Origin of the sequence: Acinetobacter soli, from assembly GCF_018139125.1 — a bacterium.
GTDB classification, from domain to species: Bacteria; Pseudomonadota; Gammaproteobacteria; order Pseudomonadales; family Moraxellaceae; genus Acinetobacter; species Acinetobacter soli.
On record NZ_CP073241.1, the window covers coordinates 3171933 to 3229603 of the forward strand.

At 44.3% G+C, this 57671-nt stretch carries 47 protein-coding genes, 2 tRNA genes and 3 rRNA genes (2 of these 52 cut by a window edge); 37 read left to right on the forward strand and 15 right to left on the reverse strand.

The window, feature by feature from the left end; all coding sequences use genetic code 11:
* The 3 genes in view from pheS to KCV09_RS14670 are tightly spaced (at most 35 nt apart) and all read left to right on the forward strand, a layout consistent with a single transcriptional unit that may run on beyond the window.
* Window positions 1-440: the final stretch of a phenylalanine--tRNA ligase subunit alpha gene (gene pheS, locus KCV09_RS14660; protein WP_004940464.1), read on the forward strand. The gene continues 541 nt to the left of window position 1, outside the view; 440 of the gene's 981 nt are visible here — the last part of the coding sequence; the start codon falls outside the window, past its left edge; it ends in the stop codon at window positions 438-440.
* 35 nt (window positions 441-475) lie between these two features.
* Window positions 476-2857, forward strand: coding sequence for a phenylalanine--tRNA ligase subunit beta (pheT, locus tag KCV09_RS14665; protein WP_151814882.1), 2382 nt, complete (start codon window positions 476-478; stop codon window positions 2855-2857).
* Complete coding sequence (locus tag KCV09_RS14670; RefSeq protein ID WP_004940460.1) at window positions 2854-3147, forward strand: integration host factor subunit alpha; 294 nt, start codon at window positions 2854-2856, stop codon at window positions 3145-3147. The genes pheT and KCV09_RS14670 overlap by 4 nt, the downstream gene beginning before the upstream one ends.
* A 178-nt stretch (window positions 3148-3325) precedes the next feature.
* Here the strand turns inward: KCV09_RS14670 and KCV09_RS14675 are convergent, their stop codons facing one another.
* The 3 genes from KCV09_RS14675 to trxA all read right to left on the reverse strand — a co-directional run bounded on the left by KCV09_RS14675 (window position 3326) and on the right by trxA (window position 5945).
* Window positions 3326-3592, reverse strand: a complete 267-nt coding sequence (locus KCV09_RS14675) for a hypothetical protein (RefSeq protein ID WP_004940457.1) — start codon at window positions 3590-3592, stop codon at window positions 3326-3328.
* A gap of 419 nt (window positions 3593-4011) precedes the next feature.
* Entirely contained in the window at window positions 4012-5280 is a 1269-nt protein-coding gene (gene rho, locus KCV09_RS14680; RefSeq protein WP_004940453.1) for a transcription termination factor Rho, read from the reverse strand.
* 338 nt (window positions 5281-5618) lie between these two features.
* Window positions 5619-5945: a thioredoxin gene (gene trxA, locus KCV09_RS14685; protein ID WP_004940451.1), complete on the reverse strand. Its 327-nt coding sequence runs from the start codon at window positions 5943-5945 to the stop codon at window positions 5619-5621.
* 277 nt (window positions 5946-6222) lie between these two features.
* Here trxA and ppx point away from each other — a divergent pair, with 277 nt between their 5' ends.
* Genes ppx through KCV09_RS14710 form a run of 5 tightly spaced genes read left to right on the forward strand, consistent with a single transcriptional unit; the run spans window position 6223 to window position 11332 of the window.
* Window positions 6223-7743, forward strand: coding sequence for an exopolyphosphatase (ppx, locus tag KCV09_RS14690; protein ID WP_025096103.1), 1521 nt, complete (start codon window positions 6223-6225; stop codon window positions 7741-7743).
* Window positions 7744-7778: 35 nt separating this feature from the next.
* Window positions 7779-8603 carry an acetyl-CoA carboxylase carboxyltransferase subunit alpha gene (locus tag KCV09_RS14695; protein ID WP_004940445.1) on the forward strand — a complete coding sequence of 275 codons (825 nt, stop codon included), beginning with the start codon at window positions 7779-7781 and terminating at the stop codon, window positions 8601-8603.
* A complete protein-coding gene (gene tilS, locus KCV09_RS14700; protein WP_151814883.1) occupies window positions 8540-9916 on the forward strand; it encodes a tRNA lysidine(34) synthetase TilS in 1377 nt (458 codons plus the stop codon). The genes KCV09_RS14695 and tilS overlap by 64 nt, the downstream gene beginning before the upstream one ends.
* Window positions 9913-10749 (forward strand): pyrroline-5-carboxylate reductase, encoded by an 837-nt coding sequence (gene proC / locus KCV09_RS14705; RefSeq protein ID WP_151869046.1) that lies wholly within the window; start codon window positions 9913-9915, stop codon window positions 10747-10749. The genes tilS and proC overlap by 4 nt, the downstream gene beginning before the upstream one ends.
* A gap of 16 nt (window positions 10750-10765) precedes the next feature.
* Entirely contained in the window at window positions 10766-11332 is a 567-nt protein-coding gene (locus KCV09_RS14710; protein WP_004940437.1) for a YggT family protein, read from the forward strand.
* Window positions 11333-11382: 50 nt separating this feature from the next.
* On the opposite strand, the gene polA is transcribed toward KCV09_RS14710, so the two are convergent.
* On the reverse strand, window positions 11383-14145 hold the full coding sequence (gene polA / locus KCV09_RS14715; RefSeq protein WP_212515310.1) for a DNA polymerase I: 2763 nt from the start codon (window positions 14143-14145) through the stop codon (window positions 11383-11385).
* A gap of 155 nt (window positions 14146-14300) precedes the next feature.
* Between polA and KCV09_RS14720 the strand changes: the two genes are divergently transcribed.
* Complete coding sequence (locus KCV09_RS14720; protein WP_212515311.1) at window positions 14301-17165, forward strand: DUF2339 domain-containing protein; 2865 nt, start codon at window positions 14301-14303, stop codon at window positions 17163-17165.
* A gap of 190 nt (window positions 17166-17355) precedes the next feature.
* Here the strand turns inward: KCV09_RS14720 and KCV09_RS14725 are convergent, their stop codons facing one another.
* A complete protein-coding gene (locus tag KCV09_RS14725; protein ID WP_004940428.1) occupies window positions 17356-18276 on the reverse strand; it encodes a mechanosensitive ion channel family protein in 921 nt (306 codons plus the stop codon).
* Between the two features lie 8 nt (window positions 18277-18284).
* Window positions 18285-19106, reverse strand: coding sequence for a hypothetical protein (locus KCV09_RS14730; RefSeq protein ID WP_004940426.1), 822 nt, complete (start codon window positions 19104-19106; stop codon window positions 18285-18287).
* Window positions 19107-19206: 100 nt separating this feature from the next.
* Here KCV09_RS14730 and gspE point away from each other — a divergent pair, with 100 nt between their 5' ends.
* Entirely contained in the window at window positions 19207-20697 is a 1491-nt protein-coding gene (gene gspE / locus KCV09_RS14735; RefSeq protein WP_004945428.1) for a type II secretion system ATPase GspE, read from the forward strand.
* Between the two features lie 46 nt (window positions 20698-20743).
* Here the strand turns inward: gspE and KCV09_RS14740 are convergent, their stop codons facing one another.
* The 6 genes from KCV09_RS14740 to KCV09_RS14765 all read right to left on the reverse strand — a co-directional run bounded on the left by KCV09_RS14740 (window position 20744) and on the right by KCV09_RS14765 (window position 25165).
* A complete protein-coding gene (locus KCV09_RS14740) occupies window positions 20744-21175 on the reverse strand; it encodes an organic hydroperoxide resistance protein (RefSeq protein ID WP_004940419.1) in 432 nt (143 codons plus the stop codon).
* An 85-nt stretch (window positions 21176-21260) separates the two neighbouring features.
* Window positions 21261-21698, reverse strand: coding sequence for a MarR family winged helix-turn-helix transcriptional regulator (locus tag KCV09_RS14745; protein ID WP_004940417.1), 438 nt, complete (start codon window positions 21696-21698; stop codon window positions 21261-21263).
* An 89-nt stretch (window positions 21699-21787) separates the two neighbouring features.
* Window positions 21788-22612, reverse strand: a complete 825-nt coding sequence (locus tag KCV09_RS14750) for a carbon-nitrogen hydrolase family protein (protein ID WP_151814887.1) — start codon at window positions 22610-22612, stop codon at window positions 21788-21790.
* A 22-nt stretch (window positions 22613-22634) separates the two neighbouring features.
* Window positions 22635-23156 (reverse strand): anti-anti-sigma factor GigB, encoded by a 522-nt coding sequence (gene gigB / locus KCV09_RS14755; protein WP_004940412.1) that lies wholly within the window; start codon window positions 23154-23156, stop codon window positions 22635-22637.
* A gap of 113 nt (window positions 23157-23269) precedes the next feature.
* Complete coding sequence (gigA, locus tag KCV09_RS14760; RefSeq protein WP_055415602.1) at window positions 23270-24238, reverse strand: RsbU family protein phosphatase GigA; 969 nt, start codon at window positions 24236-24238, stop codon at window positions 23270-23272.
* A 123-nt stretch (window positions 24239-24361) separates the two neighbouring features.
* Entirely contained in the window at window positions 24362-25165 is an 804-nt protein-coding gene (locus KCV09_RS14765) for an MlaA family lipoprotein (protein ID WP_162897613.1), read from the reverse strand.
* A gap of 673 nt (window positions 25166-25838) precedes the next feature.
* Between KCV09_RS14765 and KCV09_RS14770 the strand changes: the two genes are divergently transcribed.
* The 12 genes from KCV09_RS14770 (at window position 25839) to hisC (ending at window position 38473) form a co-directional block, all read left to right on the forward strand.
* A 16S ribosomal RNA gene (locus KCV09_RS14770) occupies window positions 25839-27376 on the forward strand.
* Window positions 27377-27436: 60 nt separating this feature from the next.
* Window positions 27437-27513: transfer RNA gene (locus KCV09_RS14775), tRNA-Ile, on the forward strand.
* Window positions 27514-27549: 36 nt separating this feature from the next.
* A tRNA-Ala gene (locus KCV09_RS14780) sits at window positions 27550-27625 on the forward strand.
* A gap of 362 nt (window positions 27626-27987) precedes the next feature.
* Window positions 27988-30871: ribosomal RNA gene (locus KCV09_RS14785) — 23S ribosomal RNA — on the forward strand.
* 185 nt (window positions 30872-31056) lie between these two features.
* Window positions 31057-31171, forward strand: a 5S ribosomal RNA gene (gene rrf / locus KCV09_RS14790).
* Together the 16S, 23S and 5S rRNA genes with 2 tRNA genes alongside form the textbook arrangement of a ribosomal RNA operon.
* Window positions 31172-31474: 303 nt before the next feature.
* Window positions 31475-32923 carry an RNA polymerase factor sigma-54 gene (locus KCV09_RS14795; protein WP_212515312.1) on the forward strand — a complete coding sequence of 483 codons (1449 nt, stop codon included), beginning with the start codon at window positions 31475-31477 and terminating at the stop codon, window positions 32921-32923.
* Window positions 32924-33084: 161 nt separating this feature from the next.
* Window positions 33085-33423 carry a ribosome hibernation-promoting factor, HPF/YfiA family gene (gene hpf / locus KCV09_RS14800; RefSeq protein ID WP_004934846.1) on the forward strand — a complete coding sequence of 113 codons (339 nt, stop codon included), beginning with the start codon at window positions 33085-33087 and terminating at the stop codon, window positions 33421-33423.
* 134 nt (window positions 33424-33557) lie between these two features.
* Window positions 33558-33809 carry a BolA family iron metabolism protein IbaG gene (gene ibaG, locus KCV09_RS14805; protein ID WP_004934849.1) on the forward strand — a complete coding sequence of 84 codons (252 nt, stop codon included), beginning with the start codon at window positions 33558-33560 and terminating at the stop codon, window positions 33807-33809.
* A gap of 6 nt (window positions 33810-33815) precedes the next feature.
* The gene (gene murA / locus KCV09_RS14810; protein WP_151753194.1) at window positions 33816-35072 is read left to right on the forward strand and encodes a UDP-N-acetylglucosamine 1-carboxyvinyltransferase; all 1257 of its coding nucleotides are present in this window, start codon (window positions 33816-33818) and stop codon (window positions 35070-35072) included.
* On the forward strand, window positions 35072-35764 hold the full coding sequence (gene hisG / locus KCV09_RS14815) for an ATP phosphoribosyltransferase (RefSeq protein ID WP_004934855.1): 693 nt from the start codon (window positions 35072-35074) through the stop codon (window positions 35762-35764). The genes murA and hisG overlap by 1 nt, the downstream gene beginning before the upstream one ends.
* Before the next feature lie 257 nt (window positions 35765-36021).
* Window positions 36022-37311: a histidinol dehydrogenase gene (gene hisD / locus KCV09_RS14820; protein ID WP_212515313.1), complete on the forward strand. Its 1290-nt coding sequence runs from the start codon at window positions 36022-36024 to the stop codon at window positions 37309-37311.
* A 70-nt stretch (window positions 37312-37381) separates the two neighbouring features.
* Complete coding sequence (gene hisC / locus KCV09_RS14825; protein WP_212515314.1) at window positions 37382-38473, forward strand: histidinol-phosphate transaminase; 1092 nt, start codon at window positions 37382-37384, stop codon at window positions 38471-38473.
* Here the strand turns inward: hisC and pabB are convergent.
* Window positions 38461-39819 carry an aminodeoxychorismate synthase component I gene (gene pabB / locus KCV09_RS14830; RefSeq protein WP_171497703.1) on the reverse strand — a complete coding sequence of 453 codons (1359 nt, stop codon included), beginning with the start codon at window positions 39817-39819 and terminating at the stop codon, window positions 38461-38463. The genes hisC and pabB overlap by 13 nt on opposite strands.
* A gap of 244 nt (window positions 39820-40063) precedes the next feature.
* Between pabB and filA the strand changes: the two genes are divergently transcribed.
* The 6 genes from filA (at window position 40064) to filF (ending at window position 48013) form a co-directional block, all read left to right on the forward strand.
* On the forward strand, window positions 40064-40906 hold the full coding sequence (filA, locus tag KCV09_RS14835; RefSeq protein ID WP_004934866.1) for a putative pilus system protein FilA: 843 nt from the start codon (window positions 40064-40066) through the stop codon (window positions 40904-40906).
* A 216-nt stretch (window positions 40907-41122) separates the two neighbouring features.
* Window positions 41123-41956 (forward strand): putative pilus system C39 family peptidase FilB, encoded by an 834-nt coding sequence (gene filB / locus KCV09_RS14840; RefSeq protein WP_004934869.1) that lies wholly within the window; start codon window positions 41123-41125, stop codon window positions 41954-41956.
* Window positions 41957-42010: 54 nt separating this feature from the next.
* Window positions 42011-43165 (forward strand): putative pilus system protein FilC, encoded by a 1155-nt coding sequence (filC, locus tag KCV09_RS14845; protein WP_151815463.1) that lies wholly within the window; start codon window positions 42011-42013, stop codon window positions 43163-43165.
* A gap of 14 nt (window positions 43166-43179) precedes the next feature.
* Window positions 43180-44844: a putative pilus system OmpP1/FadL family transporter FilD gene (gene filD, locus KCV09_RS14850; RefSeq protein WP_151815452.1), complete on the forward strand. Its 1665-nt coding sequence runs from the start codon at window positions 43180-43182 to the stop codon at window positions 44842-44844.
* A gap of 71 nt (window positions 44845-44915) precedes the next feature.
* Window positions 44916-46106 carry a putative pilus assembly protein FilE gene (gene filE, locus KCV09_RS14855; protein WP_252718185.1) on the forward strand — a complete coding sequence of 397 codons (1191 nt, stop codon included), beginning with the start codon at window positions 44916-44918 and terminating at the stop codon, window positions 46104-46106.
* 20 nt (window positions 46107-46126) lie between these two features.
* On the forward strand, window positions 46127-48013 hold the full coding sequence (filF, locus tag KCV09_RS14860) for a putative pilus system protein FilF (protein WP_151815454.1): 1887 nt from the start codon (window positions 46127-46129) through the stop codon (window positions 48011-48013).
* Window positions 48014-48056: 43 nt separating this feature from the next.
* On the opposite strand, the gene KCV09_RS14865 is transcribed toward filF, so the two are convergent.
* Window positions 48057-48605: an NUDIX hydrolase gene (locus KCV09_RS14865; RefSeq protein ID WP_025096147.1), complete on the reverse strand. Its 549-nt coding sequence runs from the start codon at window positions 48603-48605 to the stop codon at window positions 48057-48059.
* A gap of 121 nt (window positions 48606-48726) precedes the next feature.
* On the opposite strand from KCV09_RS14865, the gene KCV09_RS14870 reads away from it, so the two are divergent.
* From KCV09_RS14870 to fghA, 6 genes are all read left to right on the forward strand, one after another.
* A complete protein-coding gene (locus KCV09_RS14870; protein WP_004934887.1) occupies window positions 48727-49353 on the forward strand; it encodes an NUDIX hydrolase in 627 nt (208 codons plus the stop codon).
* 5 nt (window positions 49354-49358) lie between these two features.
* Window positions 49359-49907 carry a gamma carbonic anhydrase family protein gene (locus KCV09_RS14875; RefSeq protein ID WP_004945477.1) on the forward strand — a complete coding sequence of 183 codons (549 nt, stop codon included), beginning with the start codon at window positions 49359-49361 and terminating at the stop codon, window positions 49905-49907.
* Between the two features lie 103 nt (window positions 49908-50010).
* Window positions 50011-50679 (forward strand): tRNA (adenosine(37)-N6)-threonylcarbamoyltransferase complex dimerization subunit type 1 TsaB, encoded by a 669-nt coding sequence (gene tsaB / locus KCV09_RS14880; protein ID WP_151815455.1) that lies wholly within the window; start codon window positions 50011-50013, stop codon window positions 50677-50679.
* A 46-nt stretch (window positions 50680-50725) separates the two neighbouring features.
* Window positions 50726-51538 carry a class I SAM-dependent methyltransferase gene (locus KCV09_RS14885; protein ID WP_004934896.1) on the forward strand — a complete coding sequence of 271 codons (813 nt, stop codon included), beginning with the start codon at window positions 50726-50728 and terminating at the stop codon, window positions 51536-51538.
* A gap of 129 nt (window positions 51539-51667) precedes the next feature.
* Window positions 51668-53101, forward strand: coding sequence for a C13 family peptidase (locus KCV09_RS14890; RefSeq protein WP_151815456.1), 1434 nt, complete (start codon window positions 51668-51670; stop codon window positions 53099-53101).
* Entirely contained in the window at window positions 53070-53906 is an 837-nt protein-coding gene (gene fghA / locus KCV09_RS14895; protein WP_151815457.1) for an S-formylglutathione hydrolase, read from the forward strand. Before KCV09_RS14890 ends, fghA begins: the two co-directional genes overlap by 32 nt.
* Window positions 53907-53959: 53 nt before the next feature.
* Here fghA and KCV09_RS14900 read toward each other — a convergent pair whose 3' ends face one another.
* On the reverse strand, window positions 53960-54235 hold the full coding sequence (locus KCV09_RS14900) for a DUF2218 domain-containing protein (protein ID WP_151815458.1): 276 nt from the start codon (window positions 54233-54235) through the stop codon (window positions 53960-53962).
* A gap of 183 nt (window positions 54236-54418) precedes the next feature.
* On the opposite strand from KCV09_RS14900, the gene rpe reads away from it, so the two are divergent.
* The 3 genes from rpe to KCV09_RS14915 form a co-directional block, all read left to right on the forward strand.
* Complete coding sequence (rpe, locus tag KCV09_RS14905) at window positions 54419-55105, forward strand: ribulose-phosphate 3-epimerase (protein ID WP_025096140.1); 687 nt, start codon at window positions 54419-54421, stop codon at window positions 55103-55105.
* A 372-nt stretch (window positions 55106-55477) separates the two neighbouring features.
* Window positions 55478-55927, forward strand: a complete 450-nt coding sequence (locus KCV09_RS14910) for a hypothetical protein (RefSeq protein ID WP_228301566.1) — start codon at window positions 55478-55480, stop codon at window positions 55925-55927.
* A 58-nt stretch (window positions 55928-55985) separates the two neighbouring features.
* Window positions 55986-57671, forward strand: partial view of a multicopper oxidase domain-containing protein gene (locus KCV09_RS14915; protein ID WP_212515315.1) — the 5' portion only. Its footprint extends 66 nt past the window's final position; only the first 1686 of its 1752 coding nucleotides appear in the window; the start codon lies at window positions 55986-55988; its stop codon lies off the right edge, out of view.

Sequence of the window (57671 nt, forward strand, 5' to 3'; positions counted from 1 at the left end):
AACCCCCGATTCGTATTGTGTGTCCAGGGCGTGTGTATCGTTGTGACTCAGATCAGACGCACTCACCGATGTTCCATCAAATTGAAGGACTTTATGTGGCAGAGCACACCAGCTTTGCTGAGCTTAAAGGGCTGTTGATCAATCTGTTAAATGAATTTTTTGAAAAAGACTTAAAGGTTCGTTTTCGTCCATCTTACTTCCCGTTTACAGAGCCAAGTGCTGAAGTAGACATTATGGATGAACGAGGCCGCTGGTTAGAAGTATTGGGCTGCGGTATGGTGCACCCAAATGTACTGCGTGCTGCAGGCATTGATCCTGAAAAATACAAAGGTTTTGCCTTTGGTTTAGGTGTTGAGCGTTTTGCCATGTTGCGTTACGGCATTAATGACTTACGGATGTTCTATCAAAATGACGTGCGTTTCTTGCGCCAGTTTGCCTAACAGTTTTTCAGGATTAGATTTAAGGTTTTATAAAGATGAAAATTAGTGAAAGTTGGTTACGCACTTGGGTTAATCCAGCCATTGATAGCGAAACGTTGACCGATCAACTGACCATGCTTGGGCTAGAGGTCGATGAGTTGGCACCGATTGCCAAGCCATTTACTGGAGTTGTCGTGGGGGAAGTGTTGAGCGTTGAGCAGCATCCAGATGCAGATCGCTTGCGTGTAACTACGGTCAATATTGGCAATGGTGAGCCATTACAAATTGTATGTGGTGCACCCAATGTACGTGTAGGCATGAAAGCACCAGTTGCGACCATTGGTGCGGTATTGCCGGGTGATTTTAAAATTAAAAAGGGCAAGCTACGCGGTATTGAATCGCAAGGCATGCTGTGCGGTGCATCTGAGATCGATCTTGAAGATAAAATCGATGGGTTACTCGAATTGCCACAAGATGCACCTGTGGGCACCAACATCCGCGACTATTTGAAGCTGGATGATCATGTAATTGATATCAGTATCACGCCAAATCGCGGTGATTGTTTTAGTATTCGTGGTATTGCACGTGAAATCGGTGTCATTAACCAGTTAACGGTTACGCCACCTGCTATTGCAGCGGTTGAATCTAGCATTTTAGAACAAAAGCAGGTTCATCTCGCGACAGATGGTGCGCCACGTTATTTGGGCCGTGCCATTAAAAATGTCAACGTGCAAGCACAAACGCCTGACTGGATGGCACATGCACTTAGCTGCTCAGGTATTCGCACGCACAGTATTCTGGTCGATATCACCAACTATGTGTTGATGGAACTTGGCCAGCCGATGCATGCTTTCGATTTGGCAAAAATCGACGGCGATATTCATGTTCGTCAAGCAGCAGATCAGGAAAAGCTGGTCTTGTTGAATGAGCAAGAAGTTGAGCTGAACCCAGATATTATGGTCATTGCAGACAATAGCAAAGCTTTGGCAATTGCTGGAATTATGGGTGGCCTAGACTCAAGTGTCACTGATGAAACCCGTGATATTTTCCTTGAAAGTGCCTTTTTCGCGCCGCTAGCGATTGCGGGTCGTGCACGTCGTTTCGGTCTGCATACCGATTCATCACAGCGCTATGAGCGTGGGGTCGACTTTGAATTGCCAATGCTGGCGATGCATCGCGCCAGTGAATTGATTCAGCAATATGCCGGTGGTGAGTTTGGACCAATCAGCGTGGCTGAAAAAGCAGAGCTATTGCCAAAGCGTGATCCGATTACGCTGCATCAATCGCAAGTCGATGCATTACTTGGATATCGTGTCGAAACCGATTTTATTACCGATGCACTACAGCGTTTAGGTTGTGAAGTGACTGTGGTTGCCACAGGCGAATGGCAAGTTGTGCCCCCATCACATCGTTTTGATCTCGCGATTTATCAAGACTTAATTGAAGAAGTTGCGCGTATTCATGGCTACGACAATATCCAGATTGCCTTGCCAAAAATTGATGTTCAGCTTGCACAGTATCAAGATCATCTTGAATTGGCAGCACTGCGTCAAACCGTTGCAACTTTGGGATATCAAGAAGCCATCAGCTTTAGCTTTGCAGACCTCAAGCTTGAAAAGCAGCTCAATCCGAAGGTAAATCCGTTGGCCTTGGCTAATCCGATTTCAAGTGATTTGGCTGTGATGCGCAGTACCTTGCTTTCAAGCTTAATCCCATGTGTGCAACATAACTTGAACCGTCAGCAAAGTCGCGTACGTTTCTTTGAATTGGGGTTGCGATTTGATTATCAGCATGCAGCATCAATTCACGATTTACAGCAGATCCCGACTTTAGCTCTAATTGCGGTTGGCTCACGTACACCGGAGCTCTGGCATGGCAAAGTACAGCCAATGGATTTCTTTGACCTAAAAAATGAAGTCGAGCAAATTTTAGCTGCGGGTCGTCTCAATGTGAGCTATGTTCGTTCAGAGCGTGTTTGGTTGCATCCAGGTCAATCTGCCGAGATTTTAGTCGATGGACAGTCGATTGGTTATTTGGGGCGTTTGCATCCATCATTGGAAAATGAACTAGATTTGGGCACAACATGGGTTGCTGAAATTGATCAGAAGGCGATTTTGCAATCTTATGTATCTAATTTTACAGAATTATCACGTTTTCCATCGGTTCGACGTGATATTGCCTTATTAATCAGTGATAAGATAAATGTGAGCGATATTCAGCAGTTAATTAAACAAACAGGTGGTGATCTACTCGATTCGACTTGGTTGTTTGATGTGTACACGGGTCAAGGTGTTGAACAGGGTAAGCGTTCGCTAGCGTTTGCACTTCTATGGCAGCACCCATCTCGTACGCTTGAAGATGCTGAAATTAAGTCAGGTATGGATAATATAATTCAAGTGTTGGAAAACACTTATCAAGCGACATTGAGGGCCTCATGACAGCATTAACAAAAGCAGACATGGCAGATCATTTAAGCGAACTCACAAGCCTAAATCGCCGCGAAGCGAAACAAATGGTCGAGTTATTTTTTGATGAAATTAGCCAAGCGTTGATTACAGGCGAACACGTAAAACTTTCTGGGTTTGGTAATTTTGAATTGCGTGACAAACGTGAGCGCCCGGGTCGTAATCCTAAGACGGGAGAGGAAATTCCGATTTCTGCCCGTCGCGTTGTGACTTTTAGAGCGGGTCAGAAATTTAGACAGCGCGTAGGAAATGAGCAGGAATAACCTGCTCATTTTTTTATTCTTCTTTTAAATGCTGATGCTATATTGGCCATGTGTTGAGCTGTGTACGTCGAGTAATTGATTTGATTGTGTCGATTTGGTGATCAAATTTTCTTGATCACCAGACATAAAAAAAGAGAGCCATAAGGCTCTCTTTTTTTCAAATAATCTAAAATCTAGATTATTTAGCAGCAGCTGAAGAAGCAGCTTGAGCAGCGTCAGTAGCAGCAGCAGCAGCGTTAGTTGCAGCGTCAGCAGCAGCAGCAGCAGAAGCAGGAGCTGAAGTAGCAGCAGCGTCTACAGCAGCTTGAGCTTCAGAAGCAGCAGCAGTTGCTTGAGAAGCAGCTGTGTTAGCGTCAGCAGCAGCTTGTTCAGTTTTCTTTGCACAACCAACGAAAGCTAAAGTAGTAGCGATAGCAGCAGCAATTGCGATTTTCTTGAATAACATGGCATCACTCTCATAAAAAAATTGAGATTAAAAAAAACCTACGTTAGCCTGTTTGTGCTTTAATTATTCCTAAAACGTGGTTAGGTAACAACGCATAGAGCAGTCTAACTGGTCTGCGGATATGCTATCACTGCCCTTTGCGAATTACTACTGCCTGATGTGAAAAAGTGGCTAAAAAAACGATAAAATTGTCTGATTTTTAACAGAAAATAACAATCAAGACTGAATTTTATATTGGATGAACACGGGTTAACTAGTTAAATTTTATACAGTTTTTATAATTGAAGATGATATTAATCAAGTGCTTACACGAAATTTAACATAGAAAACCGTCAATTGTATATTTATGTAAATTAAGTCAACCAAACAAAAAAGGCCGTCGTTATAGACAGCCTAGATTGAGTGTTCGCAGCAAAAACTTAGTTTGCGGCTTTACGCTTCATTTGGTCAAAGAAATCATCATTGGTTTTGGTTTCTTTCATACGATCCAGTAAGAACTCCATTGCAGCAAGCTCATCCATAGGATGAAGCAATTTACGCAAGATCCAGACTTTACGCAGGTTATCTTCGTCCATCAGGCGTTCTTCACGACGCGTACCAGATTTCTTGATATTCATCGCAGGGAAGACACGCTTTTCAGCAATACGGCGATCTAGGGTAATCTCTTGGTTGCCTGTACCTTTGAATTCTTCGTAGATCACATCATCCATTTTACTGCCAGTTTCAATTAAGGCAGTTGAGATGATGGTCAGTGAACCACCTTCTTCTATATTACGTGCAGCACCAAAGAAACGCTTTGGACGCTCAAGTGCATGCGCATCGACACCACCAGTCAAGACTTTACCCGATGATGGAATCACTGTGTTATACGCACGTGCAAGGCGGGTAATCGAGTCAAGCAAAATCACCACATCTTTTTTGTGTTCAACCAAGCGTTTGGCTTTTTCAATCACCATTTCGGCCACTTGAACATGACGTGCAGGTGATTCATCAAAGGTTGAAGCAACCACTTCACCGCGTACGGTACGTTCCATTTCGGTGACTTCTTCTGGACGTTCGTCGATCAGAAGAACAATCAGGAACACTTCTGGGTTATTGCGAACAATCGATTGTGCAATACTTTGCAACAACATGGTTTTACCGGCTTTTGGCGGCGCAACGATAATTGAACGCTGACCTTTACCAATCGGTGCGATTAAGTCGACTACACGCGTCGTTAAATCTTCGGTGGTGCCGTTACCCAGCTCCATCACCAGTTGTTCGGTTGGGAAAAGCGGTGTGAGGTTTTCAAATAAAATTTTATTACGCGAGTTTTCAGGCGTATCGTAGTTAATCTGGTTAACTTTAAGCAATGCAAAGTAACGTTCACCTTCTTTAGGTGGGCGAATCGTTCCTGTGATGGTGTCACCGGTGCGTAAGTTAAAGCGACGGATCTGGGACGGGCTCACATAAATGTCGTCTGGACCTGCCAGATAAGAACCAGCAGCTGAACGTAAAAAACCAAAACCATCAGTGAGAATTTCGAGAACACCGTCGCCAAAAATCTCTTCGCCATTCATTGCATGACGTTTCAAGATGGCAAAGATAATATCTTGCTTGCGGTTACGAGCCATACCTTCAAGGCCCATAAACTCTGCAATCTTAATGAGTTCGCCAATCGGTTTTTTCTTGAGTTCGGTTAAATTCATAAGTGGTCAGATAGATAAAAGGAGTGTGTGGAGCACAGAAATGGAAAGAGATAAAGGTCAGCCGCAAGCATTCAAATGACGATAAGAATCGCACTTGCATAATCACAAACGCAGAAGTTTGTTTGGTTATTTCAGTATAGAAATAGATGAAGCAATTTCTGTTGCCGAGCGGCGATCTTATGTTTTGTGTCTTGCGAAAAGGAGGCAAATGAAGTGATTTTCCTTCAGCACTTCCTGCTCAAGAACTATAAGTCAGATCAGGGTAATTGTCAATTTCCATGCAAAAAAAATACGCTATCGAACAATAGCGTATTTGATGATGATGCGTATAAATCGGCTTATACGTTGTCATCGATAAATGCAGCAAGTTTTGAACGCGGTGCAGCGCCAACTTGTTGAGCAACCACTTCACCATCTTTGAAAAGTAAAAGTGCAGGGATGTTGCGAATGTTGTATTTCACTGCAGTATCTTCACATGCAGTTACATCCACTTTTACAATTTTGACTTTACCTTCGTATTCACGAGACAGGTCTTCAAGAACAGGTGCAATTGCTTTACAAGGTGCACACCAGCCTGCCCAGAAATCTACAAGAACGGGAGTTTCAGCATCTAAAACGTCTGCTTGGAAGTTAGCATCAGTTGTATTTACAATAGTGGCAGACATAGGTCGCTCCAAATTTATTTTTTGCGGATATAGAAGTTAGACAAATACAGAAATTAAGTATGACATAACCTTCTAGATCAATATAAGGGTTGATTCGTATTATTCAAGGTTATGTGAATTTTGTCTAATGGATGCTTGCGATACTTGTAATCGTAATCCACTATCGTAAAATGGCGATCTAAGGGGAAATCAAGCTTAAAAGATCAGCGAAATGGCTTTTCAATTGGGTGCGTGTGAATTAATCTTAGCGACAATTTTATAAAGGTTTATATCAATAATGGCTGATTTTTTGATAGATGAAGAATTACTTGCTGCCATCGATATGGGATCGAACAGTTTTCACTTGGCCATTGCACGTGTAGATCATGGCGAAGTAAAAAAAGTGGCTTCTATGTCAGAAAAGGTTCAGCTGGCAGCGGGCCTAGATGAAAATAAAAATTTAACCGAAGCTGCACAACAGCGGGGACTTGCATGTCTGGCTCGTTTTGTCGGACGTTTAGGGTCGGTGCAGCCCAACCGTTTACGAATCGTGGCGACCAATGCGCTTCGACAAGCCAAAAATGGTCATGAATTTATTCAGCGTGCGGCTGAAATTTTACCTAAACCCATTGAAATTATTGCAGGGCGTGAAGAAGCTCGCCTGATTTACTTGGGCGTATCGCATACCATGGCCAATGGTGGGCGTCGTTTGGTCGTCGACATTGGCGGCGGGTCGACCGAATTTATTATTGGCGAAGAATTTGAGCCGATTCAAACTGAATCCTTACAAATGGGCTGTGTGGCATTTACTAAAGCTTATTTCGCTGAAGGGGAAATCAGCGCCAAGATTTTTGATAAGGCTGTCGTGGCTGCACGCAAAGAGCTTTCGGCAATTGCCAATATCTATAAAGCTGAAGGGTGGGATACCGTTGTGGGATCCAGCGGTACCATCAAGGCGGCCAAACAGATCATGGTCAATATGGGGCTAAGCGACGAGCAAGAAAATGTAACGCGTGAGGGCCTTGAAAAATTAAAAGACAAATTATTGAAGTTTCGTCATATCAGTGAAATTGATTTTGAGGGACTAAAAGAAGATCGACGAGCAGTTTTGCCAGCTGGATTGGCCATTTTGTTCGCAGTATTTGATGTTTTGAATATTGATAAACTCGCTTATTCAGACGGCGCACTGCGTGAAGGGGTGATGTACGATCTGCTTGGGCGCTTCAAACATGAAGACATTCGTGACCGCAGTGTACAGGCCTTAATGGGGCGCTACAATGCCGACACCAAACAGGCCGAGCGAGTGGTGAATACTGCACAGCAACTCTTTGATCATGTTGCTGGTCGTCTGGATTTACTCAGTGAAGACAGTGACTTATTGCGTCGCGCTGCCTATTTACACGAAATTGGTTTGGCCATCAGTCATGGTGGATACCATCGCCATGGTGCATATTTATTGCAACATTCTGATATTCCCGGCTTTTCACAAATTGACCAAAACCATCTGTCGCATCTGGTTGCACACCATCGCCGTAAATTGCGCAGTGATGTTAAAACCGATGTTTTAAAGGTGGGTGGGGTCAAACTGATGTATTTATGTTTACTTCTTCGCCTTGCTGTTTTACTCAACCATAGTCGCAGTGATCAGATGCTTCCTGCCATTGAATTAAACATTGTAAATGATCAACAATGGCAACTTAGCGTTTCTGGTGATGCCAAACAATGGCCATTGCTGGTTGCCGATTTGCATGATGAGCAAGAGCAATTTAAGCACTGGGACATTGAGTTGAATATTCAGTCGGAAAAATTTATCGATTAACTCGATTTGGTTAATTTAGGGATAATGCTCGACTTATGAAAAATAAAGCTGCTCAGTCTAAAGCGTGGACAACGGTTCAAATTGCGCGACATCCAGATCGTCCGCAGTTTTTAGATTATGTCGGTGAAATCTTCACTGAATTTGATGCGCTGCACGGTGACCGTCTATTTGGTGATGACGGTGCGATGGTGGGTGGTTTGGCTCGCTTTGAAGGTCGTCCTGTGATGGTCGTGGGTCAACATCGTGGCCGTAGTACACGTGAAAAACTCAAGCACAACTTCGGGATGTGTAATCCTGAAGGCTACCGCAAATCACAACGTTTGCTCGATATGGCAGAACGTTTTAACCTGCCGGTATTTACGTTTATTGACACCATGGGTGCTTATCCGGGTGTAGGTGCAGAAGAGCGCGGTCAAGCTGAAGCAATTGCAACCAGTTTGGCACAGCTTTCAAGCCTAAAAGTACCTGTGATTGCTACCGTATTGGGTGAAGGTGGTTCAGGTGGTGCACTTGGAATTGGTGTGGCAGACCGCGTTATCATGTTATCGCACAGTATTTATTCAGTGATTTCACCTGAAGGCTGCGCATCGATTTTGTGGAAAACGGCTGAAAAAGCAGAACAAGCCAGTGATGCTTTGGCATTGACCGCAGATAAACTACAAAAAATCGGTATTGTAGAGTATGTGGTCGATGAAGGTGAAGGCGCGCATGTCAATCCAGATCAGGTTATGCAAAATCTGCAAGTCGTGTTAAAACAAGCGCTCGATGAATTGCTAGCTATGGATGCAGATGAACGATGCGAAGCGCGTTACCAACGTTTAATGAAATTTGGCAGCGAAAATTTAGGCATCGCCTCTTAATACAGGCCCAGCAATTCTCTGCTGATTCGGTCTTTCTCATTGGATGCAGTGGTGGTATGGATTCCATGCTACTGCTGCATGTAATGTCTGAACTCTTTCCTCATAACATTCGTGCCATTTATATCGACCATCAGCTGCAATCGAGCAGCCGTGCATGGGGCGATTTTATCCAGAATTTTGCACAGCAACGCCAGATTCCAGTCACCATCCAACCCGTCGATGTTGAGGCAGGCAACCTTGAAAATCAGGCACGCCAAGCACGTTATGCTGCCTTTTTACGCCATGCACAGCCCAACGATATTCTGGTGTTGGCACATCATCAAAACGATCAGGCCGAAACCGTATTACTCCGCCTCCTTTCAGGCACTGGTGTTCAGGGCTTAGCGGCCATGAAGGAACACGATCACATTCAGACACTTCGTCGCTGGCGTCCTTTTTTATCACTGTCTCGGCAGCAGATTCAGGCGTGGGTAGATCAACTTGCATTGCCTTATGTACAAGATGAGACCAATTTTGACACACGCTATGATCGTGCTTGGTGTCGGGAGCAGCTTTGGCCGCTACTGGAACAACGCTTTCCCAAGATGCAAGACGCGGTTGCGCGTACCAGTGTATTGATGCAAGACGCGCAAACCATTTTAGATGAGGTATTGCAACAAGATTTAGCTGCCACGGGTTCGGACAACCATCTGATGCTGCAACCATTTTTACAGCTTTCAGCTGCCCGCCAAAGGCAGCTGTTATCGTTTTGGATGAAAGGCAAAGAAACGTACAGGCCTTCTCTGGATATGGTGAATCGTCTGCAAGAGGAAGTCATTCACGCTAAAGCCGATGCTCAAGCTGCCTTACATTGGAACGGTTTTTATTATGTTCGCTATCAGCAGATTTTGCATCGTATTGCACATGCCGCTTATACCGCTCAAACATTGCCTCAGCAGCAAACACTTGCTGACTTGAAACTCGATCACATGCTTGAGTTGTCATCGGGTCGTTATATCTTAAAAGCAGCAGATATTGGACTATCTAAAGCTCTTCTGGCACGTGAGCTCACTGTGCTTGCACGTCAGGGCGGCGAAAAGATTCATCTTTATGGTCGGGTTGGACATTGGCCACTTAAAAAAGCGATTCAAGACGCACAAATTTTCCCTTGGTTACGTCACACAATTCAAATATTGCTGGTAGATAATGTTATGCTAGGGGTTTTTACGCCCAATGGGTTTTGGCTGGCACAATCTGACTATTGTGAAGTCGGGGGATGGCAACCTTATTTAATTTCTGACGTCAATCATTTGCGAGTTGAGCATAATTCATGAGTGCGACATTAAATTCAAATATCACATTTATTGGTGGTGGTAATATGGCGCAAGCCCTGATTGGGGGGCTGGTTGCGCGTGGATTACCCTCAACTCGGATTACCGTTTCTGATCCGGTCGAAGCAATTCGCCAAGTACTTCAAGAAAAAGAAATTCATGCCATCGATGATAATCTTCAAGCGATTAAAAATGCAGATGTTGTGGTATTGGCTGTTAAACCGCAGGTATTGGCTCAGGTACTTAAGCCGCTTCAAGGCTTGTTTGAAGATAAACTGATTGTGTCTGTGATTGCTGGTGCAGAGATTGCAACGATTGCAGCTTTAACCGGAGCCGAGCGTATTGTGCGTGTAATGCCCAATACACCTGCTTTGGTACAAACGGGTGCACATGGCTTGTATGCACACGAGATAGTCAGTGCAAAAGATCGTGAACTGGCTAGCCAAATTCTAGCAGCTACAGGTCTGACCATCTGGGTACAGTCTGAGGCACAGATCGATGCAGTCACAGCGGTTTCTGGCTCTGGTCCGGCGTACTTTTTTTACCTGATGGAAAGCATGATCCGTGCGGGTAAAAACATGGGACTAGATGAAAAAGTTGCCACCGCATTGACGCTGCAAACCGCATTGGGTGCAGCGCAAATGGCCATTACCAGTTCGAGCACTCCGTCTGAGTTAAGAAAAAATGTGACTTCTCCAAACGGAACGACTCAGGCCGCACTTGAAGTATTTGATCGTGCTCAAATCTCTCAAAATATTCAGGCTGCGCTTGCCGCAGCGCAAAAAAGAAGTCAAGAGTTAGCCCGCGAGCTCAGCGACAGCACCAAAACGACTTAAGTAGGATAGGAACACTATGGCGAGTTCTGCGCTCATTTTTGGTATTTTAATTAATGTTGCCATTTTATTGGTATTTTTTCGATTTCTCATCCAGTTGACCGGGGTTACTCCCTATAATCCTGTGGTTTTATCTACCGTTAAAGCCACCAAAATTGTAGATATTTTTAGCCGTATTTTCCCAACGGTTGCCAAAGGCCGCGTGAACCTTGCAGCGATTGCGCTGTTGGTTGTGCTGTATTTACTTAAGATTTTTGGTGTGATGTATCTTTCGGGTGCAATGCCAAATAGTCCGATTCATTTACTGATTCTGACTTTTGTCACCATGATTCAGGATTTAATCCGTTTTTGTCGTTACCTGATTTTTGCTACGATTATTTTGAGCTGGGTGGTGATGTTTACCCAGTCTCGCTCGCCTTATATCGAAGTGATTCAAGAGCTTGCCGAACCTTTACTAGCACCTTTTCGCCGGTTATTGCCAAACATGGGTATGATTGATTTATCGCCTATTTTGGCCTTTTTGGCGTTGTATATTGCTGAAATTCTGATGAATGAAGTGGCTAAAGTTCTTCTGACCGGACTATAAGTTGCTTTAAAAAAAGGCCGATTTGATCGGCCTTTTTTTATGGAACATGCTTAATGGGCTTCTTCCCAGTTTAAACCTTTACCGACTTCCACCAGTAAAGGAACCGAAATATCGACCACCGATTGCATGGTGGCTGCAAGCTGTGGTGCAAGCTGGTCTGCAACTGCCGCATCGACTTCAAAAACCAGTTCATCGTGTACTTGAAGCAGTAACTTGGCTTGATCTTTTGGCAGCATTTTATCGACTTTAATCATCGCCAATTTAATAATATCGGCAGCACTGCCTTGCAGCGGCGCATTAATTGCGGCGCGCTCGGCACCTTTACGTACCATCATGTTGCGTGCATCGATATCTGGCGTATATAAGCGTCGTCCTAAAATGGTTTCGACAAAACCTTGCTCCAGTGCAATCTGGCGCGTACGCTGCATGTATTCATAAATACCCGGGTAGCGCTGGAAATATTGCTTGATGTAATTTTGCGATTCTTCACGAGTGAATCCCAATTGACGAATCAAACCAAATTCAGACATACCATAGAGCAGGCCAAAATTGACGGCCTTGGCTTGTCGGCGCTGATCATTGGTGACGTCTTCCAGTGCGATGTTGAGTACTTCTGCTGCGGTACGTCGATGTACGTCCTGACCATTTTTAAACGCGTCAAGTAAGGCGTCATCCTGAGAAAAGTGCGCCATTAAACGCAATTCAATCTGTGAGTAATCGGCAGCCAACAATACTCGGCCTTCAGGTGCAATGAAGGCTTTACGAATTTGACGACCAATTTCACCGCGAATTGGAATATTTTGTAGGTTCGGATCAGACGATGACAAACGGCCTGTCGCAGTCAAGGCCTGATGATAACTGGTATGAACCCGATGCGTTTCGTTATGAGACTGCTCGACCAAACGGTCGGTATACGTGTTTTTGAGTTTAGAAAGCGTGCGGTGTTCTAAAATCACCTCAGCAATCGGATGTTCAACTTTTTCCAAAATGCTTTCACTGGTACTGTGTTGTCCGGTGGCCGTTTTTTTGCCGCCTTTAAGCCCCATCTTATCGAACAGGATTTCACCCACCTGTTTGGGTGAGCTGACATTAAAGCTTTCACCAGCCAGTTCGATGGCCTGATCTTCAAGCCCTTGAATGGTGTTTGTGAATTCCCCACTTAACCGACCCAGAAAGTCATGGTCAAGTTTAATGCCTGCTTCTTCCATTCCTGCTAAAATACGTGCTACAGGGACTTCAATCTGGTACAAAAGCTGTTCAAGTTCTGGACTCTGTTTGAGTTTTTGCGCCAGTACCTCATAGAGTCGGTAGGTGACATGCGCATCTTCTGCGGCATAATGCGCAGCCACTTCAAGATCAATCTGATTAAAAGTTTTTTGTTTGGCGCCTTTACCTGCAATTTGCTCAAAGGTGGTGGTGAGGTGACTTAAATAGACCCGTGCCACATCATCCATGCCATGTCGTGTTGCGACCGAGTTCAGCACATAAGAGGCCAGCATGGTATCGAAGTACCAGCCTTTAAGTTCAATGCCATGATTCGCAAAGATATGTGCATCATACTTAAGATGATGGCCAATTTTACCAACCTGTTCATCTTCTAAAATGGGTTTAAGCTGAGCCAGTACCTGCTCACGGTTCAATTGTTCAGGTGCGTGTTCATAGTCATGAGCCAATGGCACGTAGTAGGCGTCTTGTGCATCAAACGCCACAGAGAAGCCCACCATTTGTGCTACACGATAATCTAAACTGGTGGTTTCAGTGTCGATTGCAAAGTGCTTTTCGCTCTGGAAGCGTTGCAATAAGGCATCCCAAGCAGCTTGTGTTAGCACTGTATGATAATTTGCCGTGCCAAGTTGATCATCTTCACTGGTCAGGCTGGCCTGATCTTCAGTTTCAATCGCAGGTGCAGTATGTATCTTTTCAATTTCTTGACTGGCTGCTTTGTAGCTGCTGCTTACCGGATTATTGGGATGATCTAGCGACTGTAACTGGTTTCTAAATTCAAGCTCGGTGTATAAATTGCGCAAACTTTCCACATGCGGTTCGCGTAATTGTAAGTCGTCCCAAGTCAGTGCAATATCGAGATCACACACAATACTGGCCAACTGATGGTCAATCGCAATACCATCTGCATGTTCCTTGATGTTTTGCCCGACTTTTCCCTTAATCTTGTCGACATTTTCCAAGATACCGCCAATCGAGCCATATTCTGTAAGTAATTTGGCTGCGGTTTTTGCGCCTACGCCCGGTACCCCCATAATGCCATCTGAGGCATCGCCCATCAGGGTGAGGTAGTCAATAATCTGATTTGGCCAAACACCAAACTTCTCAAATACACCCTGAATATCCATAGGTTTGTCTTTGAAGCTGTCTTCAAGCGTGACTTTTTCAGTCACAAGCTGTGCCATGTCTTTGTCGCCCGTCGAAATCAGAACCTGATGTCCTTCCTTTTCAGCGCGTTTGGCCAGTGTTCCAATCACATCGTCGGCTTCTGCACCCGGGAGCATATACAGCGGAATTCCCAAGGCCTTAATCAAGGCATGCAAATAAGGGATTTGCTGTGCGAGTTCCTCCGGCATGCTTGGACGATCACCTTTATAAATTGGCGAAAGTTCGTGACGAAATGTCGGTTCAGGAGTATCAAAAATCACAGCCATGTGCGTCGGCTGGGTACGACGCATTAACTTTTGAATGGCGGAAATGGCACCACGAATGGCATTGGTCTGAAGGCCTGTTGACGTGGTCAAGGGGGGGAGTGCATGAAACGCACGAAACAAAAAGTATGAGCCATCAACCAAGACAAATGGTGGCATTGAACATTTCCTCACAAATAATTGGCTCTTATTCTACGTGAAAAAGCATCAAAATGCTGAGATTCACTTTTACGGTTGTTTTGTATGTCTAAATATACGCTCAAGACATCATGGTTTAAAATGAGAGTTCAATCCATGTGTTTGTTTTTTTGATCATGTATAAAAACGATAAACAAAAGATCAGCATTATCGTGCTCATGCTGGGCGTGAGCACAGTGATGAGCTATGTACTTCACGCGACAGATCTAGCGGTTGTGCTGGGTACATTGATGCTGTTTGTGCTGATGTATTATCTCAATCGTTTAGACAAACGCCTTCAGCAGCTTGAGCAGCGCCATGCGGTTGCCTTTTCAGTCACATCTATGCGTGGTTGGCACTCTGGTGTTTGGCTGGGTGTATTGATCGCACTGATCGGTGGGTTTATTGGCGTTGTATGGATGCCAATCCTTGGTGCCGTGATCGGACTGTGGAGCTTGTTGCAGATGTTTAATGCTCTGACGGAGCGTTTAAATCACATTGAATCTCTCACATCGATACAGCACACAGATCGTCAGGTTTCTGATACAGCGTTCGATCGCCTAAAGACCGATCCATCAATTTCATCTTCTTCATCTGCACTCTCGACCTCGGCGCATCCCATTCAGGATGCGCAGTCACAACATACGCTACAGCCGCAGAATGTATTTTTATCTGAAGTCGCGCCATCGACTAATGCAGTATTAGCTCAGACCAAAACTTCAAATGCAGCAACATGGTGGCAGCCTGTTCAACACTGGTTATTGCACGGTAATCCAATTTTGCGTGTCGCGATTGTGGTGCTGATGATCGGGGTCGTGCTGTTGCTTCGTTTTGCCAGTGAGCACTGGCAATTAAGTTTGAGTGCGAAATTGCTGGCCATTGCACTAACGGGTGGTGCGGCGACAGTGCTTGGATTTTACTTGCGTCATAAAAATGCACTGTTTGCAGTGGCTTTACAAGGTGCAGGCCTTGCCATCATTTTCTTAACCTTGGTATTTGCGCATCACTTTGAGGTTATTGAAGAGCTGATGACCGCTAGCCTGTGTTTCGCAGTCTTACTGCTAATCACCATCGCCCTAAGTCTCTTTCAAAATGCACTGTATTTATCGATACTGGCACTGTCGATGGCCTATCTTGCGCCTCTTTTGATTCCACAGTACCACCCAGAGAGTGTGTTTTTACTCAGTTATTATTTGGTCATCAACCTTGCGGTTGCGGCGATTAATTTTGTCAAACCATGGAAGCTGCTTCATCAATTGGCTTTTGTGGCCACGGGTCTGATCGCGGGAAGTTACATCAGTGTATATGCCAAGCCCGAGCAGTATGCGGTTTTAGATCAAATTCTCTGGCTGCATATCGGATTATTTATCTGGCTTAGCATACGTTATAGTCAATTAATTAAAAAAGAATATCTAAGTCTTAAAGCACATAATCAGTTTGTGTTGCCGCCGTTAATAGATGTAGGGCTGATTTTTAGTGTGCCTATTCTGGGTTTTTCAATGCATGCGGTCTTGATGCAGCAGTCAAGTACGGCACTGACATTGGGAGCACTGGCACTCGGTGTGACCTATAGCGGACTCGCGTGGTGGATCAAGCAAAAACAATCAGAATTGTCGGTACTGGCCAAAAGCTTTTTTATTTTGGCAGTGGCCTTTATTTCTTTAATTTTTCCACTCTGGAAAGGTGCGCACTGGAGTGCCGTAGGTTGGGTGGTTCAGGGGGCTGCACTGATTGTGTGGGGCGTGACTGAGCGTTATTCTGTTAGTCGTTATTTAGGTTGTGTTTTGGTATTTTTAAGTTCTTTGGCACTATTTGATCAGTTTTGGTCTGTTCAGGGATTTCCGACGTTAAGCACCACCATTTATGCAATTGCCCAGTTTGTTGCTGCCTACTTTTTGTTTCAATTTGCCGAGCAGCAAAAACAACCGCCTATTTTGGCCAGTCTCTTTTTGGCTTTGGGGCTTTACGCTGGCGCATTGGCTGGTGTACACGCCTTGGCATGGCAATCGAGTGGTTTAAGTCCATATTTAGCGATCAGCGCGCTGTTGTTGTTTGGATTTGCTCGTTTTGTCGCGGCCAGAAAACAAAACACCAGCCATACGGCAGAACTCATTTTAGCTACGGTCTTACTGTTACTCAGCTACGTAGAACTGGTTAACTATGGTTTGTTTGCAAGTTTTAAATGGCTGAACTTGATTCAGCAGTTGAATTTTGTGGTGGCACAAGGGTTCGTGTTGTTGTTTTTACGTACCACGCGTTACGCTGACGCTTCCTTAATCATGCAGCACGTTGCTGCTTCGGTGGTCTGGTTAGCACTTGCAGCACTCGGTCCAGTGCTGTGGCCAGCAGAAGCTATTTTATCTTTGGCACTCGCTCCGGTGGTGTATGCAATGGTCTGTATGTCTCGGGGTACTTCAGGTGTAATGCAGTATCCTGCGGTATGGTGCATCACTTGGATTTGGCTCATTGTGGTGAGTTTGCAGCAAGCGCCATTTACCGCGTATCAATTGCCTGTGTTGAATCCGGTAGATGGATTGTCATTGATGGTACTGACGGCTTTACTCTGGGCAATTTACCGAAAAGAATTTTTGCCTCAACAGCATGGCTTAGAGTGGGCGAGTAAAGTCATAAGCATTTTAATGGCTCTTTTGGTACTCAGTAGTATCGTGGTGCGTGCATTACATGTCTATCTGGGAACACCGCTTTGGGGGATATCGATCTGGTCGAATGGTGCAGTACAACTGAGCCTGACTTTGCTGTGGGTCATTTTGGCCTTTGTGTTGATGACTTTTTCCAGCCAAAGACACATTCGTCAGATCTGGTTTGTCGGTGCAGCCTTACTGGGAATTGTGGTGATCAAACTGGTCAGTCTGGATTTGTCACAAAGTGGCACCTTAACTCGAGTGGTTTCGTTTATTGGTGCTGGAGGTGTGATGTTGGTCATTGCTTATCTGGCGCCTTTACCGCCTGTCAGCAAAATAGCAGATAAAAACGATACTTAGAGGGGCTAAATTTTATCTTATGTGCGCGTGAGTTGAGTCTGCCGATATATCGTGATATGAGACGTTTAGAGTTTTTAATATCTGCTAGTCAAACGATGGGCCAATGATTTTTAGGACGTAGGGTTGAGATGAGTGGTGTGCCAATCCGTTGTAGGTGGCACACCGTAAACAAAATGGTTGTTAGTTTAAGTTAAGCTTTAGGTTCACGCTTAAGTGATTCTTTATTGGCATATTGATCGATTTCATCTTCGTTTAGCGCGCTAATGGGTGGGCGATCAACAAAGCCCATTTTGGGTACTGGAATTTCAATTTGGTTTTCTAAAAAGCCATTGCGGATGCGTTCTTGCAATTCATCACGTGATTTTAAGAAAAATTCCTGCCTGCACCATACGGTAAATAAAAGCTCGATTGAAGATTCACGAAAAGCGGTAACGGTCACCTCAGGTTTCGGTTCATCTAGAGCCAATGGGTATTTAGATGCCACATCCAACAATACCTTGCGAACTTTCATGATGTCTTCTTGGAAGTTGATGGCTAATGTAATGGGAATTCGTCGAATCGGATACTTTGACAGATTCATTACGGGTGCACGAATCAGTTGCTCATTTGGCAAACGTACATATACATTATCTAAAGTGAGCAGTTTGACCGACAGTAAATCGATTGAAATGACTTCGCCTTCAATGGTTTGACCACGTATTAGCGTAATCTGAATGGTGTCACCTACCTCAAAAGAGCCTTCACCAATCAGGAATAGTCCACTAATCAAGTTACTAGCCGAAGTTTGTGAGGCAAAACCCAGCGCTACGGTAAGAATCCCTGCTGCGCCTAAAAATACACTGAGCTTAAAGCCCGCTTCTTTTAGGCTGGCCATCACAAAGATTAAGAAAATAAAATAAAAAATCCCGCGTCGCCACACCATGCTTTGATGGGCATTAAAACGATGCCCAATGGTACGAATAAAGGTATTCGAGACCAGTCGGGCAATGATAAACCCGATTAAACACAGTACCAGTGCAACCAGCAATTCGCTCAGACGGTCCAGATTGATATTGGTAAAAATCCCTTTAAGACTCACGGCAACATCTTTGGGGATATTGGAATCAGCCATACTACGTCCTAGAAAAATGAATCAAACATATTAAACAATGCACCACCCGGTGAACGCGGTGGATGTACATAAATGACTTCACCGGCCAAAGGTGGCGTCCGGTTTTCAATCCGAATACGCGGTGGCTTGTCGTAGCCTTCATGCAAAACTTTAATTTGTGAGGTCCATAAGCGCTGTGTACTTTCACTGTAAAATAGAGGCAATGCAGCCACGGGGACATTCATCCGATCAAATCGCAATTGCTGACTGCTGGTGTTGTGGAATTCGACAGGGGTTACGGCACGAAAGGCGCGTGGCTTGAGTTGGTTGATATCGGTACGCCCATCCACTGCGGTGGCATAACAGATTTCACCATTACGACGATCTGGGCCAAACCAAGTATCTTTAGGCTGAATCACTGGAAGATCAAACAATGGTTCACGCTGACCCTCGACAAAGCCTGCGATCCAAAGTGGCGTACTGATATATAAAGTACCGCGCTGGCCTGCCGGAATATAAATTGGATCGACTGGCTTAATCACCACAGAACGATCAGCAAGGCGTGGCATTAACTGAAAGGTTTCATGGGTTTTTTTAAACATGTAGCGTTCAATTTTACGCGGCTGTGGGCAGGCAAAATTGGTATCGGTAATTGAATGCCAGTTTTGTTCGTAATCGTATTGATATTGCGGACGATGATATTCCAGCCGCCATTCATTGATCCCACGCGTCAATCGAAAAAGCAGAGAACCAAATTGCCAAGCTTTGACTTGGTGTAATTCAAATGTATGCTCGCCCCACCATTTTAAATGTGGGGATGCAAGCTCCTGAAGGTCGTGTTGTTGAGTCAAGTCGAAAAAATCCTCTGCTGAGTTTATCTAAAACGGACTTCACGCTGTCATACGCTTAGAGTACACTCAAAACTATCTTTATGATCATTATAAATTTGTGATGCAAATACTCAAACAAATACAAATTCCTTATAGTTTTGCAAAACGTCATGGTGTCTTGTTGAGATACGACGGTGATCAGGTTTTTATTGTTCGAAAACAAACAACCGCATGGATTGCATTACAAGAAGCACGCCGAATCGTGGGCAGGGCGGCACAATATGAACTCTGTGACGAGCAAAAGTTTAATGCCTTGCTCAGTTCTAGCTATGCTGGAGATCGTGGAGAGTCGCAGCAGGTCGCTGCAGGGCTAGAAGATCATCCTGACTTATTGAGTCTGGCCGATCAAGTACCCGAAGCAGAAGATTTGATGGATCAGGAGGATGATGCTCCGATTGTTCGTCTGATCAATGCCTTACTGTCAGAAGCAATTCGCGTCAATGCATCGGATATTCATATCGAGGCATTTGAGAAAAAGCTTTCCGTGCGGTTGCGTGTCGATGGTCAATTACGTGAAATTGTGCAGCCGCGCCGTGAACTGGCACCACTGTTGGTGTCACGGATTAAAGTAATGGCTAAGCTGGATATTGCTGAAAAACGTATACCTCAAGATGGCCGTATTTCTTTGCGTTTAGCTGGCCGTGAGGTCGATGTGCGTGTCTCGACTTTGCCGTCATCGCATGGTGAGCGGGTAGTGATGCGATTGCTCGATAAGCAGGCCGGTCGTTTAAATATGACACATTTGGGGTTGATGCCCGAAGATTATGAGCGTCTGGATTATTTGGTCCATCGTCCACATGGGATTATTTTGGTCACGGGGCCTACAGGTTCAGGAAAAACCACGACACTTTACGCGGCTCTATCTGATTTAAATGACAATACTCGAAATATTCTAACGGCTGAAGATCCAATCGAATATCAGCTAGAGGGGATTGGTCAGACGCAGGTGAACAACAAAGTCGACATGACATTCGCGCGTGCCTTAAAGGCCATGTTACGGCAAGATCCAGACGTGGTCATGGTCGGTGAGATTCGTGATCTTGAAACGGCTGAAATTGCAGTTCAAGCCTCACTGACGGGTCACTTGGTTTTATCTACCTTGCACACCAATACGGCCATTGGCGCCGTGACCCGTTTAAAAGATATGGGAATTGAACCCTTTTTATTGTCGAGTTCATTAATTGGTGTGATTGCACAGCGACTGGTTCGAACTTTATGTTCGCACTGCGCTACATGGCGCGAGGCAGACGACTTCGAACGGCAAATTTTTCAAAATGTACAATCTGATCGAACGCATCTTCAATTACCAGAAGCTCAAGGGTGTGAACATTGCTCCTATCTTGGATTTACTGGTCGAACAGCCATTTATGAAATTGTCCCTATCGATGAACATATTCGCCGTCTAATACATGGCAATGCTGCCGAATTTGAACTAGAAGCCTATGCACGTCGTAGCGCAGGTTCAATCCGAGACGATGGACTCAAAAAAGTACTGGCGGGTAAAACCACGCTCGAAGAAGTACTTCGTGTGACCAATCAAGCTGAAGAATAAAAAAAGCACCTCAATGGAGGTGCTTTTTTACAAACTGCTCAATCAATTAAGCATCGGTAACAATATTGAAATCGACATCAATGTTATTACGTGTTGCATTTGAGTATGGGCAGACAATATGCGCAGCATCGACCAGTTTTTTCGCTTCATCTGCGTCCATGCCTGGTAAGTGAACATGAAGTTTGACTTCAATACCAAATCCAGTTGGGATCGGACCAATACCAACGTCGCCTTCAACTGAAGCGTCTTTTGGAATATTGAATTTGTCACGGTTGGCAACAAACTTCATGGCGCCAAGGAAACATGCAGAATAGCCAGCTGCAAAAAGTTGTTCTGGGTTGGTACCACCACCTGCACCGCCCATTTCTTTAGGCACGGTCAGTTTTACATCCAAGATATTGTCTGAAGATGTTGCTCGACCATCACGGCCACCGGTTGCTTTAGCGTGTGCTGTGTATACAACTTTTTCTAATGACATTTTTAAACCACCTTTAATTTGTGTACAAATATATCGTACACGATATAAATAGGTGTGCAAGAGGTTTTTTTGTAATCAAATGCATTTATTTGCTGATATTTGTACGAAGTGCTTCGAGCTGAGACTTAAGCTGCATCAATTCATCTAAATCACATGCACTGGCTTGGGCGAGCTGATGTGGGATGTCTAGCGCCTGTGATTTAAGCTGTGCGCCTTGATCTGTGAGTGAAATAATCACTTGACGCTCATCGCGCTTTGATCGCTGGCGTGTGAGGAGTTGTAACGATTCGAGTTTTTTTAACAGGGGTGTCAGGGTAGACGATTCTAAAAACAATTGTGCACCAATATCCGATACCGTTATATGATCCTTTTCCCAAAGCACCAGCATGACTAAATACTGTGGGTAGGTGAGTCCGAGGGGGGCCAGTAACTTACGATATAACTGATGCAGCGCCAAATTGGTTGAATAAATCAAAAAACACAATTGATTATCAAGATGTAAAATAGAACTGTCTTGCTGCATAAAGGCCTCATGAGTCATTTGGCAAGTCTCAAGTATAGCCTTGTTTTCGCTATAACGACCAGTTAAGCGATGGCTTAGAAAGAAATGAATTAAAACTGGATGAGCTTGCGATGCTGCATTAAGGGCATTGATTCACGAATCTGCTGCTGCTCAGCACTGTCAAAATCAATTGTGATTAATCCAGCACCATCGTTTTGAATAATATCCAGCAGTTGTCCGCGACTATTCGCCGCAGCAGTGTGTCCCCAAGTTTGACGTTTTTCACCATGCCAGCCTTGTTGCGCGGCACCGAGTATATGGCATTGTGTATCCATTGCACGTGCTTGCAACAAGAGCTGCCAATGCATCTGACCCGTGGTATAGGTAAATGCAGCAGGTGCAGTTAATATCTGTGCATTTTGGGCACGCAAAGTTAATGCAAGTTCGGGGAAACGTAAGTCATAGCACACCATTAAACCAATATGTCCAAATGGTGTATTGACGACAACAGGCTGATCACCCGGTTCAAAAAACTTTGACTCCTGATAACCACCCACCGCGTCGCCAACCTGAACATCAAATAGATGAATTTTGTCGTAGCGTGCTTCTGTACCTTCGGGGCTAATACATAAGCTTGATGTTCTGACACGACCATCCCGAATCACACTACCATCTGGGCGAAACGGACAAGGTAATGTACCTGCAACAATCCAGATGTTGTGTCGATGAGCCAGTTGTTCCAACTGGGCTTGTATCGATTCAAATTGAGCAGCAGTTTCACGTTGTTTGCCGGCAGCAAAACAAATGAAATTTTCCGGAAAAACAATTAACTCAGCCTGTTTGGCTTTACTTTCCTCAATCAGAGATTCAACGATACAGAAATTTGCTCCAATATCGTTTTGAGAATTCATTTGTGCAACAGAAAGTAAAGTCATGAGGTATAAGTCCGTTTAGGCGTCAAGCATTTTGCTTTGTGCAGGCCTGATCCAGAGTATCTTGTTCTTTTTGTAGTTGTTTCACAAGCGGCTCAAACATATTTTGGTTGTTTTCGTTGAGTCGCATTAGGGTTTTGTGCGCATCTAATACCGTGGTCAACATGGCATTATGAGTGATATGTTCTTCGGTGAGTTCCAACGTGCATACGTTTGGATCGCCGCAATAATTCAAGATGACAAAAACCTGCCCAAGCCCCATGCTGTTGGCCAAGGTACTGATATCTGGGTTGGTCGACAGCATAACTGCCTGAATGTGGTGCGTTTGCTTAAGTTTAAGACCCAGCTTTGCCAGAATGCCGAGAACTGTGCTGTCAATAAATGTCGTTCGGGTAAGATCTACGATCGCACCAACGACATTTTTCTGCTGTTCAATTCGGTTTAAAAGTTTATCAAGACTGATGCAAGATTGAGCACGCACTTCACCAATAAGTTTGAAAATATGCGTTCCATCTAAACTTGCATATTCAACATGACCTGTTGACATATAAATGCCATTTTCAGAGAAGGATAGCAAAATTATCACATAGGGTGAATCGATACTCAAGTGCTTGACAGTCGCATAATGATTTCAAAAGAATTAACCTATTGTTTTTTAAATTAATTCATTCTACACAAGCTTAAAATAGCAATGTCGTCTGCAACATGATCGGGTGCTTTGAATGATTGTTTTTGCAAATGATCGAGGAGTTGGGAAAACTGTTCATTCAATCCACCATCAAAAGGCTCAAGTGCACCGTCCGAGCAAACAATAAAACGTGTATGACGACTTAATGTACATTCATGTTCTTCAAAATCCAGCTCATCAGTCAGCCCTAAAGGGAAACTGCTGGTGGTTAAAATTTTTGGTGGTTGATCGGGTTCAAAAATAATCGGCGGTGGATAATGACCAGCACTTGACCAGCGAATCTGATGCGTTTGCAGATTTAAAATACCCGCCACAATCGTAATATGTTTTTCGATATTCTCTTGTAACAGCATTCCATTTAGTTTTTTCAGCAATTGACGAGGTGTTTTTGAGCGGCCGTGAAATGCAGCCATCCAAGAAGTCAGTAGACTGCTGGTCACACCATGGCCTGAAACGTCAGCCAAATAAAACAAGACTTCTTTGTCATTGAGCTTCCAGTAATCGTACCAGTCTCCAGACAAATACGCAGAAGGCTGAAAAAAAGCTTCAATCTTGTAATCTAGTAAGTCAATTGGATTGGGGAGTAATTTTTTTTGTAATTCAGCAGCAGCGGGCAGATCACGACTGTCTTGGTTACGTTTATATTTGGCATCAATTTTCAATAATGCTTCATTCGAGTTTTCAGGCAGACTTCCCCAGATCCAGCCTGCTAGGGCACCCATTTCCCATGCTTGTGAAAGCGCGGCACCTTCATGTTCAAATCCAAGTACAATCGTTGGTAACGACCACTGATAGTGTAGATAATCCTGCACATCAGCAATCGCGATAATCGTTGGATCGTAAAGGTCGATATCTTCTATGTGAATCACTTGTAGATCGGGCAACGCCTGAAGCGTTTCGTCTAAATTATAAATAGAACGAGTCGGTTGAATGAGATACATAGAGGATTGAACACTGCCTTTACAAGAAAACCGTATTTACCATAGTAGTAGATGTACTATAGAAAACAAAAGATTGCTAGAAGATGTCACATCCAGATAGCAATCTTCTTATTGGAAATAACGTTAGGGTTGTGGTGTGTCGCTGTCGTCTGACCCGTCATCATCGGTATCCACAAAATTAATTTGTTCAGACGAGTTTCCTTTCTTCTCTGCAATCTGGAAATTTTTACGTTGCAAATACAAGTCGCGAATTAGAGCGTACTTATCACCTTGTAAAATTTGTTCGATATCGAGCACTTGAGCACGTGTGTCAATTGCTTGCAGCACGTTAGTAGACCAATACAAACCATCTTGATCGTCCATAATATATTTTTGTGGACGAGCCTGACTGTCTGCTGCTAAGCCAACAGTATCACGTAATGTACTTGGCCCAAAAAACGGCAACATTAAGAATGGACCAGACGGGACACCATAATAACCCAGCGTGACGCCAAAGCTTTCTTCTTCAGGTGGTAGTCCAAGTCGACGTGCAGGGTCTGCCAGACCAAGCGTAGTTAAGGTGTTAATTGTAAAACGTCCTAATGTTTTTGCCGCACGGGTTGGTCTGCCTTGAATCAGCTGATTGACTGCATTCCAAGGTTCGCCTAGGTTTTTTCTAAACTGACGATATGAACCTCTCACATCTTCAGGTGTTTTAGCCACATATTGTACGGCCACAGGGCGGATTACATTACGATCTAAATAATCATTAAAAGCATAAAACTGACGGTTTAAGGGCTGTAAAGGATCTTTCACTTCATCGGGCTGAGATGCTTTTGCATTTACCTTAAAGTCACTGGCTTTAACATTTTTTAATTCAGACTTGAGATTACGTAAAGATTGAAAGTGAGTTGATGATTGCGTAGAGGGTTCTACATCGGCTTGCATACTGTCAGAAGCCACAGCGTTGGCATTAGTATTTTGCTCCGCGGTGTCTTGGGCAAACACATAACCAGATAGACCTGCCGACAAGAGACCAGCAAAAAAAAGTTTTGAATAATGCATAGAATTCCTTAACCACCATCTCGAAGGTGAAAGCTTATATGATTTTAAATAAGATCATTTTTATTTAACAGTTTCCTTATAGCTACTATTAAAGCAAAAAAACTTTAAAAAAGGCATAAAAAAAGCAAAAAAGAACAAAAACTGTTCGCTTGAAAAAAAAGAAAGGCGAAAGGGGTTGTAAAGGAATGGGGATGGTGTAGAATGCACATCCATCGGCGGTGATGCAGATAGAAACTTGTTGAAAAACAGTAACTTGGCTTGAGTGGTTGGGTTATGGGTTTGGAGATAAAGTTTTAAAAATATCGAAATTACTTGTTGACTTTGAAGAGATTTAGAGTAACATAGCCGACCTAGCTTGATGATGACGAATCATCGAGAAGATCATTAAGAGAATAGAAGAACAACTTGTGTGGATTTTTACTGGTTGATTAATCGATATATATTATCATTGATTGATTGGTTTAAATTACTCGAAGTTTATTTGAGCGAAATTTAAGTCAGGAAATTGATGAGCCAGAATTGGCACCTTGTCTATAAATAAGGTGCAAAATGATTTTAACTGAAGAGTTTGATCATGGCTCAGATTGAACGCTGGCGGCAGGCTTAACACATGCAAGTCGAGCGGAGTGATGGTGCTTGCACTATCACTTAGCGGCGGACGGGTGAGTAATGCTTAGGAATCTGCCTATTAGTGGGGGACAACATCTCGAAAGGGATGCTAATACCGCATACGTCCTACGGGAGAAAGCAGGGGATCACTTGTGACCTTGCGCTAATAGATGAGCCTAAGTCGGATTAGCTAGTTGGTGGGGTAAAGGCCTACCAAGGCGACGATCTGTAGCGGGTCTGAGAGGATGATCCGCCACACTGGGACTGAGACACGGCCCAGACTCCTACGGGAGGCAGCAGTGGGGAATATTGGACAATGGGGGGAACCCTGATCCAGCCATGCCGCGTGTGTGAAGAAGGCCTTATGGTTGTAAAGCACTTTAAGCGAGGAGGAGGCTCTTTTGGTTAATACCCAAGATGAGTGGACGTTACTCGCAGAATAAGCACCGGCTAACTCTGTGCCAGCAGCCGCGGTAATACAGAGGGTGCAAGCGTTAATCGGATTTACTGGGCGTAAAGCGCGCGTAGGCGGCCAATTAAGTCAAATGTGAAATCCCCGAGCTTAACTTGGGAATTGCATTCGATACTGGTTGGCTAGAGTGTGGGAGAGGATGGTAGAATTCCAGGTGTAGCGGTGAAATGCGTAGAGATCTGGAGGAATACCGATGGCGAAGGCAGCCATCTGGCCTAACACTGACGCTGAGGTGCGAAAGCATGGGGAGCAAACAGGATTAGATACCCTGGTAGTCCATGCCGTAAACGATGTCTACTAGCCGTTGGGGCCTTTGAGGCTTTAGTGGCGCAGCTAACGCGATAAGTAGACCGCCTGGGGAGTACGGTCGCAAGACTAAAACTCAAATGAATTGACGGGGGCCCGCACAAGCGGTGGAGCATGTGGTTTAATTCGATGCAACGCGAAGAACCTTACCTGGCCTTGACATAGTAGAAACTTTCCAGAGATGGATTGGTGCCTTCGGGAATCTACATACAGGTGCTGCATGGCTGTCGTCAGCTCGTGTCGTGAGATGTTGGGTTAAGTCCCGCAACGAGCGCAACCCTTTTCCTTACTTGCCAGCATTTCGGATGGGAACTTTAAGGATACTGCCAGTGACAAACTGGAGGAAGGCGGGGACGACGTCAAGTCATCATGGCCCTTACGGCCAGGGCTACACACGTGCTACAATGGTCGGTACAAAGGGTTGCTACCTAGCGATAGGATGCTAATCTCAAAAAGCCGATCGTAGTCCGGATTGGAGTCTGCAACTCGACTCCATGAAGTCGGAATCGCTAGTAATCGCGGATCAGAATGCCGCGGTGAATACGTTCCGGGCCTTGTACACACCGCCCGTCACACCATGGGAGTTTGTTGCACCAGAAGTAGCTAGCCTAACTGCAAAGAGGGCGGTTACCACGGTGTGGCCGATGACTGGGGTGAAGTCGTAACAAGGTAGCCGTAGGGGAACCTGCGGCTGGATCACCTCCTTAACGAAAGATTGATTGGCCGGTAAGAATCCACAACAAGTTGTTCTTCTAAGATGTATCTGAGGGTCTGTAGCTCAGTTGGTTAGAGCACACGCTTGATAAGCGTGGGGTCACAAGTTCAAGTCTTGTCAGACCCACCAAGTCTACGGCAGAAAGATACATTAATGATATAAGCTGGGGACTTAGCTTAGTTGGTAGAGCGCCTGCTTTGCACGCAGGAGGTCAGGAGTTCGACTCTCCTAGTCTCCACCACGTACTTTAAAGAGTACGGCTAAGGTGTAGATTATAGAACTTAGTAAAAAGAAGGTCTTGAGATCTTATTTTATTAAGTTCTGTGATTTATCACAGTTTAGTGTGATCTGACGAAGACACATTAATTCATTAACAGATTGGAAAATATTGAGTCTGAAATAAATTGTTCAAACTCGATTAAATAAGAAGCTAACAAGCAATTGTTAGGTGACTATTTAATCCGAGAACTAGCAAATTAACTGAATCAAGCGTTTTGGTATATGAATTTAGATTGAAGCTGTACGGTGATTCAATTCACAGTACTTCAAACTGTAATGTTGATAATGCTACTTGTAGGCATTAGCGACTGTTTGGGGTTGTATAGTCAAGTAATTAAGTGCATGTGGTGGATGCCTTGGCAGTCAGAGGCGATGAAAGACGTGATAGCCTGCGAAAAGCTCCGGGGAGGCGGCAAATATCCTTTGATCCGGAGATGTCTGAATGGGGAAACCCACTTATCATAAGATAGGTATTGCATGATGAATACATAGTCATGCAAGGCGAACGAGGAAGTGAAACATCTCAGTACCCTTAGGAAAAGAAATCAATTGAGATTCCCTTAGTAGCGGCGAGCGAAAGGGGAACAGCCCATTAAGTTGTGTGTGTTCTAGTGGAACGCTCTGGGAAGTGCGAACGTAGAGGGTGATATTCCCGTACACGAAAGGGCACACGCAATGATGACGAGTAGGGCGAGGCACGTGAAACCTTGTCTGAATATGGGGGGACCATCCTCCAAGGCTAAATACTCCTGACTGACCGATAGTGAACCAGTACCGTGAGGGAAAGGCGAAAAGAACCCCTGTGAGGGGAGTGAAATAGATCCTGAAACCGCATGCATACAAGCAGTGGGAGCCGACATGTTCGGTGACTGCGTACCTTTGTATAATGGGTCAGCGACTTATATTCAGTAGCAAGGTTAACCGCATAGGGAGCCGTAGGGAAACCGAGTCTTAATAGGGCGTATAGTTGCTGGGTATAGACCCGAAACCAGGCGATCTATCCATGAGCAGGTTGAAGGTTGGGTAACACTAACTGGAGGACCGAACCCACTGTCGTTGAAAAGCCAGGGGATGACTTGTGGATAGGGGTGAAAGGCTAATCAAGCCTGGTGATAGCTGGTTCTCCCGAAAGCTATTTAGGTAGCGCCTCGGACGAATACCATAGGGGGTAGAGCACTGTTTCGGCTAGGGGGTCATCCCGACTTACCAAACCGATGCAAACTCCGAATACCTATGAGTACTATCCGGGAGACAGACTGCGGGTGCTAACGTCCGTAGTCAAGAGGAAAACAATCCAGACCGCCAGCTAAGGCCCCAAAATCATAGTTAAGTGGGAAACGATGTGGGAAGGCATAGACAGCTAGGAGGTTGGCTTAGAAGCAGCCACCCTTTAAAGAAAGCGTAATAGCTCACTAGTCGAGTCGGCCTGCGCGGAAGATGTAACGGGGCTAAAACTATGTGCCGAAGCTGCGGATGTAACTTTAAGTTACGTGGTAGGGGAGCGTTCTGTAAGCCGATGAAGGTGGATTGAGAAGTCTGCTGGAGGTATCAGAAGTGCGAATGCTGACGTGAGTAACGACAAAACGGGTGAAAAACCCGTTCGCCGAAAGACCAAGGGTTCCAGTCCAACGTTAATCGGGGCTGGGTGAGTCGACCCCTAAGGCGAGGCCGAAAGGCGTAGTCGATGGGAAATTGGTTAATATTCCAATACTTCTGTGTAATGCGATGAGAGGACGGAGAAGGTTAGGTCAGCCTGGCGTTGGTTGTCCAGGTGGAAGACAGTAGGCATGCATCTTAGGCAAATCCGGGGTGCTCTATGCTGAGAGTCGATAGCAAGCTAGTTTACTAGCGAAGTGGCTGATACCATACTTCCAAGAAAAGTCTCTAAGCTTCAGTTACACAGGAATCGTACCCGAAACCGACACAGGTGGTCAGGTCGAGTAGACCAAGGCGCTTGAGAGAACTCTGCTGAAGGAACTAGGCAAAATGGTACCGTAACTTCGGGAGAAGGTACGCTGTTGATGGTGATGGGACTTGCTCCCTGAGCGATTGACAGCCGCAGAAACCAGGCCGCTGCAACTGTTTATTAAAAACATAGCACTCTGCAAACACGAAAGTGGACGTATAGGGTGTGATGCCTGCCCGGTGCTGGAAGGTTAATTGATGGGGTTAGCGTAAGCGAAGCTCTTGATCGAAGCCCCAGTAAACGGCGGCCGTAACTATAACGGTCCTAAGGTAGCGAAATTCCTTGTCGGGTAAGTTCCGACCTGCACGAATGGCATAATGATGGCGGCGCTGTCTCCAGCAGAGGCTCAGTGAAATCGAAATCGCTGTGAAGATGCAGTGTACCCGCGGCTAGACGGAAAGACCCCGTGAACCTTTACTGCAGCTTGACATTGAACTTTGACCTTACTTGTGTAGGATAGGTGGGAGGCTTTGAAGATGGGACGCCAGTTCCATTGGAGCCATCCTTGAAATACCACCCTGGTAATGTTGAGGTTCTAACTCTGCCCCGTAATCCGGGGCGAGGACCATGTCTGGTGGGTAGTTTGACTGGGGCGGTCTCCTCCTAAAGAGTAACGGAGGAGTACGAAGGTGCGCTCAGCGTGGTCGGAAATCACGCGTAGAGTATAAAGGCAAAAGCGCGCTTAACTGCGAGACCCACAAGTCGAGCAGGTACGAAAGTAGGTCTTAGTGATCCGGTGGTTCTGTATGGAAGGGCCATCGCTCAACGGATAAAAGGTACTCTGGGGATAACAGGCTGATACCGCCCAAGAGTTCATATCGACGGCGGTGTTTGGCACCTCGATGTCGGCTCATCTCATCCTGGGGCTGAAGCAGGTCCCAAGGGTATGGCTGTTCGCCATTTAAAGAGGTACGCGAGCTGGGTTTAGAACGTCGTGAGACAGTTCGGTCCCTATCTACCGTGGGCGCTGGAAATTTGAGAGGATCTGCTCCTAGTACGAGAGGACCAGAGTGGACGAACCTCTGGTGTACCGGTTGTGACGCCAGTCGCATCGCCGGGTAGCTATGTTCGGAAGGGATAACCGCTGAAAGCATCTAAGCGGGAAGCCTACCTCAAGATAAGATTTCCTAGGAATTTATTCCTCTAAAGAGCCGTTCAAGACTAGGACGTTGATAGGTTGGATGTGGAAGCATAGTGATATGTGAAGCTGACCAATACTAATTGCTCGTGAGGCTTGACTATACAACACCCAAACAGTTGTTGTATCAAGATAAATTCGATACGAATACTTGATTTAGTGAAAGCTAGAACATAAAATACCGACTCAATATTCCAATCCGTTAAACTCATTTGGTACAAAGTACGGCACACGCTGTGAGATACAATCCACAGTCTAAGTAAGACTCGAAAATGTCCATAAACAGTTTGCTGGCGACAATAGCAAGAGTGAACCACCTGATCCCTTCCCGAACTCAGAAGTGAAACCTCTTCGCGCTGATGGTAGTGTGGCGTTAGCCATGTGAGAGTAAGTCATCGCCAGCTTTTAAATACGAAAGCCCCCTTAACATACGTTAAGGGGGCTTTTTTATGCCTGAAAATAAGTGCCTGACATATATGAGTAGATAAGGTGTGTGATCATTTTTTATTGTTTATGAGATAAACTAGCTTAAGTTCGCGTGTTAATCTGAATAACTTTTATTCATTTTGTATAATTCATCATCTATTTTTTACAAATTAATTGTTTCTCAAACATTTTTTTTTGTAGGATAAAGTTAATTCCTATGCTATAACTTCAATATCGGCACATTTTTTGCTTTATGTAACTCGTTATTGGGATGTTGCTTTATGAAGTTATCAGTTGGATTGAAAGTTGCGAATTCTTTATCGCTTACCCCTCAATTACAACAGGCAATACGTCTACTGCAATTATCAAGCTTGGAACTCGAACAAGAAATCCAAATCCAGCTCGACAGTAATCCTTTATTGGAAAAAATAGAAGAAGAGAGTACTGCAGAAAGTCTTTCTCATGCTGAAAATCAAGAAAGTACCGATCTGACACAAAATCTTAATGCAGATCATTTACCTGACGATTTACCAGTAGATACCGATTGGGATGATATCTATACCCATCAGTCAACTGCACTAGCGTCACCTGAATATGAAGAGCGTGAGGATAATCGACAAGCCGAACATACTTTAAAAGAACATATTTTAGAGCAAGTTAATTTACTCCACTTTTCAACGATTGATCGCTTGATTGCCTATTGCATTGTAGATTGTTTGGATGAAAAGGGATTTCTCGATGCTGCAATTGATGAAGTGATTGAAGCGGCACAACATCTGCTGTCTGAAGCAGGTATGAGTGAAGAAATCGAAGCGGATGAAGTCGTTGTGGTGCTCAAACATATTCAACGTCTCGATCCGGTGGGTGTCGGTGCTAAAAATCTTGCTGAATGTCTTAAAATTCAGTTGGATGTCTTGGATCCAAACACTCCATTACGTAATGAAGGATTATGTTTATTAAAATATTACGAACTTTTGGTCAGTAACGATTTAAATAAGCTTTTGAAATACACCGGCTTGTCTATGGTGCAAGTTAAAGCCGTGATTGAGTTTTTAAAAACCTTAAAACCTTATCCAGGTTTGAGTTTTGAGTCGCAAGAGTCTGACTATCAGATTCCGGATGTTGTGGTGTGTAAAAAAGATCAATCATGGCAAGTACAGTTGAATCCAGACATCATGCCTAAATTACGCATCAATTCATTTTATTCGAATATGATCCGTAGGGCAGATCAAAGCGACGATAATATTTATCTTCGTAATCAGATGCTCGAAGCTAAAAATTTTATTAAAAGCATTGATGAGCGTCATAAGACGCTGTTAAAAGTGGCGATGTGTATTGTGCAGCATCAGCGTAGCTTTTTTGAAATTGGCCCAGAGGGCATGAAACCTTTGGTTTTACGTGATGTAGCCGAAGAGGTTGAATTACATGAATCAACAGTTTCACGAGTGACGACCAATAAATATATGCTGACACCACGTGGTTTGTTTGAATTGAAATATTTCTTTTCAAGTCATGTTGGTACCACATCTGGAGGCGAATGTTCATCAACTGCGATTCGTGCCAGAATAAAAAAAATGGTCGCTGCTGAAAATCCACGTAAGCCCTTGTCAGATAATGCGATTGCCAATTTACTCAAGGATGAGGGGATTGATGTGGCGCGTAGAACGGTGGCGAAATATCGTGAATCGTTACATATTGCATCATCGTCTGAGAGAAAAGTCTTGATCTGATCTAAAAAATCTGACTATCCTACTGGTTCATTGTTGCAAAACAATGAATCTTTTTTATTTAAGGAATGGTTGAAATGACTTATTGACGTGCTTCAAACTTTTATTGTCTTAAGTTCATTTTGCGAACATGAATATCCTGATAGAAGGTGAGGGATAAAATTATGCAGATAACAATTCGTGGACATCATTTAACTATCACACCTGCCATTGAAAACGATATTAAATCTAAATTTGGTCAAATGACAAAACATTTAGATCAAGTGAATAGCATGCAGGTGAAACTTTCAAAAGATCATCAAATCGATAAACGAACTCACAAAGGCAGTTCGAATCATATCGCTGAAGCGATAGTACGCTTACCTGGTATAGAGCTTTTTGCACAGGCCTCTGCTGACGATATGTATACCTCGATAAAAAAACTCTCAGAAAAATTAAAACGGCAATTGCAAAAGCATCGTAAAATACAATGCTCTTATCAGCAAGTTGTTGTTCCTGTTTGATTTTTTTAAATAGTAAGAGGCTGGTCTCCAGCCTCTTTTTTTATGAACAAAATGTAGTTTACTACTGAATTATCTTCATGATTTATAGTAGAATGACGGGTTTTTACACCCAAGGTTGTATAAGAGGTCTCGCAATGAATAATGAACAGCTTACACAAATTTTACAAGATGCATTTCCCGCGGCGGAAGTAGTAGTAAGTGGACAAGCTGGAAAATTTGACCTCCGTATCGTGGATGATCAATTTGAAGGAAAACGTACGGTTGCACGTCAGCAAGCGGTTTATGCACCTTTGAACTCTTATATTGCCAGTGGTGAAGTTCACGCAGTCACAATTCGTGCGATGACCAAAGACGAATGGCGCAAAGCAAGTCTATTCGGAGCTTAATTCTACATGGATAAATTTCTTATTACGGGTGGAGTAAAGCTCGAAGGCGAAGTGCGTATTTCGGGTGCAAAAAATGCAGCATTACCTTTGTTGGCTGCCATGATTTTAGCCGAATCGCCAATTACCTTGCGTAATGTTCCAAATCTTAAAGATGTAAATACATTAGTAAAATTGATTGCTGGTCTTGGTATTACCATGGACTATGAAGGCGATACGGTTAAAGCGGATACCTCGACACTCAATAATCAATTTGCACCGTATGAGTTGGTTAAAACCATGCGTGCTTCTATTTTGGTTCTTGGCCCATTGTTGGCACGCTATGGCAAGGCGCAGGTATCGCTGCCAGGCGGCTGTGCAATTGGTTCACGTCCGGTCGATCAGCATCTTAAAGCGCTTGAAGCATTAGGTGCGCAAATTGAAGTTGAAAATGGATACGTGCATGCCACTGTGGATGGTCGTTTAAAGGGTGCCGATATCACCTTTGATATGGTCACGGTTGGTGGTACGGAAAATCTCTTGATGGCAGCAGTTTTGGCTGAAGGTGTCACCACGATTCGAAATGCTGCGCAAGAGCCAGAGATTACCGATTTGGCCCAAATGCTTATTAAGATGGGTGCAAAGATTGAAGGCTTAGACACCAGTACGCTGGTTGTGACGGGCGTTGAACATCTGCAAGGGTGTGAATATTCAGTCGTTGCCGATCGTATTGAAACGGGCTCTTACTTGGCCGCTGCTGCAATTACAGGTGGACGTGTCAAAACCACACATACCGACCCAGCCTTACTTGAATCTGTGCTAGAAAAGTTTGAAGAAATGGGTGCTGAAGTCACTCGTGGTGATGACTGGATCGAGTTGGATATGCTTGGGAAGCGTCCGAAAGCGGTCAGTTTTAGAACACTGCCACATCCTGAATTCCCAACAGATATGCAAGCGCAGCTGATGGCGGTCAATGTGATTGGTCGTGGATTTGCGACTATTTCTGAAACCATCTTTGAAAATCGCTTTATGCATGTCCCTGAATTGTCACGTATGGGTGCCAATATTCAGGTTGAAGGCAATGATGCGATTGTCACTGGCGTTGAAACACTTCAAGCGGCGCCTGTGATGGCAACTGATTTACGTGCATCATTTTCATTGGTTTTGGCTGCATTAGTTGCGCAGGGTGAAACGCTGATTGATCGTATTTATCATATCGATCGCGGTTATGAAAATATTGAAGAGAAATTGCAAGGTTTAGGCGCGCAGATTAAGCGAGTAAGTTAATGAATGATATGAGAAACGATGATCCAAACTTTAACGTAATGGGAAATTTTGATCATGGTTTAACATTAGCGCTCAGTAAGGGCCGAATTTTAAAGGAAACATTGCCGTTGCTTGAAGCGGCTGGCATCAATTTACTTGAAGACCCAGACAAGTCGCGTAAGTTGATTTTTCCAACCACACATCAAAAAGTGCGTATTCTCATTTTACGTGCATCTGACGTACCGACTTATGTAGAAAACGGTGCTGCCGACTTTGGTGTGGCGGGTAAAGATGTGTTGATGGAGCATGGTGCTCAGCATGTGTATGAGTTGCTGGATCTTAAAATTGCCAATTGCCGTTTGATGACTGCTGGTAAAGTCGGGATTACACCACCTAAAGGCCGCCTTAAAATTGCGACTAAATATGTGAACTTAACACGTCAATACTATGCCAGCCTTGGTGAACAGGTCGATGTGATTAAGCTGTATGGTTCAATGGAATTGGCACCTTTGGTGGGATTGGGTGACTATATTGTCGATGTAGTTGATACAGGCAATACACTACGTGCAAACGGTTTGGAACCACTTGAAGAAATCATGCAGGTTTCTTCACGTTTAATTGTGAATAAAGCCAGCTTTAAGCGCAAGCAAGCGTTGCTTAATCCAATTCTGGCGCAAGTCGAACAGGCGGTTGCAGCACGTCAGGTCAAGTAAAAGTTTATCGTTTCAAACAACCGTCACCGATGTGGCGGTTTTTTTATCGAACACAAGAGCTATCGATCACCTAAAACCATGAGATGATTGGTCTTTAACATAAATTGTTTTGACAAGATCAATCAGAAAATCAAATCTTGCTGAGCCAGAATTTCAATCAAACATTACTCCAATTCTGGGTTTTTGAGTTTCCACAAAAGCACTGAAAAAGAGTACACTAGAAGCCTATTTTCACTAAAAACCGTGTAGGTAAATTGATGCGACGTTTATCGACTCAAGATCAAAACTTCAAACAAGTCTTTGCAGACTTGTTGGCGTTTGAAACTGTAAATGATCCTGAACTTTTAAAAACTGTAGACCAAATTATTGCTGATGTACGTCAGCATGGTGACGCACATGTTCTTAAGCTCACTCAACAGTTCGATCGACATCCAGCGCATCAATTTTCAGATTTGGAACTGACCCAAGAGCAACTTAAAGCAGCTTTTGAAGCACTGACCACCGATGTACGTGAAGCCCTTGAACTCGCCGCAGAGCGTATTCGTGGTTTTCACCAAGCGCAAAAGCAAGATGGCTGGAGCTATGTCGATGCATTGGGTAATACCCTGGGTCAGAAGGTAACGCCTTTAGATCGCGTGGGAATTTACGTTCCAGGTGGTTTGGCATCTTATCCATCTTCTGTCTTAATGAATGCGATACCTGCTCATGTCGCGGGCGTACCTGAAATTGTCATGGTCGTACCTGCACCGCAAGGTGAGCTAAACCCGCTGGTATTGGCAGCTGCTTATCTGGCAGGGGTAAATCGAGTATTTACGATCGGTGGCGCTCAGGCAGTGGCAGCATTGGCTTATGGTACTCAGACTGTACCTTGTGTAGATAAAATTACGGGTCCGGGAAATCGTTTCGTTGCAGCGGCCAAGCGTGCAGTGTTTGGTCAAGTCGGTATCGACATGATTGCAGGCCCATCTGAAATTTTGGTCTATGCCGAAGGGCAGAACAATGCCAAATGGCTGGCGATGGATTTGTTATCACAAGCCGAACATGACACTGTGGCGCAGGCAATTTTAATTACCCCAGATGCTCAGCTACTTGATGATGTGGCACAAGCCATTGAAGAACATTTGGCAGCTTTACCAAAAGCCGATATTGCACGTACTTCAATTGCTAATCGTGGTGCTTTGGTGTTGGTAAAAGATCGTCTTGAAGCGATCAAATTGATCAACCAAGTTGCGCCTGAGCATTTACAACTATGTGTAGATGATGCCGAGCAGATGAGTCAGGATATTCGCCACGCGGGTGCCATTTTTATGGGGCGCTTTACGCCTGAAGCCATTGGTGACTACTGTGCAGGTCCGAATCACGTATTACCCACTTCGGGAACAGCACGTTTTTCATCGCCACTTGGCGTTTACGATTTCCAAAAACGTTCGAGCCTCATCATGTGTTCAGAAGCGGGTGTAAAATCCCTCGCAAAGACAGCAGATATTCTGGCTCAACAGGAAAATCTGGATGCACATGCACGCTCAGCTCGCTACCGTTATCAGTAAGATTTAAGGTTGACCAAACCATCAATCGTTTTTAGGGGCTATGGCTTGGCCCCAACAAGAGAATAGCGCAATGAATATTAGCAATGAACAAATGCGATTTTGGAGCCCGGAAGTCCGTGAGCTGGAGCCGTATGTGCCTGGCGAGCAACCTAAACTTCTGAATCTCCTTAAACTAAATACCAATGAAAACCCGTATCCGCCTTCACCTAACGTCGTGGCGGCAATCGAAGCGGTTTTGCACAATCAGGCAGATGCCTTACGTTTGTATCCAGATCCAGATGCGCTACAGTTGAAGCAGGCCATCGCCGATCAGCAGCACCTAGATGTGAGTCAGGTATTTGTCGGAAATGGCTCAGACGAAGTATTGGCGCATATTTTTAAAGCATTCTTTATTCAGAACGATGCAATTTTATATCCGGATATTACCTATAGTTTTTATCCGGTATACAGTCAGTTTTTTGGTGTCAAAACCAAGCAAATCCCTCTCAACGCGCATTTTGAAATTGATGTCGAGGACTATCAGCAACCAAACGGCGGGATTATTATTACCAATCCGAATGCGCCAACCAGTATTGCATTGTCACTCGATAAAATTGAGCAGGTGCTGAAAAATAATCCAGATCGTGTGGTGGTGATCGATGAGGCTTATGTTGATTTTGGAGCAGAATCGGCGGTTAGCCTGATTCAACGTTACGATAATTTGGTGGTGTGTCAAACCACTTCAAAATCACGTTCACTCGCAGGGTTACGTGTTGGTTTTGCGTTGGCACAGGCACATCTGATTGCTGCACTGGAAGCAGTAAAAAATAGCTTTAACTCGTATCCGATTGATCGCTTTGCACTTGCTGCAGCAGTCGCATCGTTTCAAGATCAATCATATTTCGAAGCGCAGTGCGAGAAAGTCATTCAAAGCCGTGAGATTTTAGTGACGCAACTTGAGACACTCGGTTTTAAAGTTTTGCCATCAAAAGCCAACTTTATCTTTGTGACTCATCCAGCACATGATGCTGCAACACTGGCAACACAATTACGAGAACAAGGCATTATTGTTCGTTATTTTAACAAGCCACGTATCAATCAGTTTTTGCGTATTACGATTGGTACCGATGTGCAAAATCAGCGTTTGATCGACAGCTTAAGCCGTTTATTTCATTCTGCATAATTGTCTGTGTGGGACTGCCATGTATTGATCAGATTCAGCATGGCAGATACCTTATCTAAGCATTCTTGATACTCAGCTTCTGCATCTGATGCAATAGTGATACCGCCGCCTGCCCAGACAGAGAGCGTATCCTGATATTTTTGTATTGTGCGAATCAGGATATTCCAGCTGCCTGTACCATCCAAATTAAAATAACCAAGCGATCCGCAATATGCGCCGCGCGGTGCCTGCTCTAATTCTTCAATAATTTGCATGGCACGAATTTTGGGTGCACCTGTAATGGAGCCTCCTGGCAAAGCAGAACGAAGAACATCAAATGGGTTGGCATCTTTTTTTAATTGAGCCGTAATTTCACTCACCATGTGATGCACTTGATTAAAACTTTCAATTTCAAATAATTTAGTGGTTTTAACTGAACCAGTTTCGGCGTGAACGCTAAAATCATTACGGAGTAAATCTACAATCATGACATTTTCGGCCTGATCTTTGACTGAAGACTTTAGTTGTTGTTTCGATTTTTCATCTTGCTCAAGATCTTTATAGCGTGGCATGGTGCCTTTGATTGGACGCGTCTTCAAAGACCGATTTGCTTCAAACTCAATAAAAAGTTCGGGTGAACAACTGAGCAGTTCAAAATCATCTAGCTTTAAATATCCTGCATACGGTGCGTTGGTGAGCGTCCACAATTGATCTGCTTTTGACAGAAGCTCACCCTCACAACAGGTTTGAAACTCTTGGGTTAAATTAATCTGGTAACAATCGCCGGCCTTGATGTAATCTTGAACTTTATGAAAGGCGTGTAAATATTCGCGTTTTGACCAGCGTGGACGAAAAGAATGATGTAGGCGAAGTGGCTGAATGGAAGAAGCAAGTGTTTGACTGAGCTGATCAATCAGCCAGTTATAGTGTTGTTCAGGCTGTTCTGCATCGCTATAAAAATACAAGCCATCTGCATGCTGGCATAAATAGGTTCGATACAATCCAATATACAAGGCAGGTTGTACTGCATGTTTTACACATACATCCTGAGAAGCTGCAATATCGTAACCGATAAACCCAATATAACCGCCTTGAAAGCCTAAATCAGATGAAGCTGAAGCAGTGGGATCAAACTGAATAAAATCGTTTAAATTTTTATAATCGTGATTTAAGTGATAGTTTGTGAACGCATCACGTTGATAAAAACGATATTCATCATGCTGGTAAATTGCATAAGCTTCAGGATGAAATGCAATGATAGGCGAATCGTGATTATTCAAAAAAACTAAACCAGTCGATGCATGAAGTTGTGTCAAAATATGCTGAATGGATGGCACTGGTAAAGGAAGTTTTTGAATATAGCGCACGGAAAAATCGCCCAAAAATGAACAGATAAGCAGAAACGCAATTTTACTACACAATTTAAATGCACATAAGCTGGCTTGCCACTTATCGGCAAAATGATAAAAATTACGCAACATTAGTTGCGCAAAATGTGAACTAGCGCTACTTTAAAGAGGCAAAATTCAGCTACTCAGGGATATGGAACATTCTTCTTGTAAGAATGAGAGTAGTCAGAAATAAAAATAAATGCTCTTGGGAGAGTTTGGAATGAAAATGTTAACGAAATTGGCGTTAGTCTCTTCAATGCTATTAAGTGCAAATGCCATGGCTATGCAGGCAATGGATGATGCATCTATGAGTGCGACCACTGGTCAGGATGGCTTAAATATTGGGATCAAGCTCGATAATGCCGGAATCAGTATTGATAAGCTATATTTACATGATAACGACGGTTTAAAAACTGACACTGGTATTACGGGTGCAACCGGAAAAGCGGGTGCGATTGCCATCAATGGCGTCACCGTTAAGCAAACTTCGAGTGATAATCTTCTAGATTTAAAAATTGATACCGATGGAAGCGCAAACGGGGCATTTTTGAATATTGCAGCCACAGTGGGTGCTGTCGATGTGGGGATTGGTTCAATTGGTGTCGCGAGTTCGAATGCATCTGTAAATACGACCACAGGCTTGCGTGGTGTAACAGGTACACCAACCGAAATCTTAACAGGGTTAACGCTCTCTTTGGGTAAAGTGAGTGCCAATATTCAGTTGGGCGCGACGCCACAAGGCGCGATGATTGTACTGAACTCGACCCTACAAGGTGGTTTAACGATTTCCAAGTTGGGTTTAAAAGATGCACAAGGTGGTGGTCAGATTTATTTGGATAACATCTATGTACGTGGTGCCAATAACACTACAGGTGATTTAAATCTGAATGCCAGTATTGGCGTCACTACAAACGGGATTCAAATTAAAAACACCAGCGCTCAAAATATTAATACCTATGTGCAAGGTGTACATTTAGGTACTCAAACTGCCAGTTCAATTGGTGATCTTGAAATTGCAGGGCTGAATATGGGGAATTCGACTATTACCATTAGTGGTCACTAATACGTCATTAATTGCTGCAAAAAAACGCGTGATCGACACGCGTTTTTTTTGTATGCGTTATTACAAAAAAATACGTATTTCGTCAAAAAAACCAAAAAAAAGCTGCAATTTCTTCAAAAAAAAGGTATCTTCAAAAGACAGGGAATGTAGAGTATTTGCTCTAAAAAATACAATGAAAATCAGGCATTGCTGCCCCAAAAGTAGAACCAAAAGATTATGTTAGAGATTACCTTAGGGTCGGCATTGATCTATTACTTTGCAACCCAAGCCTTCGATATTAAAGATAAAGCTCCGGGGACAGTTCAATATACGGAAACACTCGATTCCAGAGAGCCATCCTTTACACGTATGCACCGTGAAGCAGTCGTGATCAAGCCCGCTGTGGAAGATCAGTTTCGCGGTATTGTGCGTCAGGCTTATGACTATAGTTGTGGATCGGCTGCACTGACCACATTATTGAATGGCTATGTTGGAACCCAACTGACCGAACAACAAACTATGAATGGGCTGCTTCGTTTTGGCGAATATCAGCGGATTATCGAGCGCAGAAGTTTTTCACTTCTCGATATGAAACGTTTTGTGACCGCTTTAGGTTTGGAAAGTGGCGGTTATCGAGGTGAGTTTTCAGATCTGGTCAATCAGGGACAGCCAGCAATCGTACCGATTTCTTATGCTGGTTTTAAACATTTTGTGGTGTACAAAGGTTATAAAGACGGCCGAGTCTATGTGGCAGATCCAGCACTAGGCAATATCAGTTTCGATGAAGTGCGCTTTAAAGAAGTCTGGGAAAATAACACTTTGTTTTTGATTCAAGTGCCCGAAGCCCAGCGTAAAACGCTATTGGCACTTCAAGACAGTGATTTACGACATGTCGAGGATGCCACAGTCAACCGTTATGCATTGATTGACATGCAGTATCCGACTTTTTATATGGAACGCATCGCAGACAAAGCATCTACGGTTAGAAGGGGTGTAGACAACAACAAGGATTCGATGACCTATGGAGAAAAGGTAAATACATTTATGCGGTTGTATTATAAGCGTAAATAGTTGGGTAAGAAAAAAAATAACGTGGTGGATAGAATGAAGAAGAGAACGCAAGGGATGAACAAAAAGTTTTTGGCACTGAGTGTCAATGTGCTCATGATTGGGGGTGTCTATGCGGCAGATGATGTAGCCGCTGCCTCATCACAAGAAAAGTCTGCCGAGCAAGCGACAGCGACACAGTCTTCTGAAGCGCCAGCTCAGGGGAGCGTGTTTACCGAGTCGAATAGCACGGCTGCCGCTGAAGCAACAGCAAGTACGCCAGCACCTGCTGTTTCGTCAAATTCGGCGGCTGAGGCACTTCAAAAACAAGAAGGTGATGCCACACAGGAAAGTAATCTTCAAGAAGTTTTCACCTCCAACGAGCGCCAATATTCTCTGATCAAACGTGGTGAAATCTCAAGTTACTACGATATTGATTATACCTACTATCGCGATACACGCTTAGATTTGGCTATTGAAGACGGTACTGTTAATCAGCTTCGAGTTGAAGAAGATGCCAACCACACTTTAACCAATACTTTTACCCTGCAATATGGCCTGCGGGATAACTTAACCTTAACCACATCGATCCCTTTTGTGGCCAAAGCGGATAATTTAAAAGATACCACCACTGCCGGTTTAGGTGATATTGCATTTGGAGCGCGTTGGGAACCTTTCCCACTCCAGACAGGGCGTTTACCTCTTATTTTATTTGGTAATATTTCGACCAAAACGGGCGATAGTCCATACGAAATTAATCCTGTTACGGATTTATCGACTGGTAAGGGCTATTATTCGGCAGGTATTGGTGCAAGTACGCGTAAATATATCGATCCGGTTGTGCTGTTTGCTTCGGTTTCTGCCAACTACGGATTTAAGGAATCAGATCTTAATCAGCGCCGTGGTACACGTACGATCACCGAGTTTGATCCAGGCATTAGTGGTGGCTTCTCGCTAGGCTTTGCATATTCATTCAACTACGACGTGTCATTGACGATGTCGTATCAGCAAAGTTTCAATTTTAATTCTGAATTTACCTATAGTTCTGGTGAAACCTTCAAGCCTGCCGATCAAACATCCTCTATTTTTGCGATTGCTCTTGGTGTACGTGTCTCTCCTAAAACCATTATTAACGGAACCTTGGGCATTGGTCTGACTGAAGATGCACCGGATGTCTCGCTTGGAATCTCGTTCCCACTGGATATTGCTGGATTTGCCAAAAAAATTAGCTAAGGGGAGTAGTCGCTATGCGATATCTCAGATTCCGCCCGTTAGCATCAGCAATTATTCTGACGGGTTGCTCCAATGTCACTTTTGCACAGCTTGGGCAAAACCTTTCTGTGGATGTGCGTTCTCTTGCGCTGGGTAATGCGGTAACTGCCGATCCGCCAGGCATCAGCGCGATTCACTTTAACCCGGCAGCATTAACCCGTATTGAAGGCTTGCAAACCGATGTACAGGGCTTAATTGCCAACTTTGATATTCAGCGTGAGTTTTCTGCACCGGCTGGATATAACGTTTTTGGTTATTCCGACGACCCATTGGTGTGTAACGATGGGCCAGAAGTCGCATCGAACTTGTGTACCGACTTTAAAGGTTCGGTTCGCGGCGATGTTGAATATGCCAGTATTTACGTGCCTATTTTGAAAAAAATGGTCGATTTGGGTGAAGGTGTTCCGCTTGCTGCACCTACTGCAGGGATCGCGTATAAGCCGCCCGGTTCTAAAATTACCTATGCCACAGCAGTCTATGCACCTTTGGTCGCAGGATTTGGTGCTGAAAATGGTAACCCAGGAAATTTTATGGGGCAGCAGGTTGCGCTAGAGCGTATTACCTACTTATCGCCTTCATTTGCATTTAAAGTCAATGATGAACTGTCCTTAGGGGCGTCGGTTGGAATGTCTTATCAAGCCATTTCATTGAAAACCGATTTACGCTTTCCAAACGAATTGATAGGGGTATTGCGTTTAGTTGATGAAGTGGTCTGTGCACCATTTAAAGACAATCAAGACTTTATCACCGATTTGCTTTTACTCGGGATTTGTAATGCTCAAGAGGGTATGAATCCGTTTAACCGCTTTGGACAGTTAAAGGTCACGGTCGAACAGGCGTTAAGCCCAAGCTACAACCTTGGCCTGCTTTGGGAACCGCGTGAAGATTTTAGCTTTGGTATGGTGTACCAAAGCTCGAGTAAAATGCGCCTCAAGGGTAAATATTTTATCGACAATGAACGTGCACCGCGCGAGTTGATTCGCGGTTTAAATTCCTCTGCGACGGGGAGTGTCTTTGCACGTGTGCTTGGTTTTCCTTCCAGTATTCCGGCCACAGAGTCTGGTTTGGTGGCCATGGATTTTGAATATCCAGCCCACTTTCAGGCAGGGATTACCTATAAAATTATTCCCGATTTACAAATCAATTTCGATGTGGGGTGGACAGACTATAGCGCTTGGGACAAATTCCGATTTGAATTTGATCGGCAGGTTTCGGCGTTGCAAATTGCCAAGCTACTTTCAAGCGATATCTCCAATACCAGTCTGGCGCTGCCACTTAATTTTACCTCACCATGGAGCTGGGGAATTGGGGTTGAGTATTCTGCAACTGATCGCTTAAAACTGAGAGCAGGTTATGAGCCACGTTCTTCTGCCATTCCAGACGACAAACGTAATACCCTGATTCCGATCAATAATGCACAGTTATTCGGTCTAGGCATTGGTTATCGTTTTGATGCAGATACCGACGTCGATTTGTCTGTGGGCTTTTTACGCAGTAGAGACAATATTCCGGCAGGCAGCAGCTCCTTAGCCAACCAAACTGGCGTGAGTAATATTTTGCTCAATCCCTATGCAGGTTTAGATGTCAAAACCAATACAAAAGTAACCATTTTGGGGATTAACTACAGGACACGGTGGTAATGAAAAAAAACAGCATCAGACGTACTCGGCTGTGGTTTTGTATGTGTGCTGGATCACTTTTAGTTACTGGCATGAATCTTTATGCAGCTGAATTTTTTACCATTATTGGACCTGATGGACGTCCTTTGGTGATTCAAAAGCAGACGTCTCAGCGTTCAACAGGTCATTCTGCCGCTCCCAGCTCAAAAGCTCCCTCAAATCCAGTACAAAAGTCCTATCCAACTGCGCCAACTGATGTGTCTAGATTGACTCCCGCAGTATCAAGTACCCAAACCCAAACATCCACTGGATTTATCAGTTCAAAAAAAGCAACGAGTCAACAGGCTATACCGCTGGCTGAATCGACTTCAAAGCCTGTAATTAAAGCCACTCAAGCTACTGCCGTACCATCGCAATCTTCTCCAAGTGACCAAATGGCTACAAAGAATGCTGACCAATCGATGCTGAATGTATCGCAACCCACCGTGAAACGTTCAGATCAGATGGCAGTAACAGCTACAAAAAACACAGCGCCATTGCCTGCGGTGAAGACTGATACATCATCAAGCAAGCAGTCACCCTATATTTCCAGTATTGGTGGTGAAGAATACGTCAACAGTGAATATTTAGAAAATCGTGAATTTAACTTGGATGGAAAAAAACGTTTTTACATGATGCCACAAGGGGAGATTGACTCAAAAACGGGTGTTGTGCGTATGCAGCCAGTCGAGCGTGAAAAAGGGGTTAGTCGTTCTTTTTTGAATCAGGTGCTTAAACCGAGGGCAAGTGAAACTCCGACTGAGACACTCGCATTGTCTTCGACCTACTTTATTATGCCTAAGCAAGACGTAACTGAAAGTTTGGATACGACTTGTTTTGAAGGTAAAAAAATGAAGAAAGCCAAGGTATTCGACACGCAAAAAGAAGTTTCGGTCTGGCCAAGAAAACCGCTTGAAAATACCTTTGATTATGATGTGGTGCGCTTGTCTGAGCCATTAAAGCAAATGAAACTGACCTCATATGCATCGACTCAAATCAATCCCCAATTTTATTGGCCTTTTGTGGTGTTTCTCGATCAGAAAGGCTGTGTACTCGAAGGGGTGAGCGGCTATAAAAATCAAGAGTATCCTGCAACTGCACTCAAATATGCAGCATTAGAAGGCATCATTCGTTTACCCGAAAACGCGCATTATATTTTGATGACACCGTTGGCTTCCGCTCTGGACGTAGAAGACAAGTTACTGACCAATCAAGGACAAATCAAGTTAACGGCAATCCGTTAACCCAAAAGATGGGTACAACAATGAAAAAGAAAATTTTAATTTCGACCGCGCTGACTGCGCTTGTATCTGCACTGGTAGGTTGTGGTGGTGAAAGTGGCAATATTAATGAAGACACCAATAATGGCGTTACCACAAGCACCAGTTGTAAAACCACCGATGCTAACTGCCAAAGTTTCTATATGGTTTATCCAATTGCAGGTCTGAATTTCGATTGTAGCAGTGATAAGGTGAATCATTTCGTGACGGCGCAAAGTGGTAACGCATTTACAGGCGCATGTAAGCTTGGCGATACCGTTAATTTTTCGATCAAGGGTCAAACAGCAGACAAGCAGATTAATCTGGGCAGTCTAGACTTAAAAACCATTTCGCCTATCAATATTGGTCAGCAACCGCTTTCACTGCTTGATATGGCAACCGCAATGGTGGGTAAGGCACCTGCGACATTTGATTTATCGGATGATACCGTTAAGGTGGCCACTGCACTGGTACGTATTTTTCAGGCTTTAGGCGTGCAGCAAAACAGTAATATTGCCGGAGATATTCAGCCTGTTGCCATGACTGAAGATTTCAAAAATGGACTCTCTAAAATTACTCGTTCCTTGAGCGTGAGCGATTTTAAAGACGGCAGCTATGCAGCGGCACTGGTGGGATGGGTCGATGTCTCGACGGTGTCTGAGGCACAGGCATTGAATGTGGTCAAAAAAATGGCCAATATACAAAATGCAGGAATTTACAACGCAGAAATCTTTACCCCAAGCAGCTTGGTCGATTTGGCGATTTTAAAGTACACCAGTGGTTTCCGCGGCAGTTCATCTACAACCAATAAACAAATTATTGCCAATATGTACCTGATGACTGACCGACAAGGCTTAACCTCGGGCTATGGATTACAATGGCAGGGCGTACCTAAAAATACGGGTGATTTGGGTTATCTCACCTTAATTAGTCAGTTTGCACCAACCAAAATGACGGCACAAACACAAAGCACGTGGCTCAATCCACTGACCAAATCGCTGTCTTCGACACAACCTTTTCGATTTAGTTTCGGTAGCAACAGCAGCGACGACTTAAAAATTTTCCAAGGCAAATTACTCGATAACTATTTGGTGGTGGCAACAGACGATTTGTATAAGCGTGCCATGAATACCACGACAGTAGACAGTTCGGTTTTTGGACGGTGGACCAAAACTGCCGACAATGAAACTTTTAACGGAACGATTGATCTGGCCAAGATTAGTCCGATTACCTATCTCGACAGACGTGTATTTAAGTCGAGTAATAACATCAGCTCTGGACGTTATCTATTTCCACTCAATGCCACACTGATCTTTAAGTTTACAGATACCAGTGTTGCAGATGTCAAACTCGGAATCGTGATCGATGAAAATGGCGATATCCGTACCGATATTGGAGCGAATGCCACTACAAATGATATGTCTGGAAATTGTGGAATTTTGACCAATGGCATGCAAGATAACTTCGGTGTGACGCAATATCGGATTGGAACAACAGGTGCAGCCAATTTCTCGGCAAGTGACAAGTCGATCACCATTCGTATGATTTTAAATGAAGCACGATTTGGTCTTTTAGAAGGCGTGCTGCTTGGTTTAAATCAAGGACTTGCAGTCAGTGGAGAAACATCATCAGCCCAGCTTAGCTCTGGCGGTGTAAAAATCAATCTGAATAACTTATTAGACGAAAGCGCGAATTCTCGTGCGCTGTCGATTACTGACTTTAACAACAACTCGGCAAACTGGGCCAATATTTATGCGGCTTATCAACGGGTTTACAACAATATTTCCAATGTTCAACCCGCACCGACAACTGCACAGATTGAACTGGCCAAGCGCACATCTGGTACGCTGAGCATTGAGCTACCAAACTGTTATAGTGTAAAAAATAAATAATCAACAACATGAAAAAGGCCAGTATGACTGGCCTTTTTTTATTTTATCCTGTGTGGTCCAGACGGGTGCCGATGGTCTCTAAATGTACCGGAAAATGCTGCTGTTTACGGTCTTCAAAGTAATGTCGAAGTGTACGCTCAACACTTGGAAAAGCCAGTTCGCCCCATGGGATTTCGTGTTCTTCAAATAACCGCGATTCGATGCTTTCTTCACCGGCACCGAATACGCCGTCTTTGAGCAGGGCTTTGAACAACACGTAGATCTGTCCGATACGTGGAATGTTATACATGCAGTATAAATGTTCAATGTCGATCTCGGCTTCGGCTTCTTCACGCGTTTCACGTGCAGCGCCTTCTTCCATGGTCTCAAACAACTCCATGTAGCCTGCGGGTAAAGTCCATAATCCGTAGCGTGGTTCGATTGCCCGACGGCACAGCAAAACCTTATTGTCCCAAACTGCCAGTGCCCCGCAGATGAGTTTTGGATTTTCATAGTGAATATGGCCACAATTGCCACAAACACGGCGCAATTTATGATCACCTAGCGGGATCTGTTCTTCTGTTTTATGTCCACAAACGATACAAAAACTCATAACAATCATCGGGGCTAAAGATAGCTCAGCATAACTGAATTTTTATTGTTTCGCATCATTTGTATACGACCCCAAAAAAATTGAGCTATGATGGAAAAATAACAAGAATCGAGAGGCGCAAATGAGTGAACAAGGATTAACCCATCGGTTACAACAACGACTACGTTTTGCGCGACGTACTCAACCTGCAGAAGCTGCCGTATTAATTGCGATTACCGATGAAAAAGATCCGAAGGTGTTATTGACGCGGCGTTCTACCCGCTTAAAAAATCATGGCGGAGAAGTCTCTTTTCCGGGCGGAAAACGTGACCGTGGTGATACCAGTAATATCGTGGTGGCATTACGTGAAGCGCAAGAAGAAACGGCACTTAATCCCTTCGATGTCGAGTTGATGGGAGATCTGCCCATGCAGCGTGCCAAAAATGGCATGCTAGTGAAACCCATTGTCGGGCTGATTCCACCCGATGTGCATTTGATACCGCAGCCTACTGAAATCGATCGTATTTTTTTTGCTTCGCTTGAACAATTACTCAATGCTCCGCCAGAACCCCATCAGGTGAAATATATCAAGCAAACGTTGTACTTTCCGAGTATGCGTGTCGAAGATGAGGTGGTCTGGGGTTTAACGGCACGTATGTTGATTTCACTCTTTCAATATGGCCTTGGTTATCAAAAGGAGTGGCCATTCTTATTAAATTCGCCTCTATTTATTCGGCAAAAACTTGAAAAGAACAATAGAAAGGAGTAACTCAGATGATGTATAGCTTTCAAGGACATCACCCTAGAACCAAACACCATCCGTGGAAGGGGTGGATTGCAGGTAATGCGACCGTGATTGGTCAAGTCGAACTGGGTGATGAAGTCAGTATCTGGTTTGGAGCGGTCGTTCGTGCAGACAACTGTCTAATCCGGCTGGGCGATTTTACCAACGTACAAGAAAATGCCGTGTTGCATACCGATGCGGGAATTGAGCTGGTGGTCGGAGACTATGTGACCATCGGACATCAGGCCATGCTACATGGCTGCACCATTGGTGATAACAGCCTGATCGGTATTAACGCCGTGATTCTGAATCATGCCGTCATTGGCAAAAACTGTATTATTGGTGCCAATGCCCTGATTCCTGAGGGTAAAGTCATTCCCGATAATTCAGTAGTGATGGGGTCGCCGGGCAAAGTGGTTAAAACACTCGATGATCAGGGTGCAGCACAGCTTAAAATGAGTGCCATGCATTATGCCGAGCACTATAAAAAATATGTGCAGCTTGAACCGTATTTTTTTGATGAATATGAGTCGATTTGAACCTTGGATTCGTGCAAACCGATTACGTTGAATCACTCGCCTGACAGCGGGGAGTAGAGTATGATATTCAGCGTTTTTGTTAATTATATAGCGTAAGGTTTGCATGAAAGTGCTTGCATTGGAAACAGCCAATGAACAATGTTCTGTGGCCTTGATCGATCAACATCAAGAGCTTTTTTTTCAACTTGATGATCGAGCCAAGGCTCAGACTCAAACAATTTTACCCATGATTGAAGCCGCCTTGCGCGATACGCAGACCGAGCTGCATGAACTCACAGCAATTGCATTTAGTCGAGGCCCAGGATCATTTAGTGGTGTACGGATCAATGCTGCTGTGACACAGGCATTGGCATGGGCCAATGACCTGCCGGTGATTGCAGTGTCTACTTTGCAGGCACTGGCGCAGGCCGCTTATCAAACCCATCAATTACAACAGGTGACTGCTGTTTTAGATGCACGTATGCAAGAAGTTTATTTGGCTAATTATGTACTCGATGATGCTGGCATCATGCAACTCGATGGCGAAGAACGTTTGCTGAACTATGCAGATGCTCAGGCAGCAGCTCAGTTTACCGTTGTTGGTTCAGGCGCGCATTTAATCGCGACCACAGAGACACAGGTGGCAGCAGTCCAGCCGAATGCACATCACATTGCATTACTTGCAAGACACTATGCACTCAATGAGCAATGGGTGTCGGCTGAACAGGCACTTCCCGTTTACTTGCGTGACAATGCGTGGAAAAAGATTGCCGAGCAAGGCAAAGCACAGTGATTGCATTACCTTTGTTTTTATTGTTTATTTTTAAAGGATATACCTGATGGTAAATCCAATGCGATTATATGCTGTGGCCGAAGTAAAAGATCAGGCAGAAGCGGTTCAACAGCTTCTTCAGACACGCGGTGTGGTCACTGAACTGATCGAGATTGAGCAATTAAATGCCCGTTTCTTAAGACAGCATCCCGAATTGGCCTTATGTGTCGATCATGCAGGGTTATGGCTTAGTGCCAATGGAATGAAAATGCAGCCCGACTGGATGGCTGAAATTCCTCGATTAAAACGTGCCAGCCTAAAATCTGAAATGATTGCACGAGCGTGTCAGTTGGGTGAGCAGCCGCATTTAATTGATGCCACTGCGGGCTTGGGACATGATGGTTTGCTCATGGCCAGTCTTGGTGCAGAGGTCACTTTGGTGGAGCGTCATCCTATACTTTTTACCTTGCTCGAATTTGCAAAACAACAAGCCGAACAGGATGCGTATTTAGCGCCTGTCATGGCACGTATGCACTTGATTTTTTCAGATGCTGCCGACTACTTGACGCAGCGAATTGAGCAGCAGGCGATCACTGATGTGGTGTATTTAGATCCGATGTTTCCGCAGCGTGACCAGCATCAGCAAGCAGCTAAGAAGCAGGCTCAGGTAAAAAAACAAATGCAGCTACTGCATCTGTTGTTACCTGAAGATGGGCAGATGGATTTAGGAGATCAACTGTTAGCCCTTGCACGGCAAATGGCAAAGCGTGTGGTGGTTAAACGTCCGAGACATGCCGTATTTTTAAATGATGAGACTCCTGACCATCAATGGCAGGGTGATGCCTGTCGTTTTGATGCTTATTTTCAGCTTTCTCTGTGAGTAAGTGTGATCATTGCTTCAATATTTGCCAAAACTTTGCTATATAGTGAACATGCGTCACCAAGAAAATTGCACTTCGGATTCAACTCATAAAGTGCTTACCAAACTCACGGCCTCCCGAACAATTCTATGATCGACCTCAAACCGTCCATTAACTTTTGGCATGATTTTAAAAGCAACCAAACCGCGGGTTTATGGTTATTTTTGGGGTCGAGACGTTCGCTTCAGGTCATCCATCCCTCAATTTTTCAGCTTTTGGTTTGGGGTGTGTTGGGTGGTGCTGCCAATACGCTCTTTAGCTGGTTGGTGGCAGGCGATGGAGGCGCATTCAACTCTCAAGGATTGGTCAGTTACGCGTTATGGCCATTTCTGGCACTGATTGTCGGGATTTTCCTTTCTCAGCGAACCAACAATGCCCGTCTGATGCTGGTGCCTGCAATTTTGTGGCTGGTACTGGATACCAATATTGCGCTTTTACAAAGTTTGATCCAGTATCTGGGCCAGCTCGACTATTTGCCTTATTCATTGTATGACTATTTGCCGAGCATCTTTATGGTGCTGTTTGTATGGCAAAGTCTGGCGGTGGTATGGGTATTTGCCCGTGAATTAAAATGGCCATGGTGGGAGCGTGCACTCATTATGATTGCAACGCTGGTGACTCTGGTGGTGTGGCAGGGATCGGTGCGTAGTCAGCCGATCTGGAAAGTAGAAGATGTTCCTCCTAGCTTTGCCGAAGATGCCTTTTATGCACAGAGTCGCCTACTCAATAAAGCCCTTGAGCAAATTCAGTATGGTGAGTTCGCTCAAAGTCACTGGTACTTTTTAGGGGTGGCAGGTGCCAGTTATCAGGATGTCTTTAAATCTGAAATTATGCGCATTAAAGAGCAATTCGATACGCGTTTTGGCACCATTGGCCGCTCGATGATGCTGGTCAATAATCCAGATACCCGAACCCAGATTCCGTTGGCATCGAAAACCAGTATCGCGATGGCGTTAAACCGGATTGGTCAACAAATGAACCGTGAAAGTGATGTGCTGTTTTTGTACATGACCTCGCATGGCGCGCCAGATCAGTTTGAAATTGAAAATGCACCGCTAGATTTAGGGCAAGTCGATCCAAAATGGCTACGTGAAGCCCTTGACAAGTCCGGTATTCGCTGGCGTGTCATTGTGGTGTCTTCGTGTTTCTCGGGCAGCTTTATTCCCGCATTACAATCACCAGATACACTGATCATTACGGCATCGGCTGCCGACCGACAATCATTTGGTTGTACCAACGAAGCCGATTATACCTATTTTGGTCGGGCACTCTTTGATCAGGCCATGCGTGATCATCATTCAATGAAAGATGCATTCTTGCAAGCCAAGCAAACCGTCGCAAAATGGGAACAGGCACAAGGTTTTGAGCCTTCCGAGCCACAATGGATTATTGGTAAAAATATGGAATTGATGCTGCCTCAACTTGAACAACATTTATTCCCACAACAAACTGTGCCACAGGCCAGCGTAATTTCACATGAGGAAAAGACCCATGGAACTGCTGCAAAAAAACAAGTGTTATGACGGAGAACAACGAATTTATCAATTTGAGTCGACCCATTTAAACGGGACTACTCGATTTGGGATTTTTTTGCCGCCTGCGGCACTTGAAGGCAACCGCTGTCCGGCGCTGTTTTATCTGGCTGGCCTCACCTGTACCGAAGAAACCTTTGCAATCAAAGCACATGCTCAGCGTCTGGCTGCACATCTTGATTTGGTTTTGATTATGCCAGATACCTCACCGCGAGGTGAAGACGTGGCCAAAGGCGATCATTGGGATTTGGGGCAGGGAGCAGGTTTTTATATCAATGCCACTGAGCAGCCTTGGCAGGCCCATTATCAAATGGAAAGTTTTATTGCCGAGGAGTTATATGCCTTGGTGCAACAAGAATTTCCAGTCGATCCAAGTCAGATCGGCATCATGGGCCATTCGATGGGCGGGCATGGGGCATTAACACTAGCGTTTAAGTATCCTGAAAAATTCAAATCCGTTTCTGCATTTGCACCAATTTGTGCGCCTGTACAATGTCCGTGGGGCCAAAAAGCATTTTCACATTATTTGGGGGCAGATCAAGCCGTATGGCAAGATCACGATGCAAGTGTATTGGTCAAAAGTAAAGGTGCTTTGTTTAAAGATATTCTGATTGATCAGGGCATGGATGATCAGTTTTACGATCAGTTAAATCCAGATATATATCAACGTGCATGTCAAACAGTGGGGCAGCCTCTCACCTTAAGAAAACATGCAGGTTATGATCACGGTTATTATTTTATTCAGAGCTTTGTTGAAGATCATTTGCAATTTCATGCCGTACAGCTTGAAGGATGAATGTATAAATTCAGCCTATTGAAAGTGAAGCAGAAATGCTTCACTTTTTTATTTTAAAGCGTATCCCATGTTGCATCAAACTCATGTTGTGCCATTCGGTTCAAGTGCTCAATCACCACACCTTCAAGGCGGCTATGATTGTCAAGATCACTTTCAATACGTGCTACAAGCGCCGTATCTGAAGGTGTTAAAATGACGGTTGCTGTCGGCATCAGAATTCGAAATTCTGTTTCTGACTCTGCCACTTCAAATTTGTGTTTCCAATGATTGACTAGGCGTTTCGCAATACGTTTACCGTCTTGTGTATCAAGTGTTGTTTGTGTTTTCACTGTGCTGTCCTCAAGTATAGATCCTGACATTAGCAAATTTTACAGCGGGATAGTACCGGCCAAACGAGAATGCTGCGTTGCAATTTTGCAATCTCTTGCGCTGAAACTGTGTAGGATAAACAGGCAGTCTGTACTTGATTTTGTTATACTGTTGCTCTTGTTCTTCAGTTTGCCAGGTCGTATATGTCCAAGCCGTATTTGATTGCTCCTTCTATCTTGTCTGCCGATTTTGCCCGTTTAGGTGAAGATGTCGAACGTGTTTTGGCGGCGGGTGCAGATGTCGTTCATTTTGATGTGATGGATAATCATTATGTACCGAATCTGACCTTTGGTGCGGGTGTATGTAAGGCGCTTAAAAGTTATGGCATTCAGGCACCAATTGATGTGCATTTGATGGTATCGCCAGTCGATCGAATGATTGGGGATTTTATCGAAGCAGGTGCAGACATTATTACTTTCCATCCAGAAGCATCTGATCATATCGATCGCTCACTGCAACTGATTAAAGCAGGTGGTGCTAAAGCTGGGTTGGTATTTAACCCGGCAACGCCTTTGCATTATCTTGATTATGTAATGGATAAAGTCGATCAAATTTTACTCATGAGTGTCAACCCGGGGTTTGGCGGACAGAAATTCATTCCAATGACACTCGACAAATTACGTCAGGCACGCAAATTGATTGATGCCAGCGGTCGTGATATTCGCCTTGAAGTTGATGGTGGTGTTGGCCCAGCCAATATTCGCGAGATTGCTGAAGCAGGTGCGGATATGTTTGTTGCGGGTTCAGCCATTTTTGGAAAACCAGACTACAAAGCGGTTATTGATGAAATGCGATTAGAGCTGGCCAAAGTGGGCACTCAGTCTGTATAAGAGTAAACACTTTAATTTATACATGTCCTGTGGATAACTTTGTTTATAACTATATGGATAACCGTGTTCATAAGTGTATGGATAAACTGGTGATAGAATAATCAGTCATAAAACAATTGCTTATTTACGCATCGGTTTTGGTTTAAAAAGCACGCAATATGCGTGCTTTTTTACGAGTGAACGTTTCGAATAACATTTTATTTTTGGGTTGAAATGTTGTTAAAGTGAGTGCTCAAACTTCTAGCAATACGCACAATTATAAACTGAGCGATATAAATGAGGATTGAGCCTGTGCACGAATTTGGCTATGCTAGATAAGGGTGTGTAATAGCAAAGACATCACTATTTTTTTTTGGAGCGCTGGGTTTGAACGTGCGTTTTCGTCGATATCGCTGGTTGGTGTGGCTCATGATGATCTTCATGAGCTGGAGCAGCTTTGTCATGGCATCGACAACGCTACAACACGCATCACCTTCAAACCAAGACATGTCGCTGCAACATTTAAATCATTCGACGCATGATCAAGGTGTCATGTCTGATTGTCATCAATCAGTGATGAAACATAGCCATGCCACACAGGCAACAGAAAAATCTGTCGCATCAGACTGTGCCAGTATCAATGATCATTCCAGTCAATTCTTTGCAGACTGCCAAAAATGTACACCATTACATTGTCAGATGATCAGTTGTGTCATGTTGGGCGAAATCCCCATAATCGCCTTGCCGACATCGTACACGCTGGTGTCGAGTACAGCCATAGACTATAGCTCAAATACTGAGAGTGGCTATCTCACAGATATTTTACGTCCTCCTAGAGCCTAATCTCGATTTAGATCTTTAACGTTTCACGTTTAATGTTTTTTAAATTTTGAGGTTAGTCATGAAATTAAAATTGCCAACCCTATGGTTTGCTGCAATGTGTCTGGTGCTGTCCAGCGCGGCCAGTGCAGTGGTAAAAACCTATCATCTGACGATTGATCAACACAACATCAATCTCAATGGAAAATCAGTCAGTAAAATCACGGTAAACGGGCAGTTTCCAGCGCCGTTGCTGGAATTTAACGAAGGCGATGAGGCCGTCATCCATGTACACAATAACTTAAAGAAAGAACAAACCGCACTGCATTGGCATGGATTATTATTACCCGGCTTGATGGACGGCGTGCCGGGATTCAACGGATTTCAAGGGATTCGTCCGAATGGTGATTTCGTCTACCGTTTCCGTGTTCGTCAAAATGGCACCTATTGGTATCACGCTCATAGTAAGGGGCAAGAGCAAGACGGACTCTATGGGCCATTGATTATTTATCCAAAGCCAAGCCAGCATCAAGATGCAGCGCCTCCTGTGCAGCGTGACTATGTGGTAATGCTTTCAGATTCACATCCGACTCGTGGTGATCAGATTTTAAAAAATCTGAAGAAAGATGCAGAGTATTATCAAAACCGCCGTGAAACATGGTCGGATGTGTGGCAACAGGTGAAGCATGAAGGCGTGAAAGCCACGTGGCAAGATCGCAAAATGTGGAATCAGATGCGTATGCTGAAAACGGATTTGTCCGATGTGAGTGGTTATACTTTTCTGGTCAATGGCAAAGCACCAGACCAAAACTGGACCGGCCAATTTCTGCCAGGCGAACGTATTCGATTGCGTTTTATCAATGCTGCAGCAATGTCATTTTTTGATGTACGGATTCCCAATTTAAAGATGACGGTCGTGGCTGCCGATGGTCAACCTGTTCAACCTGTATCGGTAGATGAATTTAGAATCGGTGCTGCCGAAACCTATGATGTCGTAGTACAACCTCAGCACGATGCCTATCAGATTCAGGCCGAATCGATTGACCGAACCGGATTTGCTTTAGCATCACTCATCAATAAAAATGCCACTCATCTTAAAGCTTTTCCTGCACCTGTGGCACGGCCTCGCACTGTACTGACCATGCAAGACATGGGACACGCTCACATGAGTACATCTGCGCAGGCACCAGACATGCATACCACTGAAAATGATTCGATGCCGATGGCCTCCATGGATCAGCAGCATGATTTACACATGCAGCACATGATGCAAAACGATGATACCCGTATTCAGGGCTGGTCCAATGCCGCCACACCAAAGGGTATGAAAGCCCTCAGTTACGCCGATTTACGTGCTCGCACGCCACAGACAGATCTGCGTGCTCCAGATCGAGAAATTGAAATTCGTTTAGGCGGTACGATGGAGCGTTATATCTGGACGATGAATGGACAAAAGTTTTCAGAGGCCAAGCCGCTTCAGGTCAAATATGGCGAGCGTGTTCGGCTGAAATTTATCAATGAGAGCATGATGGCGCATCCTATGCACCTACATGGCATGTTTGTACAACTTGAAAATGGTCAAGCACCTGAAAATCTTCCCAACAAGCACACCATTATTGTTCCTCCAGGGCAAGCTGTGAGCGCACTTTTAACCGCAGATGAGGTGGGCGAGTGGGCCATTCACTGTCATTTGCTCTACCATATGTCGGCAGGCATGATGAATAAGCTGATTGTTGCGCATACCGATCACAACTCAGATACAGCATCA

Excerpts from the sequence above, each read along its gene's own strand:
- hpf (WP_004934846.1), top strand. The coding sequence starts at position 33,085 with ATGCAGATAACAATTCGTGGACATCATTTAACTATCACACCTGCCATT.
- filB (WP_004934869.1), top strand. The coding sequence starts at position 41,123 with ATGTTAGAGATTACCTTAGGGTCGGCATTGATCTATTACTTTGCAACC.
- filD (WP_151815452.1), top strand. The coding sequence starts at position 43,180 with ATGCGATATCTCAGATTCCGCCCGTTAGCATCAGCAATTATTCTGACG.
- ibaG (WP_004934849.1), top strand. The coding sequence starts at position 33,558 with ATGAATAATGAACAGCTTACACAAATTTTACAAGATGCATTTCCCGCG.
- proC (WP_151869046.1), top strand. The coding sequence starts at position 9,913 with ATGAGTGCGACATTAAATTCAAATATCACATTTATTGGTGGTGGTAAT.
- gigA (WP_055415602.1), bottom strand. The coding sequence starts at position 24,238 with ATGTATCTCATTCAACCGACTCGTTCTATTTATAATTTAGACGAAACG.
- KCV09_RS14695 (WP_004940445.1), top strand. The coding sequence starts at position 7,779 with ATGAAAAATAAAGCTGCTCAGTCTAAAGCGTGGACAACGGTTCAAATT.
- filC (WP_151815463.1), top strand. The coding sequence starts at position 42,011 with ATGAACAAAAAGTTTTTGGCACTGAGTGTCAATGTGCTCATGATTGGG.
- filE (WP_252718185.1), top strand. The coding sequence starts at position 44,916 with ATGAATCTTTATGCAGCTGAATTTTTTACCATTATTGGACCTGATGGA.
- KCV09_RS14765 (WP_162897613.1), bottom strand. The coding sequence starts at position 25,165 with ATGCAAGCCGATGTAGAACCCTCTACGCAATCATCAACTCACTTTCAA.
- gigB (WP_004940412.1), bottom strand. The coding sequence starts at position 23,156 with ATGTCAACAGGTCATGTTGAATATGCAAGTTTAGATGGAACGCATATT.
- hisG (WP_004934855.1), top strand. The coding sequence starts at position 35,072 with ATGAATGATATGAGAAACGATGATCCAAACTTTAACGTAATGGGAAAT.
- polA (WP_212515310.1), bottom strand. The coding sequence starts at position 14,145 with ATGCCACCATTTGTCTTGGTTGATGGCTCATACTTTTTGTTTCGTGCG.
- KCV09_RS14795 (WP_212515312.1), top strand. The coding sequence starts at position 31,475 with ATGAAGTTATCAGTTGGATTGAAAGTTGCGAATTCTTTATCGCTTACC.
- KCV09_RS14870 (WP_004934887.1), top strand. The coding sequence starts at position 48,727 with ATGAGTGAACAAGGATTAACCCATCGGTTACAACAACGACTACGTTTT.
- KCV09_RS14865 (WP_025096147.1), bottom strand. The coding sequence starts at position 48,605 with ATGAGTTTTTGTATCGTTTGTGGACATAAAACAGAAGAACAGATCCCG.
- KCV09_RS14750 (WP_151814887.1), bottom strand. The coding sequence starts at position 22,612 with ATGACTTTACTTTCTGTTGCACAAATGAATTCTCAAAACGATATTGGA.
- murA (WP_151753194.1), top strand. The coding sequence starts at position 33,816 with ATGGATAAATTTCTTATTACGGGTGGAGTAAAGCTCGAAGGCGAAGTG.
- KCV09_RS14710 (WP_004940437.1), top strand. The coding sequence starts at position 10,766 with ATGGCGAGTTCTGCGCTCATTTTTGGTATTTTAATTAATGTTGCCATT.
- KCV09_RS14725 (WP_004940428.1), bottom strand. The coding sequence starts at position 18,276 with ATGGCTGATTCCAATATCCCCAAAGATGTTGCCGTGAGTCTTAAAGGG.
- gspE (WP_004945428.1), top strand. The coding sequence starts at position 19,207 with ATGCAAATACTCAAACAAATACAAATTCCTTATAGTTTTGCAAAACGT.
- KCV09_RS14890 (WP_151815456.1), top strand. The coding sequence starts at position 51,668 with ATGATCGACCTCAAACCGTCCATTAACTTTTGGCATGATTTTAAAAGC.
- KCV09_RS14885 (WP_004934896.1), top strand. The coding sequence starts at position 50,726 with ATGGTAAATCCAATGCGATTATATGCTGTGGCCGAAGTAAAAGATCAG.
- hisD (WP_212515313.1), top strand. The coding sequence starts at position 36,022 with ATGCGACGTTTATCGACTCAAGATCAAAACTTCAAACAAGTCTTTGCA.
- rpe (WP_025096140.1), top strand. The coding sequence starts at position 54,419 with ATGTCCAAGCCGTATTTGATTGCTCCTTCTATCTTGTCTGCCGATTTT.
- KCV09_RS14720 (WP_212515311.1), top strand. The coding sequence starts at position 14,301 with ATGTATAAAAACGATAAACAAAAGATCAGCATTATCGTGCTCATGCTG.
- ppx (WP_025096103.1), top strand. The coding sequence starts at position 6,223 with ATGGCTGATTTTTTGATAGATGAAGAATTACTTGCTGCCATCGATATG.
- filF (WP_151815454.1), top strand. The coding sequence starts at position 46,127 with ATGAAAAAGAAAATTTTAATTTCGACCGCGCTGACTGCGCTTGTATCT.
- tilS (WP_151814883.1), top strand. The coding sequence starts at position 8,540 with ATGCGAAGCGCGTTACCAACGTTTAATGAAATTTGGCAGCGAAAATTT.
- KCV09_RS14670 (WP_004940460.1), top strand. The coding sequence starts at position 2,854 with ATGACAGCATTAACAAAAGCAGACATGGCAGATCATTTAAGCGAACTC.
- hisC (WP_212515314.1), top strand. The coding sequence starts at position 37,382 with ATGAATATTAGCAATGAACAAATGCGATTTTGGAGCCCGGAAGTCCGT.
- KCV09_RS14745 (WP_004940417.1), bottom strand. The coding sequence starts at position 21,698 with ATGCAGCAAGACAGTTCTATTTTACATCTTGATAATCAATTGTGTTTT.
- KCV09_RS14740 (WP_004940419.1), bottom strand. The coding sequence starts at position 21,175 with ATGTCATTAGAAAAAGTTGTATACACAGCACACGCTAAAGCAACCGGT.
- tsaB (WP_151815455.1), top strand. The coding sequence starts at position 50,011 with ATGAAAGTGCTTGCATTGGAAACAGCCAATGAACAATGTTCTGTGGCC.
- filA (WP_004934866.1), top strand. The coding sequence starts at position 40,064 with ATGAAAATGTTAACGAAATTGGCGTTAGTCTCTTCAATGCTATTAAGT.
- rho (WP_004940453.1), bottom strand. The coding sequence starts at position 5,280 with ATGAATTTAACCGAACTCAAGAAAAAACCGATTGGCGAACTCATTAAG.
- KCV09_RS14875 (WP_004945477.1), top strand. The coding sequence starts at position 49,359 with ATGATGTATAGCTTTCAAGGACATCACCCTAGAACCAAACACCATCCG.
- pheT (WP_151814882.1), top strand. The coding sequence starts at position 476 with ATGAAAATTAGTGAAAGTTGGTTACGCACTTGGGTTAATCCAGCCATT.
- fghA (WP_151815457.1), top strand. The coding sequence starts at position 53,070 with ATGGAACTGCTGCAAAAAAACAAGTGTTATGACGGAGAACAACGAATT.
- KCV09_RS14675 (WP_004940457.1), bottom strand. The coding sequence starts at position 3,592 with ATGTTATTCAAGAAAATCGCAATTGCTGCTGCTATCGCTACTACTTTA.
- trxA (WP_004940451.1), bottom strand. The coding sequence starts at position 5,945 with ATGTCTGCCACTATTGTAAATACAACTGATGCTAACTTCCAAGCAGAC.